The organism is Hymenobacter elongatus, from assembly GCF_004745955.1.
GTDB classification, from domain to species: domain Bacteria; phylum Bacteroidota; class Bacteroidia; order Cytophagales; family Hymenobacteraceae; genus Hymenobacter; species Hymenobacter elongatus.
The window spans coordinates 1-57,671 of record NZ_SRLD01000022.1 but is presented as its reverse complement, the minus strand read 5'-3'; the positions used below and the strand labels follow the sequence as shown (position 1 = coordinate 57,671).

Annotated in this window: 47 protein-coding genes and 1 pseudogene (1 of these 48 running past the window's edge); 37 read left to right on the top strand and 11 right to left on the bottom strand. The window is 55.1% G+C overall.

Annotated elements, in window-relative coordinates:
• Window positions 1-3,307, bottom strand: partial view of a TonB-dependent receptor gene (locus tag E5J99_RS12275; protein WP_135498102.1) — the 5' portion only. Its footprint begins 68 nt before the window's first position; only the first 3,307 of its 3,375 coding nucleotides appear in the window; its start codon is at window positions 3,305-3,307; its stop codon lies beyond the left edge, outside the window.
• A gap of 151 nt (window positions 3,308-3,458) precedes the next feature.
• A complete protein-coding gene (locus E5J99_RS12270) occupies window positions 3,459-4,157 on the bottom strand; it encodes a C40 family peptidase (protein ID WP_245318925.1) in 699 nt (232 codons plus the stop codon).
• Between the two features lie 14 nt (window positions 4,158-4,171).
• On the opposite strand from E5J99_RS12270, the gene E5J99_RS12265 reads away from it, so the two are divergent.
• On the top strand, window positions 4,172-5,581 hold the full coding sequence (locus tag E5J99_RS12265) for an FAD-binding oxidoreductase (RefSeq protein ID WP_135498101.1): 1,410 nt from the start codon (window positions 4,172-4,174) through the stop codon (window positions 5,579-5,581).
• Window positions 5,582-5,722: 141 nt separating this feature from the next.
• On the opposite strand, the gene E5J99_RS12260 is transcribed toward E5J99_RS12265, so the two are convergent.
• Window positions 5,723-6,226: an acyl-CoA-binding protein gene (locus E5J99_RS12260; RefSeq protein ID WP_135498100.1), complete on the bottom strand. Its 504-nt coding sequence runs from the start codon at window positions 6,224-6,226 to the stop codon at window positions 5,723-5,725.
• Window positions 6,227-6,355: 129 nt separating this feature from the next.
• On the opposite strand from E5J99_RS12260, the gene asnB reads away from it, so the two are divergent.
• The 22 genes from asnB to E5J99_RS12150 all read left to right on the top strand — a co-directional run bounded on the left by asnB (window position 6,356) and on the right by E5J99_RS12150 (window position 34,247).
• On the top strand, window positions 6,356-8,260 hold the full coding sequence (gene asnB / locus E5J99_RS12255) for an asparagine synthase (glutamine-hydrolyzing) (RefSeq protein WP_135498099.1): 1,905 nt from the start codon (window positions 6,356-6,358) through the stop codon (window positions 8,258-8,260).
• A gap of 78 nt (window positions 8,261-8,338) precedes the next feature.
• Window positions 8,339-9,076 (top strand): glycosyltransferase family 2 protein, encoded by a 738-nt coding sequence (locus E5J99_RS12250; RefSeq protein WP_210114442.1) that lies wholly within the window; start codon window positions 8,339-8,341, stop codon window positions 9,074-9,076.
• Between the two features lie 191 nt (window positions 9,077-9,267).
• Window positions 9,268-10,608, top strand: coding sequence for a UDP-glucose dehydrogenase family protein (locus E5J99_RS12245; RefSeq protein WP_135498098.1), 1,341 nt, complete (start codon window positions 9,268-9,270; stop codon window positions 10,606-10,608).
• A 94-nt stretch (window positions 10,609-10,702) separates the two neighbouring features.
• Complete coding sequence (locus E5J99_RS12240; protein ID WP_135498097.1) at window positions 10,703-11,689, top strand: UDP-glucuronic acid decarboxylase family protein; 987 nt, start codon at window positions 10,703-10,705, stop codon at window positions 11,687-11,689.
• 16 nt (window positions 11,690-11,705) lie between these two features.
• Window positions 11,706-12,113 carry a sugar 3,4-ketoisomerase gene (locus E5J99_RS12235; protein WP_135498096.1) on the top strand — a complete coding sequence of 136 codons (408 nt, stop codon included), beginning with the start codon at window positions 11,706-11,708 and terminating at the stop codon, window positions 12,111-12,113.
• Window positions 12,098-13,045 (top strand): GNAT family protein, encoded by a 948-nt coding sequence (locus E5J99_RS12230; protein WP_135498095.1) that lies wholly within the window; start codon window positions 12,098-12,100, stop codon window positions 13,043-13,045. Before E5J99_RS12235 ends, E5J99_RS12230 begins: the two co-directional genes overlap by 16 nt.
• 259 nt (window positions 13,046-13,304) lie before the next feature.
• Entirely contained in the window at window positions 13,305-14,906 is a 1,602-nt protein-coding gene (locus tag E5J99_RS12225; RefSeq protein WP_135498094.1) for a glycosyltransferase family protein, read from the top strand.
• A gap of 61 nt (window positions 14,907-14,967) precedes the next feature.
• The gene (locus E5J99_RS12220) at window positions 14,968-16,074 is read left to right on the top strand and encodes a DegT/DnrJ/EryC1/StrS family aminotransferase (RefSeq protein ID WP_135498093.1); all 1,107 of its coding nucleotides are present in this window, start codon (window positions 14,968-14,970) and stop codon (window positions 16,072-16,074) included.
• A gap of 22 nt (window positions 16,075-16,096) precedes the next feature.
• Entirely contained in the window at window positions 16,097-17,029 is a 933-nt protein-coding gene (locus tag E5J99_RS12215; protein ID WP_135498092.1) for a glycosyltransferase family 2 protein, read from the top strand.
• Between the two features lie 164 nt (window positions 17,030-17,193).
• On the top strand, window positions 17,194-18,963 hold the full coding sequence (locus E5J99_RS12210) for an ABC transporter ATP-binding protein (protein WP_135498091.1): 1,770 nt from the start codon (window positions 17,194-17,196) through the stop codon (window positions 18,961-18,963).
• Between the two features lie 53 nt (window positions 18,964-19,016).
• Window positions 19,017-20,822, top strand: a complete 1,806-nt coding sequence (locus tag E5J99_RS12205; RefSeq protein WP_135498090.1) for a hypothetical protein — start codon at window positions 19,017-19,019, stop codon at window positions 20,820-20,822.
• 451 nt (window positions 20,823-21,273) lie between these two features.
• The gene (locus E5J99_RS12200; protein ID WP_135498089.1) at window positions 21,274-23,058 is read left to right on the top strand and encodes an ABC transporter ATP-binding protein; all 1,785 of its coding nucleotides are present in this window, start codon (window positions 21,274-21,276) and stop codon (window positions 23,056-23,058) included.
• A 54-nt stretch (window positions 23,059-23,112) separates the two neighbouring features.
• On the top strand, window positions 23,113-24,192 hold the full coding sequence (locus tag E5J99_RS12195) for a DegT/DnrJ/EryC1/StrS family aminotransferase (RefSeq protein WP_135498088.1): 1,080 nt from the start codon (window positions 23,113-23,115) through the stop codon (window positions 24,190-24,192).
• A gap of 93 nt (window positions 24,193-24,285) precedes the next feature.
• Window positions 24,286-24,927: an acetyltransferase gene (locus tag E5J99_RS12190; protein ID WP_135498087.1), complete on the top strand. Its 642-nt coding sequence runs from the start codon at window positions 24,286-24,288 to the stop codon at window positions 24,925-24,927.
• 47 nt (window positions 24,928-24,974) lie between these two features.
• Window positions 24,975-25,913, top strand: coding sequence for a glycosyltransferase family 2 protein (locus E5J99_RS12185; RefSeq protein WP_135498086.1), 939 nt, complete (start codon window positions 24,975-24,977; stop codon window positions 25,911-25,913).
• 66 nt (window positions 25,914-25,979) lie between these two features.
• Window positions 25,980-27,032 (top strand): glycosyltransferase, encoded by a 1,053-nt coding sequence (locus E5J99_RS12180; protein WP_135498085.1) that lies wholly within the window; start codon window positions 25,980-25,982, stop codon window positions 27,030-27,032.
• Between the two features lie 98 nt (window positions 27,033-27,130).
• The gene (locus tag E5J99_RS12175) at window positions 27,131-28,159 is read left to right on the top strand and encodes a glycosyltransferase (protein ID WP_135498084.1); all 1,029 of its coding nucleotides are present in this window, start codon (window positions 27,131-27,133) and stop codon (window positions 28,157-28,159) included.
• A 63-nt stretch (window positions 28,160-28,222) separates the two neighbouring features.
• On the top strand, window positions 28,223-29,128 hold the full coding sequence (locus E5J99_RS12170; RefSeq protein WP_167852104.1) for a glycosyltransferase family 8 protein: 906 nt from the start codon (window positions 28,223-28,225) through the stop codon (window positions 29,126-29,128).
• Window positions 29,129-29,589: 461 nt separating this feature from the next.
• The gene (locus E5J99_RS12165; protein ID WP_135498082.1) at window positions 29,590-30,534 is read left to right on the top strand and encodes a glycosyltransferase; all 945 of its coding nucleotides are present in this window, start codon (window positions 29,590-29,592) and stop codon (window positions 30,532-30,534) included.
• A 186-nt stretch (window positions 30,535-30,720) separates the two neighbouring features.
• Window positions 30,721-31,752, top strand: coding sequence for a glycosyltransferase family 2 protein (locus E5J99_RS12160; protein WP_135498081.1), 1,032 nt, complete (start codon window positions 30,721-30,723; stop codon window positions 31,750-31,752).
• Window positions 31,753-31,764: 12 nt separating this feature from the next.
• Window positions 31,765-33,024: a glycosyltransferase gene (locus tag E5J99_RS12155; RefSeq protein ID WP_135498080.1), complete on the top strand. Its 1,260-nt coding sequence runs from the start codon at window positions 31,765-31,767 to the stop codon at window positions 33,022-33,024.
• Window positions 33,024-34,247 (top strand): glycosyltransferase family protein, encoded by a 1,224-nt coding sequence (locus tag E5J99_RS12150; RefSeq protein WP_135498079.1) that lies wholly within the window; start codon window positions 33,024-33,026, stop codon window positions 34,245-34,247. The genes E5J99_RS12155 and E5J99_RS12150 overlap by 1 nt, the downstream gene beginning before the upstream one ends.
• Window positions 34,248-34,358: 111 nt before the next feature.
• Here the strand turns inward: E5J99_RS12150 and rffA are convergent, their stop codons facing one another.
• Together rffA and E5J99_RS12140 are read right to left on the bottom strand one after the other, a co-directional pair.
• A complete protein-coding gene (gene rffA, locus E5J99_RS12145; RefSeq protein ID WP_135498078.1) occupies window positions 34,359-35,513 on the bottom strand; it encodes a dTDP-4-amino-4,6-dideoxygalactose transaminase in 1,155 nt (384 codons plus the stop codon).
• A 4-nt stretch (window positions 35,514-35,517) separates the two neighbouring features.
• The gene (locus E5J99_RS12140) at window positions 35,518-36,450 is read right to left on the bottom strand and encodes a glycosyltransferase family 2 protein (RefSeq protein WP_135498077.1); all 933 of its coding nucleotides are present in this window, start codon (window positions 36,448-36,450) and stop codon (window positions 35,518-35,520) included.
• Window positions 36,451-36,635: 185 nt separating this feature from the next.
• On the opposite strand from E5J99_RS12140, the gene E5J99_RS12135 reads away from it, so the two are divergent.
• Entirely contained in the window at window positions 36,636-37,370 is a 735-nt protein-coding gene (locus E5J99_RS12135; protein ID WP_135498076.1) for a GNAT family N-acetyltransferase, read from the top strand.
• Between the two features lie 70 nt (window positions 37,371-37,440).
• Window positions 37,441-38,505, top strand: coding sequence for a glycosyltransferase family 4 protein (locus E5J99_RS12130; protein ID WP_135498075.1), 1,065 nt, complete (start codon window positions 37,441-37,443; stop codon window positions 38,503-38,505).
• Here the strand turns inward: E5J99_RS12130 and E5J99_RS12125 are convergent.
• Window positions 38,427-39,788: a hypothetical protein gene (locus tag E5J99_RS12125; RefSeq protein ID WP_135498074.1), complete on the bottom strand. Its 1,362-nt coding sequence runs from the start codon at window positions 39,786-39,788 to the stop codon at window positions 38,427-38,429. The genes E5J99_RS12130 and E5J99_RS12125 overlap by 79 nt on opposite strands.
• Window positions 39,789-39,810: 22 nt before the next feature.
• On the bottom strand, window positions 39,811-41,058 hold the full coding sequence (locus E5J99_RS12120; RefSeq protein WP_135498073.1) for a tol-pal system protein YbgF: 1,248 nt from the start codon (window positions 41,056-41,058) through the stop codon (window positions 39,811-39,813).
• Between the two features lie 110 nt (window positions 41,059-41,168).
• Here E5J99_RS12120 and E5J99_RS12115 point away from each other — a divergent pair, with 110 nt between their 5' ends.
• The 5 genes from E5J99_RS12115 (at window position 41,169) to obgE (ending at window position 47,484) form a co-directional block, all read left to right on the top strand.
• On the top strand, window positions 41,169-42,083 hold the full coding sequence (locus tag E5J99_RS12115; protein ID WP_135498072.1) for a M20/M25/M40 family metallo-hydrolase: 915 nt from the start codon (window positions 41,169-41,171) through the stop codon (window positions 42,081-42,083).
• 582 nt (window positions 42,084-42,665) lie between these two features.
• Window positions 42,666-44,906 carry a sodium-translocating pyrophosphatase gene (locus E5J99_RS12110; protein WP_135498071.1) on the top strand — a complete coding sequence of 747 codons (2,241 nt, stop codon included), beginning with the start codon at window positions 42,666-42,668 and terminating at the stop codon, window positions 44,904-44,906.
• A 115-nt stretch (window positions 44,907-45,021) separates the two neighbouring features.
• Entirely contained in the window at window positions 45,022-45,561 is a 540-nt protein-coding gene (gene hpt / locus E5J99_RS12105; RefSeq protein ID WP_135498070.1) for a hypoxanthine phosphoribosyltransferase, read from the top strand.
• A gap of 112 nt (window positions 45,562-45,673) precedes the next feature.
• A complete protein-coding gene (locus E5J99_RS12100) occupies window positions 45,674-46,300 on the top strand; it encodes an adenylate kinase (protein ID WP_135498069.1) in 627 nt (208 codons plus the stop codon).
• A gap of 185 nt (window positions 46,301-46,485) precedes the next feature.
• On the top strand, window positions 46,486-47,484 hold the full coding sequence (obgE, locus tag E5J99_RS12095) for a GTPase ObgE (RefSeq protein ID WP_135498068.1): 999 nt from the start codon (window positions 46,486-46,488) through the stop codon (window positions 47,482-47,484).
• Between the two features lie 9 nt (window positions 47,485-47,493).
• On the opposite strand, the gene E5J99_RS12090 is transcribed toward obgE, so the two are convergent.
• Window positions 47,494-48,132, bottom strand: coding sequence for a GIY-YIG nuclease family protein (locus tag E5J99_RS12090; RefSeq protein ID WP_135498067.1), 639 nt, complete (start codon window positions 48,130-48,132; stop codon window positions 47,494-47,496).
• A gap of 159 nt (window positions 48,133-48,291) precedes the next feature.
• On the opposite strand from E5J99_RS12090, the gene E5J99_RS12085 reads away from it, so the two are divergent.
• A complete protein-coding gene (locus E5J99_RS12085; protein ID WP_135498066.1) occupies window positions 48,292-48,876 on the top strand; it encodes a nucleotide exchange factor GrpE in 585 nt (194 codons plus the stop codon).
• A 107-nt stretch (window positions 48,877-48,983) separates the two neighbouring features.
• Window positions 48,984-50,120: a molecular chaperone DnaJ gene (dnaJ, locus tag E5J99_RS12080; RefSeq protein WP_135498065.1), complete on the top strand. Its 1,137-nt coding sequence runs from the start codon at window positions 48,984-48,986 to the stop codon at window positions 50,118-50,120.
• A 239-nt stretch (window positions 50,121-50,359) separates the two neighbouring features.
• Here dnaJ and E5J99_RS12075 read toward each other — a convergent pair whose 3' ends face one another.
• Together E5J99_RS12075 and E5J99_RS12070 are read right to left on the bottom strand one after the other, a co-directional pair.
• Window positions 50,360-50,542, bottom strand: coding sequence for a hypothetical protein (locus E5J99_RS12075; RefSeq protein WP_135498064.1), 183 nt, complete (start codon window positions 50,540-50,542; stop codon window positions 50,360-50,362).
• Between the two features lie 351 nt (window positions 50,543-50,893).
• Complete coding sequence (locus tag E5J99_RS12070) at window positions 50,894-52,279, bottom strand: T9SS type A sorting domain-containing protein (RefSeq protein ID WP_135498063.1); 1,386 nt, start codon at window positions 52,277-52,279, stop codon at window positions 50,894-50,896.
• Window positions 52,280-52,717: 438 nt separating this feature from the next.
• On the opposite strand from E5J99_RS12070, the gene E5J99_RS12065 reads away from it, so the two are divergent.
• The 5 genes from E5J99_RS12065 (at window position 52,718) to E5J99_RS12045 (ending at window position 57,549) form a co-directional block, all read left to right on the top strand.
• On the top strand, window positions 52,718-53,233 hold the full coding sequence (locus E5J99_RS12065; RefSeq protein WP_135498062.1) for an RNA polymerase sigma factor: 516 nt from the start codon (window positions 52,718-52,720) through the stop codon (window positions 53,231-53,233).
• Window positions 53,233-53,853, top strand: a complete 621-nt coding sequence (locus E5J99_RS12060; RefSeq protein ID WP_135498061.1) for a DUF485 domain-containing protein — start codon at window positions 53,233-53,235, stop codon at window positions 53,851-53,853. The genes E5J99_RS12065 and E5J99_RS12060 overlap by 1 nt, the downstream gene beginning before the upstream one ends.
• Window positions 53,854-53,932: 79 nt before the next feature.
• Window positions 53,933-54,877: an ABC transporter ATP-binding protein gene (locus E5J99_RS12055; RefSeq protein ID WP_135498060.1), complete on the top strand. Its 945-nt coding sequence runs from the start codon at window positions 53,933-53,935 to the stop codon at window positions 54,875-54,877.
• A 6-nt stretch (window positions 54,878-54,883) separates the two neighbouring features.
• A complete protein-coding gene (locus tag E5J99_RS12050) occupies window positions 54,884-56,245 on the top strand; it encodes an ABC transporter permease (protein ID WP_135498059.1) in 1,362 nt (453 codons plus the stop codon).
• Window positions 56,246-56,679: 434 nt separating this feature from the next.
• Window positions 56,680-57,549 carry a ChaN family lipoprotein gene (locus E5J99_RS12045; protein ID WP_245318922.1) on the top strand — a complete coding sequence of 290 codons (870 nt, stop codon included), beginning with the start codon at window positions 56,680-56,682 and terminating at the stop codon, window positions 57,547-57,549.
• A 4-nt stretch (window positions 57,550-57,553) separates the two neighbouring features.
• Here E5J99_RS12045 and E5J99_RS12040 read toward each other — a convergent pair.
• A pseudogene (locus E5J99_RS12040) lies at window positions 57,554-57,671 on the bottom strand (IS5/IS1182 family transposase); the annotation flags it as partial.

Below are 57,671 nucleotides of genomic sequence, written 5' to 3'. Positions count from 1 at the left end.
AGGTTTCCTGCACCAGGTTGCCGCGGTCAAGCTGCAAGCGGAACGTCGGCTTTACCGCGCCGCCTGGGGTCAGGGCCGCTACGTTCTGAGGAACCAGAACCGAGGTAGCGTTGGTGGTCTGGAAAGCACCCCAGCTGCTGTTGAGCAGGTTGCCAAGGTTGAATACGTCGAGGCTCAGCTGCAACGTGTTGCGCTTAGTGCCCAGGTCCACGAACAGGTCCTGCAACAGCTTCACGTCAATCTGGTTACGCCATGGCAACAGGGCTCCGTTACGCTCGGCATACTCGCCTTTGTGCTTGCTCAGGTATTTATCCTGCTCCACGTACTTGAAGAACAAGTCGCTTTGCTCCTGTGGCGTAACTACTACGCCGTTGACAGTCTGCGCTACGAAGGTGATTTCGGACGGATTGTTCGGGATGTAGATCAGGTCAGCGTTGGCACCGTCGCGGTTAAAGTCAGACGAGTACACGTACGAGAAGCGGCCACCCTGGCTGCCTTCGTAGAACAGCGACAGAGTCGTGCCCAGGTGTGCGAGGTACTCCTTGCGGTACGACAGCGAAACAATTACGCGGTCTGGCACCACGTAGCTGGCGTAGCTCAGCTGGGGGCTGTTGGAGCCGTTGATCGAAGGATTCTGCTGCCACGACGACAGGGGCTGGTCGCCTCCGCCATCAAACAGGTTACGGGCGTCGCTGCGCACGTAAGCCACCGACGCAAACAGGCCGCTGTCGAACTGCTTTTCTGCCTTAGCGGCTACCGACCAGTAATAGCCTTTGGTAGCGTTGTCAAGCACAATCGTGTTGAACGCCTGACCACCGGCAGTGCCGTTGGGTACTGCCTTACCAGCCGTGCTGATCGGGTTGATGAACTTGTCCGGGTTACCGTTAGGGTACATCAAGCGGTTGTCGGGGTAGCCGCCCACCGCGAGGTTCTTTGGCGCAACCATGTTCGGGTTGCGGAAAATGGCTGTGTTCAGGTCTTTGTTATAAATACCTTCCAGCGAGCCCACAACGCCTAGGGGCAGCTTCACGTCCAAGGCCAGGCTGCTTTTCCAGGTCTGGGGGAACTTAAAGTCGGGAGAAACGGCCGAAATTGGGTTTGGGATAACCGTGCCAGCAACCGGAACAGTTTCCGGACGGTAGAAGTTGGGGTCAGTCTGGAAGCCCTGGTAGGAGTTCGGGGTGCCATTCAGGTCTTTCACACCAGCACCGGAGAAAGTACGGGTTACCTGCAGCATACCCGCATCGCCGGCTTGGCTCACGATCCACACATACGGCACTTTACCGGTGAAGATGCCCGAGCCACCACGCAGCTGCACAGTGCTATTGCCTTCCACATCCCAGTTGAAGCCAATACGGGGCGACCACAGTACTTTGGAAGCAGGCAGCGTAGCCGTGTTTATTTTCTCCCCGTTAGCAAAGGTCAACGCCGAAACCAGCGGGTGCTCTTTCAGATCCTCCGGGAAGGTGATGTAATCGGCACGCAAGCCACCGCTCAGGCGGATACGGCTCGTGAGAGCGAATTCGTCCTGGGCATAGAACGAGTACTGACCGAATTTAAACGAAGGGAATGCCTGAGCAAAACCGGGCTCCAGCGAGTAGGTAAGAGCAAAGTCGGTCGGCAACACGGAAGCCCGCTCGGCCGGAGTGCGGCTTGGGTCGCTGGCGGCTACGAAATCCTCAAACGAGTTGAAGCGGTAGTAGCTGGCGGCGAAGCGCTGGAAGCCGTTTTTGGTCTCGCTCTGATCAATCTGGCCTCCCAGGGTCACGTTGTGCTTGCCCAGCGTCCAGGAGAAGTCGTCCCGAATCGAGTAGATTTCTACGTCGCGCAGGTTGCCCAGCGAGAACGGCTCGTAGCCAAACGAGGTGAAAGGAGTGGGGGCCGCCGTGGCATTATCCGCTTTCAGGATATCCACGAAAGGGAAAACCTTGCTGTCGGAGCTGCGGGGGTCGTTCTGCTTGGTGTAAGTAGCCCGGAATGTGTTGGCCATGTTGCTGCCAAAAGTCGAGTTCAATTCAGCGGCCAGCGAGTAGAAGTTAGCTTCCTGGAAGTAGCCAGCATTCTTGAAGGGCAGCGCGTTGAGGTCGGTACGACCAACGCCGAACGGGAATTGGGTAAGCGGGCTCGACGACCCGCTGGGGAAGCTAGGCGACTTGCCTTCCGTCTGGCTGTAGCGCACGTTGAAGCGGTGGCGCTGGCTGATGTTCCAGTCGACGCGTCCCGTGAGTTTTGTACGGTCGCTGATGAACTCGTAGCCCTGGTACGGGCCAGTCGTGTAGTCTAGCTTGTCGCGCAGGTAGTTGCTGATGGCATCCAGCTCAAAATCCTTGGGGCGGGCCACACCGCTGTTTGAGCCAAAGGGGGCGGCATCGGTAGCGGCAACGCGTGTCTGACCGGGTACGATGTTCTTTTCAATCTCAGCGTTGACGAAGAAGAATACCTTGTTTTTGATGATCGGGCCACCCAGACGGAAGCCGTACTGGTTGAAGCGGGAGTTCTGCAGGTTGAAAGTCTCGCTGCCTACTTTGTTACCGATGAAGGTCTGGTCACGGGAGTAGGTATACACCGAGCCGGTGAACTCGTTGGTACCCGAGCGGGTAATGGCGTTGATAGCACCACCCACGAAGCCGGACTGGCGCACGTCGTAGGGCGTTACGCTTACCGTAATCTGGTCGATAGCGTCCAGGGAGATAGGCGAGCCGTTGGCGGGCAGGTTGCCACCGATACCAAAGTTGTTGTTGAAGTCGGAACCGTCGACGGTGAAGTTGTTCTGACGGTTGTTGCCACCTCCTACGGTCGAGCCGTTGGCCTGGGGCGTGAGGCGGGTGAAGTCGTTCAGGCTCCGGCTGATGGAAGGCAACCGGTCGATTTGCTCGCGCTGCACCGACGTCACCGAACCCGTGCGGTCGGCATTAATGATGTTGTCACGCTGTCCCCGAACGACGATGTTCGCCAGTTCAGTGGTTGCCTCGCTCAGGTTGATGTCCAGCCGCAGGTTTTGGCCCAGCGTCAGGAAGATACCGTCGCGAGCCGTCTCTTTGTAGCCAATGAAGGTTACGCGGACCGAGTATGGACCTCCTACCCGCATGCCGTTGATGTTGAAGCGGCCTTCCGAGTTAGTAGGAGATACGTATTGGGTGTTGGTAGGCGTGTGTACGGCAATGACTGTCGCACCAGGCAAACCCTCTCCAGACTTGTCGGTAATAATACCGTTCATCGCCGAAGTAGTTACCTGACTCCACGCCTCTGGGGCTGACAACAGCGTCAACACCAGCAAAAGCAAGAGGCGTAAACGTGAATGTTTCATAAATGGGTAAATAGGTGAAAAAAGAAGAGGCATTGGGGGGAAACGAAGCGCAAAAGTAAGGACGATTTTGGCCAGCTCCGTTACCAAATCATTGTCTTTGGCACAACCCGCGCAGGCAAGGGTTTTACGACCACAAAGGTAAGAGGGAAATTCACAATCTGGGCCTTACCGCTTTGATAAACCGACTCAGATAATAGTCACTCTCCAGGCTGTTCTCCACAACCCCTAACGAGCTGGAAGAGTGGATGAACTGAACGCCTTCCGCGCTGGCTTCCGTCACCAGGCCCACGTGCGTAATGGCGCCGCTGCCAGGTGAGGCTCCGAAAAATACTAAATCGCCGGCCTGTAGGTCCTGGGGTTTGATAGGGGCTCCCCACACGGCTTGCTCGTTGGAGGAGCGCGGAATCTGCACATCAATGGCTGCGAAGGAGGCGCATAGCAAGCCCGAGCAATCCATGCCCAGGCGGGTAGTGCCGCCATATTTGTAGGGAGTGCCCTCATACGAGCGCGCCGCTTCAATTACGGTCGCTAAGTCGCGGGAGACGGAGCCTGGGCTGACCCGGCGCTTTACTACGGTCTTGGTCTTGCCCACCGGTGAAGTGCTTTTGGCCTTGGCTTTGGCTGTGGGGCGCACACCGCGCCGACGTCGCTCATCGGCCTTCATGCGCGCCATTTCGCGGGCTGAGTAGTAGCGGCCGTTACGCTGGTTTATCTTGCGGGAGCCTCCGCAGCTAGCCAGCAGCCCCAAAAAGCTAAGCAATAGTACGAGCCACCAGCCACTCTGCTGGCGCGAATAATGTACCTTCGTAAGGTGTTCCCGCATCGGGGCAAAGATACGCGAATCAGTCATTCTGCCTTCTATATATGGATTTCCAACCCCTGACTCCCGAACTGGTAGCAGCCTTCGAGCAAATCGTAGGAGAAGCGTATGTGATTACTGCTCAGCGAATAGAAGCCGAAGCCTACGCCGACTATGGTCGTGACCATACCGAAGATTTGCATTTTGCGCCGGATGTAGTACTTCGCCCTGCCAACGCCGAGCAGATCAGCAAAATTGTCCGGCTGTGCCACGAGCATTACGTGCCGATTACGGCCCGCGGAGCAGGCACGGGCCTGAGCGGGGGCGCTTTGCCGGTGCACCATGGCGTGGTGCTGCTCACCGACCGGCTGAACCGCATCATCGAAATCGATGAGCGTAATCTGCAGGTCACCGTCGAGCCGGGCGTGGTCAATCAGGCCTTGCAGGATGCCGTGCGGGAGCGGGGCCTGTTCTATCCCCCCGACCCGGCCAGCAAGGGCAGCTGCTTTTTGGGTGGCAACCTCAGCCAGAGCAGTGGTGGCCCCAAAGCAGTGAAATACGGCGTCACGAAAGACTACGTGCTCAATATGCAGGTAGTGCTACCCACCGGCGACATCATCTGGACCGGAGCCAATACGCTGAAAAATGCCACGGGCTATAACCTGACGCAGCTTATGGTGGGTTCGGAAGGCACTTTGGGGATTATTACGTGCGTTGTTTTTCGGCTGATTCCGTACCCGCAGCAAAGCATTCTGATGCTGGTGCCCTTCCGCCGCGAGGAGCAGGCCGCCGAAGCCGTATCCGAAACCTTCCGGGCCGGCATCGTGCCCTCGGGCATGGAGTTTATGGAGCGCGAGGCTATTGAGTGGTCGGCGCGCTACCTCAACATCGACATCAAGCTGCCCGCCGACATTCGCGCCCACTTGCTTATTGAGCTGGATGGGCAGGATCTGGACCAGCTCTACAAGGAAGCCGAGCAAGTGTACGCCGTGCTGGAAAAGTACGATGTGGGCGATATTCTGCTAGCCGACACGGCTGCCCAGAAAGACGAGCTATGGAAAATCCGCCGCAACATCGGCAATGCCGTGCGCTATAATTCTGTGTACAAGGAGGAGGACACCGTGGTACCCCGCGCCGAGCTGCCCACACTGCTCAAGGGCGTAAAGGAAATCGGGCAGCGCTATGGGTTCAAGAGCGTGTGCTACGGCCACGCCGGCGACGGTAACCTGCACGTCAACATCATCCGGGGCGACTTCGACGATGACATGTGGAACGTAGGGCTGCGCAAGCCCATAACGGAGATATTTGAGCTGTGCGTCAAGCTCGGCGGTACCATCAGCGGGGAGCACGGCATCGGGCTGGTGCAGAAGCAGTACATCGGCATTGCCCTGCCCGAAGCGAATTTGGCCCTCATGCGCGGCATCAAAAAGGTATTTGATCCGCACGGTATCATGAATCCGGGCAAGATCTTCTAGTGTGGCGGCTCCTGATCTGCTGAAAACACAAAAGCCGCTCAACGTGAGCGGCTTTTGTGTTTTCAGCGAAACAACCTTGCCGTTTCAACCGAAAGAAGGCTTCGGGTTTGGTAGTGGCCGAGCTGGCTTCACGTCGCGCGGCTAACTCTGCTCGCCTTTCAGCTTATCCTCGCCGCCGTAGGGCGCACCGGCCGTAATATCACCGCGCAGACCTCCTTGTGATACACCGGGGCCACTGTCCGGCTGCTGCGAGGTGGTTGTGTTTTCGGACTGCCCGCTGTTCACCTGGCTCGCCGTGGCTGGTTGGCCGTTGCCCGTGAGAATCGTGGCTTTTTCGCCGACGGGGCCCGCCAACGTATTCACTTTCTCCACGTATTGGCGCTTGGCATCGGTTTCGTCGAGGCCTTTGAACTTGCTCCACGAATCCCATTGCGCCTGCGACATGCCGGGCTGGCCGCTGGGGTTGTCGGGCGAGTCGTCGCCTACGGTTTCGCCTTTGGTGTCATGGTCACCTTCGGTGGCCTGCTTATAGAGGCCGTAAAGCTCTGTCATGTGGGCGGCGGCTTTGTCGCCCGGCAACCCGTCTACCCGCGTTACGGCGGCTTCAAATTGCTGTTGTAAGTCCATTTGCTGTTGAAGGTCCATCGGTCCGAAATAGCTAAAGAGTGGAAAAGTTAAGAGGGTTTACTAGCATGGCACGGCTTTGGTTGCGGGGCCGCGCTGCTACTTTTTCGGAATGCAAGTCCTCAGAGTTCGTACTTTTGCCCGCTAATTATGTGTGGAATCACCGGAGTATTCGCCTTTACCGACGCTGGACGCCTTTCCTTGTCGGCGCTACATGCCTCAACCGATGCTATTGTCAGCCGTGGGCCCGACTCCCAGGGGCATTTCGTGTACGACCGTTGCGGCCTGGGTTTTCGTCGCCTGGCCATTCTCGATCTGTCGGCCGATGGCAATCAGCCCATGACCGACGAGTCGGGCCGCTACACCATTGTCTTCAACGGAGAGATTTTTAACTTCCGGGAGCTGCGCCAGAAGCTGCTCAAGAAAGGGCATCGGTTTCATTCCCAAACCGATACGGAGGTGATTCTGAACCTCTATATCTCCGAGGGCCGTGGTTTTCTGAAGAAGCTCAACGGTTTCTTTGGCTTGGCCATCTACGATAAGGAGGAAGATTCCCTGTTCATCGCCCGCGACCGGATGGGGGAGAAGCCCCTGCTGATATACCGCGACGAAGACAAGCTCTTTTTTGCCTCTGAGATGAAGTCGCTGCTGGCGCTGGGTATCCCACGCAAGCTCGACTACGTGGCCCTGAGTCATTATCTGCAGCTTAACTACATCCCGGGGCCGGCGTCTATTTTCAAAGGCGTTAAGAAATTGCTGCCCGGCCATTACCTTTTCATTAAGGGCAATAAAGTAGTCGGCAAGCAGTGGTACAAGATTCCCTACGACCCGAAAAAAGCCGCCCGCAATAAGCTCAGCTACGAGCAGCAGCAGCAAAAACTCATCACCCTGCTCGACGACGCCACGGCCCGCCGGCTGGTGGCCGACGTACCCGTGGGCGCTTTCCTGAGCGGCGGTATCGACTCGTCGGTGGTCGTGGCCTTGGCCTCGCGCCACACCCAGCACCTGAACACGTTCAGCATCGGCTACCGCGACGAGCCCTTCTTCGACGAAACCAAATACGCCAAGCTGGTAGCGGAGCGCTACAAAACCAACCACACAGTTTTCTCCCTCACCAACCAGGACCTGTACGACCATATCTTCGACGTACTCGACTACATCGACGAGCCCTTTGCCGACTCGTCGGCGCTGGCCGTCTACATACTGAGCAAGCGCACCCGGCAAAAGGCCACGGTAGCACTTTCAGGCGATGGGGCCGACGAAATGTTTGCGGGCTACAACAAGCACATGGGTGAGTTTCAGGTGCGCCAGGGTGGCTTTAAGGCCGAAGCCGTGACGGGCCTGAACCTGCTGTGGGACGTGCTGCCTAAGTCGCGTAACTCCTTCTTCGGTAACCGCATCCGGCAGTTTCAACGCTTCTCGCGCGGCATGCTTAGCGGGGCCAAAGACCGGTACTGGGATTGGGCCACGTTCGTCAATGAGAAGGATGCCCGCAGCCTGCTCAGCGCTGACTCGCGCCGGAAAGTGGGCAAGAAACTGGCCGAAAAGCGCCGCCGCGACATTCTGGAGCACCTGCACACCGATGGCGACCTGAACGAGGTGCTGCTTACGGATATGAACCTGGTGCTGCCCTACGACATGCTCGCGAAGGTGGACCTGATGAGCATGGCCAACTCGCTGGAGGTGCGCCCGCCCTTCCTCGACCCCAACGTTGTGAACTTCGCTTTCTCGTTGCCCGTCGCCAGCAAAATCGACGCGAAGATGAAGAAGCGAATCGTGCAGGATGCGTTTCGGCCCATGCTGCCCGAGGAGCTGTATAAGCGGCCGAAACACGGTTTCGAGGTACCGCTGCTCAAGTGGTTTCGCAACGAGCTGCGGCCCTTAATTGAAGACGACTTATTATCCGACGGGTTTATCGAAGCCCAGGGAATTTTCAGCGTTGATGGTATTCGGGCGCTCAAGGCGCAGCTTTTCTCCCGCAACCCTGGCGACGTGCACGCCCGCATCTGGGCGCTTATCGTGTTTCAGCACTGGTGGAAACGGCACATGCAGTAAAAGCCGCTTTGCTCAATTTGCTGCTGGTTTCACGGCACCTACCTTCTCTTATTTCGATCATCTCTTACGCCTTCTCCTTTGAGTATCCAGTTTCCACCGCGTACGCTCTCTGTCATTATTCCGGCGTACAACGAAGGGACAACTATTCACCTGATTCTGGATCAGCTTAAGGCCGTAAAGCTCACGGGCAATATGAGTAAAGAGGTCATCATTGTGAATGACTGCTCACGCGACAACACGGAAGAGTCCATTGAGCGCTACATGGCGGCCAATCCGGACATGCCAATTCGCTACCTGAAGCACGCCGTGAACCAAGGGAAAGGAGCCGCGCTGCACACCGGCATTCAGCACGCCACCGGCGACTACATCATCATTCAGGATGCCGATCTGGAGTATGACCCCCAGGAATACAACCTGTTGCTAAGTCCCGTGCTGCGGGGCTTCGCCGATGTGGTATATGGCTCACGCTTCATTGGCAGCAACCCACACCGCATTCTGTTCTTCTGGCACAGCATCGGCAATAAGATGCTGACTTTCCTGTCCAACGCGTTTTCTGATCTGAACCTGACCGATATGGAAACGGGCTACAAGCTGTTCCGGCGCGACATCCTGCAAGGGCTGCTGCTGGAGGAAAAACGCTTTGGCTTCGAGCCCGAGGTAACGGCCAAGGTAGCACGGGTGCCAAACGTACGCATCTATGAAGTCGGCATCAGCTACTACGGCCGGACGTACGCTGAAGGCAAAAAAATTGACTGGCGCGACGGATTCCGCGCCATCTATTGCATCATCAAGTATGGATTACTGGCCCGGATCTGAATGAAGACGATGCCCGGCGCTATATTTCTACCGAACGATATATGCCCTCTGGTCATGCCCAGAACCCGCGCCGGGATTTTCAGTACACCTAGTAGCCACGTAGTCCTGACTTCTTACTTTTAACGGCCTGCCGCTCCCGGCGAGTCGCTTTGAACTTCAACTGAAATACCCGTTTCAAAAACTCGAACCATATGAAAATCGCAGTAGTAGGTACTGGCTATGTAGGGCTGGTGACCGGCACGTGCTTCGCCGAGGTCGGAATTGATGTCACTTGTATCGACATCGACCAGAAAAAAATCGACAACCTGCACAAGGGCATCCTGCCGATTTATGAGCCGGGTCTGGAAGAAATGGTAAGCCGCAACGTCGAAAAAGGCCGCCTACACTTTTCTACCAGCTTAGCCGATGGCATCAAGGATGCTGATGTGGCCTTTATTGCGGTAGGTACCCCGCCCGGCGAAGACGGCTCGGCCGACCTGAAATACGTGCTGGCCGTGGCCCGCGGCATCGGTGAGCACATGAATAACTACGGCGTCATCGTGACCAAGAGCACGGTGCCAGTTGGTACGGCTGCCAAAGTGCGCGCCGAAATTGAGAAGGCTTTGGCTAAGCGCGGCGAAACCATCGAGTTCGATGTGGCTTCCAATCCGGAATTCCTGAAAGAAGGCGCGGCTATCGACGACTTTCTCAAGCCCGACCGTATCGTGGTGGGTGTCGCTTCGACGCGCGCCGAGGAGGTAATGAGCAAGCTCTACAAGCCCTTCCTGCTCAATGGCCACCCGATTATCTTTATGGATATTCCATCGGCCGAAATGACGAAATACGCCGCCAACTCGATGCTGGCGACCAAAATCTCGTTCATGAATGACATTGCCAACCTGTGCGAAATCATGGGTGCCGATGTGAACATGGTACGCAAAGGTATCGGCTCCGACGCCCGCATCGGCACCAAGTTCATCTATCCCGGCATCGGCTACGGCGGCTCCTGCTTTCCTAAGGACGTGAAAGCCCTCATCAAGACGGCCGCCGAGAACGGCTACGAGATGCAGGTGCTCAAGGCCGTAGAAAGCGTGAATGAGGCCCAGAAAGAAGTTCTGTTCGACAAGGTGAACAAGCACTTTGGCGGCGACCTGAAGGGCAAGAAAATGGCCGTGTGGGGCCTCTCGTTCAAGCCAAAAACCGACGACATGCGCGAAGCGCCTTCCTTGGTTATCATCGAGAAGCTGCTGGAAGCCGGCTGCACCGTTTCGGCCTACGACCCGGTGGCTATTGCCGAGGCAAAGCACTCGTTGGGTGAGCGTATTACCTACGCCAAGGACGAATTTGATGCTTTGATCGACGCCGATGCCTTGCTGATTGTGACCGAGTGGCCTGATTTCCGCTCGCCTAACTTCGAGGTGGTGGCGCGGCTCATGAAGCAGAAAACCATCTTCGATGGCCGTAACATCTACGATGCCAAGGAGCTGCACGAAGCGGGCTTCACCTACCATTGCATTGGTATCCGGACCGACCACAAAGAGCCAGTTGCCTAGCGTATAAAAACTAGCAGACAGCGTCCGAAAAACCGTTTCCGGCTCTGTCTGCTAGGGCGCCAAGCCTGCACTATCAAGCACAAAACCCTGCATTATGTCTGACAAAAAACGTATTCTGATTACCGGAGGTGCCGGCTTTCTGGGCTCCCACCTCTGCGACCGGTTCCTGGCCGAAGGGTACCATGTTATTGCCATGGATAACCTGATTACGGGTGACTTGGCCAATATCGAGCACCTGTTTGGTCGTGAGGATTTCGAGTTTCACCACGCCGACGTATCGAAATTCGTTTTCGTGCCCGGCAAGCTCGACTACATCCTGCACTTCGCCTCGCCGGCTTCGCCGATCGACTACCTGAAAATTCCGATTCAGACGCTGAAAGTTGGCTCACTGGGCACGCATAACCTGTTGGGCCTGGCCCGCGTGAAGGGAGCCCGCATGCTGATTGCCAGTACTTCGGAAGTATACGGCGACCCGGAGGTTCATCCGCAGGTAGAAGAGTATTTCGGCAACGTAAACCCTGTGGGTCCGCGCGGCTGCTACGACGAGGCTAAGCGTTTCCAGGAGGCCATTACGATGGCCTATCACAACCACCACGGTCTGGAGACGCGCATCGTACGAATCTTCAATACCTACGGTCCCCGCATGCGCCTCAACGACGGCCGCGTATTGCCGGCTTTCCTGAGCCAGGCGTTGCGCGGTGAAAATCTGACGGTCTTCGGCGACGGTTCCCAAACCCGCTCGTTTTGCTACGTCGACGACCTAGTGGAAGGCATCTACCGCCTCTTGCTGAGCGACTATGCCCTGCCCGTGAACGTAGGCAACCCCGATGAAATCACGATTAAGGAGTTCGGCGAAGAAATTGCCAAGCTCATGAACGTGGAGTTCAAGCCCACCTACCAGGAGCTGCCGCAAAACGACCCCATGAAGCGCAAGCCCGATATTTCCAAGGCCCGCGAGATTTTGGGCTGGGAGCCGAAGGTAGACCGTGCCGAAGGCCTGCGCCGCACGCTGGAATATTTCAAGCAGCACGTGCAGACCACTCCTTCAGGCCAAGTAGACAACACGCCCCGCTCGTTTTAAGCCAGCCTCGACGGATATGCAAAAGCCGCACTTAATCGAATTTCCCAAGCTGGGTGCCTCCGACATCGGCTACATTTCCGTCGGGGAAGCTCAGGGTTTGATTCCTTTCGCCATCGAGCGAACCTTCTGGACCTACTTTACGCCGGAGAGTATCGTGCGGGGCCGCCATGCCCATCATGCCACCGAGCAGGTGCTGATTGCCGTGGCCGGCCGCATCATCGTGACCACCGAAATGCCCGATGGCGAGGTGCACACCTTCGTGCTGGAGTCGCCGCACGTGGGCGTGTATGTGCCCCCAAACGCCTGGCATACTATGCAATATTCGCATACGGCCGTGCAATTGGTGTTTGCCTCCACGCGCTACAACGAGCAGGATTACATCCGGCAATACGAGAATTTTCGCCAAGTATGGGGCACCAAGTAAACCCGGAGCTGGTAGCGGTGCGAGCGGATAAACTCTTTTTTTATTCGCCTTACAACTTCCTGCGCAAGCTCGACGTGCAAACGCAGCAGCAGCTGTTCGGTACTGGTCAGGCCGAGCAGTATGCCGCTGACGCCACGCACCGCGTATTTGAGTTTGCGCAGCAGGGTGCTACCGTTCAGTTTCTGTATGCCTTTTTGCCCTGGGACACGGATTTCTTCCAGGCCCCGGTGTATAAGGTGTTCACCGCTTTGTTTGCTGACACCACACCGGCTTCACTTCTGGCGGCGGCAGGCGAGGCCTTCCGCCGCCAGTTGAGGCAGGAGGGAGCGGCCTACTGCTTTGCGGAGTTGCCCGCCGAAGACACCCGCGTAGCCCAGGCGCTGGGTGATGCGGGCTGGCGGCTGGTAGAAACCCGGCTCACGTATTTTCATGATGCCGTGGCCACGTTCGAACAGCCTCGCTACCTGGTGCGGCTGGCTCAGACAGAAGAGGCAGCAGCCATCGGAAGCATTTCGGCTGCTGCCCGCAACGAGTACGACCGGTTTCATGCCGACCAATGGTTTGCTGGTGGTAAAGGCGACCAGTTTCTGGCGCGCTATGCCTCAGCAGCTGTAGAGGGCTACTGCGATGCGGTACTGGTGCCCGACGAGCCCGGCCTGTCAGTCGATTCCTTTTTAGCCATCAGCGACCTGCAGGCGCACGCGGCTGGCCTGAACACCGGCTTTTCCCGGGTCGTGCTCACAGCGGTAGGGCCCGCCAACCGGGGCTGGCATCTCAAGCTGGTTTCCGAAACCGTGCAGCGAGCCCGGCACCAAGGTGCCGATTACGTGCTGATGACTACCCAGGCCACCAACCGGGCCGTATTTCGTACCTGCGAGAAGCTTGGTTTCAGAGTTGGGAGCACTAGCCATGTGCTGGCTTGGTCGCTATAATTTGCATGAAACATACGTTACGTTAAGAACGCTCGTTTAGTGCTTTTTTGCGAGCGGGCAGAATGCTGCCCGTTGTGCCTGCTCCAAACGAACTATAGGCGTTATGGCCAAGCACTGATGGTATCGGGGAGAAGGTTTGTGCCGGTGTGACCAACACCGTTGCTGGCGACCTAGTTGCAGTTGAGGAGCTTGATTGACAGCCAACGCCAGCAGAAAACTTCAAGGATGGGCTGTGTATTGCCTTTATACGCATACTGGTATGACAATCAATAGCCTAGGTGCTCAGAGTACGGCAGTGAATGAGAGTGGTGGTAGCACAAGAATTGGTTTGCGTGCCAGCCTGCGTTACGCGTGGCCCCAAGTTTGGCCACTGTTGGCAGTAGCACTGCTACTCCGCCTGTTTTTTTTGCTGGTCGGGGCTGAATTTTACTATGCCGGCCGCCAGGTTGATATTCATATCAATGGCGACTCCTATTCCTACATATTCAGCCTGCACAACCTGCTGAACTATGGGCGCTATACCTTTGACTTTGCCGAACCCGATGCCGCAGTAGGACGGCTACCGGGCTATCCGTTCTTTTATGGGCTGCACTATTTGATCTTCGGTTACAAGCAGGTTTTGCTGGCCGTATCGGTTACGCAAGTCGTTCTCGATACGCTAGGAATCTGGTTGATCTTCGTAATAACAGCTAAACTCGCGCCGCCCACATCCTGGGCCCCGCTACTGGCAGCGCTCGTGCTGACCTTTTACCCCTTTAGCGTTGTTTGGGTGCCGATTATCGGTACCGAAACCCTCGGACTGTTTCTGGTGCTACTCTGGTGGGCAACGCTGCTAGTAGGTCGGCCAACAACCTTGAATTGGGTGTTGTTGGGGATGCTGGTGGCTATTATTGTGTACGTGCGTGAATTTCTCGGAGTTTGCTTGGCTGTAACGTTGTTCTACTTGCTGGTGATCTCCAGACGTACGCCTGCACGTTTCGGGCGGCTACGCCCGGCTGGATTCGTATTAGCAGGCTTTCTTTCGTTATATATTTGGTGGCCCGTACGTAACTATATCACCTTGGGGCGCTTCATTCCGCTCAAACCAGTGGCCGCCGGCTATGCGAACCTGCGTGAAGACACGCAAGCAGCCTTGGCCTGGATGCTCACCTGGACGAATGACGTGACAATGGCCTTTGATACTATTCTGCTTGCTCCCAAGCCTTCCTTCCCAGAGTATGTCATTAGTACAGCAGCCGAAAAGCAGCTTCTGGATTCACTGGTTGTGTTGAGTCGTAGTTGTGCCTCCAGCTTTCATACGCATATTCAACCCTACAAGCCTTCTTTCAAACCAGGTAGTGGTGGCAGCGGCCCGCAACTGTATGGAGGGGCGCTGCGCCACGCTGCGCTCCGCTACAATAATTGTAACAGCCAGGTCAGTGCGGGCTTCCACCGACTGCGAGCCAGCTACATACAGCGCCACCCGGTGCGTGCACGGCTGGAAGTGCCTCTGCAAAACTTTCAGAAAATAATCTTTAAGAATCAATTCAAAGCCATTGCCGGCAAGCCACTTACAGTAGCACAGCGTGTGTCTGCTGTCTTGTTTACCTGGCGCTCTATACTGCTGGTACTAGGCTTGGCTGGGGCTTGGCGCTATCGGCGCTTACCAGGGCTGTGGCCCGCTGTGCTTTTCACGGCAATTATTTTTGGGTATATGGCCGTCATATTCCGCTCGCTGGAGATGCGCTACCTGCTTCAGGCTGACATTGTAATGCTGGTACCAGCTGCGCTATTGCTGGCGAGTTGGTTGCCGCGCCGCTGGTCGAGGCCCGCAAGCGCCGTAACCGAAGCTGTACCCGCCGAGCTGGCCATCGAGCAATAAGTAGCAGATCAAAACTCTGCATTTCTCAGCCGGCTTGTCCGGTATCTTTTATCTTTGCCCTATGAAAGTTCCTTTTCTGTCCTTTACTCCCCAAAATCAAGCTATTCGCACTCCGGTGCTGGAAGCTATGAGCCGGGTATTTGACTCCCAATGGTATGTCCTGGGAGAAGCCGTTAAGCAATTTGAGGCCGAATACGCCCGCTTTTCGACTACTACAGAATGCGTAGGTGTGGCCAATGGCCTCGACGCGCTACATCTGGCTCTCAAAGCGCTGGATATACAGCAGGGCGACGAAGTAATCGTGCCTTCCAACACCTACATTGCTACGTGGCTGGCTATTTCCTTCGTGGGCGCTACGCCCATACCCGTCGAGCCTAATCCGGCCACCTATAACCTCGATCCGGCCCTGTTGGAAGCAGCCATCACGCCGCGTACCCGCGCCATTATGCCGGTACACTTGTATGGCCAGGCCTGCGAAATGGCGGCAATTATGGCTATTGCCAAGCGCCACAACCTGTACGTGATAGAAGATAATGCCCAGTCGCAGGGGGCCACGTACCAAGGCGGAATCACGGGCAGCTTTGGTGATGTAAACGCTACGAGCTTCTATCCGGGCAAAAACCTGGGTGCGCTCGGTGACGCCGGGGCCGTGACGACCAGCAACGCCGACTTGGCTAAAAAAGTACGGACGCTGCGCAACTACGGCTCCCAGCAGAAGTACTACAATGAGGTTATCGGGCACAACTCGCGTCTGGATGAGCTCCAAGCGGCCGTGCTGAGCGCCAAGCTGCCGATGCTAATGGAATGGACCGGGCAGCGGCAGCAGGTAGCCGCCTTGTATAACGAGCAATTGGCCGACATTCCAGATTTGCATCTGCCGATAGTAGCCGCTGGAGCTACGCACGTTTATCACCTGTATGTGGTGCGCACCAGCCGCCGCGACGAGTTGCAGAAGTATCTGACCGAGCAGGGAATCGGTACGCTGATTCACTACCCGATTCCGCCGCACCTGCAACAGGCGTATCGCTCCATGAACTTCAAAGTCGGCGACTTTCCTATTGCGGAGGAGCTGGCCACCACCTGCCTTAGCTTGCCGATGTGGCCCGGTATGACGGAAGTCGAGGTAAAAGTAGTAGCCGACGCGGTGCATACTTTCTTCAAGTCGTAGTTTCTGCCCTCATTTCCGCCTAATGCCCAAATTATCTGTCATCATTCCGTGCTACTTCAACGAGGCCAATATTCCGGTTACCAGCCGGGAGCTGATTGCCAATGAGGCGCTGTTCCCCGCTGACCTGACCTTTGAATATGTGCTGGTAGACGACGGTTCGGGTGACAAAACCTTGGCGGCGCTGCTGGCTTTCCGCGACGCGTATCCGGAGAAAGTTCGGGTTGTGGAACTGGCTGGCAACGTGGGCTCCTACAATGCCATTGTGGCCGGCATCGAGCAGGCAACCGGCGACTGTATGGCCATCATTACGGCCGATATGCAGGATCCACCCGAGCTTATGGTGCAGATGTACGGCTACTGGCAGCAAGGCCTGAAGCTGGTCATCGGCAACCGCCAGGACCGGGAGGAAACGGGGCTACAACAGGTATTCGCCAAAACGTTTCACGCGTTGATGAAGAAGATTGCCCTGCCCAATATTCCGGATGGGGGATTCGACTTTGTGTTCTTTGACCGGCAGGTAGGCGAGCATATTCTGAATCTGAAGGAACGGAATAGCAATATCTTCTACTTGATGGTATGGCTGGGCTATCCATATGTGAATATTCCGTACGTGCGCCGCAAGCGTGAAATCGGGAAGTCGCGCTGGACGATTCAGAAGAAAATTAAGCTCTTTATCGATTCCATTCTGGCCTTTTCCTTCTTCCCAATTCGGGCTATTTCCGTGCTAGGAGTCAGTATGGGTGTCATTGCGCTTTTGTATGGCCTGTACATTCTAGGCGTCAAAGTATTCGGCGACATTGAGGTAGAAGGCTGGACTACGTTGATGCTGGTCGTACTTTTTGTCTCGGCCTTCCAGATGATTGCGCTGGGCATTATTGGCGAATACGTGTGGCGCGGCCTGGATGCGGCCCGCAAACGCCCGCTGTACGTAGTGAAAAATCTCTACGCCAATTAATAAAGTAGCGCTCAGACGACTGTTCTGCTGCTACAGGCTTGTGTTGTCCAAAACATGATGCCTTTCAAATTCGTACTACTCCCGCTTAACCAAGGCCAGTGCCGAGCAAGCTCCGATGTGAGCAGATCGTCCAAGCTTTTGTGTTCTGCGTGACCCCAGCAGCCATGAACACCGGAATTATCCGCTACTCGCTTAATAGCATCCGCTATTACCTTACTGCCCCCCAAAAACGCAAAGCCGGATGGATGTTTGTGTTGCTGTTGCTCACGTCCTTTCTCGACGTAATCGGGCTTGCTTCACTGGTGCCCGTAATGATGGTAGCAGCCGAACCCGGTGGAACCCAGAAAAATAAGTATTTCGCCGCGCTCTATAACGGCTTAGGATTTCAGTCGGAACAACGGTTTCTACTGTTTCTCATTGTCGCGGTATTCTTGTTCTTTCTGTTCAAGAACTTGTTTTCAACGTGGGTTAACTATCTGCAAACTAGGTTTACGGCCGACGTGGGCCTAAATATCATTCAAAACCAGCTCACGAAATATCTGAATTTTCCATTTTGGTATTTCAACGACCTTGGCTCTGCCAAGCTGATCAATAGTACCCTGCAAGTACCCGGCACCTATGTGAATATGGTGCTGCGGCCGCTCTTTATCTTCTTCTCGGAAGTAGCGGTGGTATTGGTTATCGTCGTTAGTATTTTGCTTTATAAGCCGCTGCTGCTCTTGATATTGGCCTTGGTGTTGGTTCCGGCAACATTGCTGACATACAGTGCTTTACGCTCTAGGTCCCAGGCTATCGGCAACCGGGTGAATGAGTTACGGCCCGTCTCGTTCAGCATCATAGGCGACTTATTTACTGGTTTTGCCGAGTTGAAGCTGGCCCACAAGCAGCATCAGTTCAAAGACCGGTTGCTTACGAATCAGCAGGAAATTCAAAAGCTGGATGCTGAGGTGTACCTCTACACATTGTTGCCGCTGAAAGTCATCGAGATGGTTGCCATCCTGGGTGTGCTCACGATTTTCCTGTACGCCATTTACATCCCCAATTCTTCCACCAACCTGATTACGCTGGTAGGTCTGTTTGCTGCTGCCGCCTACCGCCTGATGCCCTCCGTGAACCGGATGTTAATGGCTATGGTCCAACTCAAGCAATGTCAGTACACAATTGAGAATCTGGAGCTATACCGGGAGCCAAAATACCAGGCGTCCCAATCGCAGGAGCAGGTCGATTTGTCCTTTCGTCAAGCAATTACCCTGGATAATTTGGTCTTCAGCTTTCCCGAAGCACCAACTCCAGCCTTGCGCGGTGTGTCGCTCACGGTAGAGAAAGGGCAGAAGGTCGGCTTTATCGGTAGTTCCGGCTCCGGCAAAACAACGCTTATGAATCTGCTTTTGCGCTTCTATACGGAGCAGCAAGGCCATATTCTGGTCGACGGCAATGTGTTGGGTCCGGAACACGTGGAGGCTTGGCACCGAATTATCGGCTACGTGAAGCAGGATACCTTCCTGATGGAAGCATCTATCAAAGACAATATTACCCTCGGCGATGCACAGGTGGACGAAGACCGGTTGAGCTATGCCGTCGAGCAAGCTTCGTTGCGCTCGTTTGTCAGTGGCTTGCCCGAGGGCGTGGATACGCTCATCGGCGAGCGGGGCTCAAAGTTATCAGGCGGGCAACGCCAGCGCATTGGCATCGCCCGCGCGTTGTACAAGCGCACCGAAATCCTGATTCTGGATGAGGCCACCTCCGCTTTGGATAACGAAACGGAGCAGGAGGTAAATGAGGCCATTGCGCAGCTGTCGCACACCGACATGACCATTCTGATCATTGCGCACCGTATCACCACCCTGCGCGATTGTGACCATATTTACGAGCTGAGCGCGGGCAAAATCGTTTCCACGCACACCTACCAAGATCTACTTAGCCGGGTGTTATAATATCAACTCTGCTATTTCTCCTTCTCTAATTGCCATTCCACAAGGCCGTTTGCATGCTCAATAGTCCCGCTCCCCGGCTTTCCGGCTACTCTCTTTGTCTAGCCGCAATTGCCGCTTTCCTGATCGGGCTATTTCTCTGGACGGTCAACAAAGGATTTGACATTACCGACGAAGGATTTTACGTCTTGGGCTATTCCTATCCGGAAGAGTACAGCTCTAGCTTCACGAGCTTCAACCTTATTGTTAGTAAGCTGCTGAACCCAGCGCACACCTCTATTATCGGTTACCGGCTTGCTAGTCTGTTCACCACTGTTGCTTCGGCGTTGCTGCTGGCCGGTGGTGTACGGCAATGGATTAAAGAAAAATACCAAGCGGCTGTTTTACCTTTCTGGCTAGTAGCCAGCTTATTCATTACGGGTAACTTTTTACAGTATTCTATTTTTCCGCGGACGATTTTTTATAATAATATAAACTCGTTTTGCATTGCCGTTTTTGTAAGCAGTATTTTGGTTTACTCGGCTTACCCGAGCGCTACAGGACTGAAATGGCGCCACGCTTTCTTATATGCGGGCAGTGCTTTCATGGGTATCGATTTATTCGTAAAAGGTAGTTCGAGTGTAGTTGCCATGGCTACCGGGCTACTCGTGCTGGTGGTATATATAGGCTTAGCGAAGGTCAAAGACTGGTATAAGCCGGTTGGTATCGTCGTGCTGGGTTTCTTAACCGGCGTGCTGTTGTTCTTCGCGGGTATTCAGCCCTTTGCGGTATGGCGCACCAATTTCGTGCATGAAACCGGCTTATTGCTGCAGACGAGCTACAATGAAGGACTGCTCGTACGCTACCTGAAGGATGCGTACCCCATTATACTCACCCTGATCTACCCTTTCTCTTTATTTATTGCGTTAAGCTTCTTTCTGACGCGAGCCTACCTACGCGGCAGAATTCGGCTAGCACCCGTGCTGCAACTAGGCGCTATATTGGTGGGAGTTGCCTTCATCGGCTACGAAACCCTGCGAACCGGCCTCTACAAAATCACGCACCTCAACCACAACCAATCGCCTGTCTGGTTTCTGGCGCTGCTTTTGGTCGTTTTGGCTATCTTCTGTGCGGCCTATCTGGAACAGCCCTTCAAAAAGATCAAATGGCGCAAGGTAATCATCGCCAGCTGGCTGATTATACTTCCTTTCGTGGGTGCCATTGGTACCTACAATAATCTGTTTATGAACATGATGCTGGACCTTAACTATTGGCTGGCATTATTTTGTATTCTGTATGTGAGCATGCCCGCCACTGTTTCACAGGCAACACTGGTTCGCATAATCGTATTTATGGTCCCTGCCATTGTTATAGCGGAGCAGTGTACTTACGGTCTGGTGTTGGCTCCTTATCTGCAGGCTGCCAACATGCTGGAACAAACTGTGCCCGTCAGTTTCGATAAAACTCCGGCAACAACAGTACTGCAGCTGGACCCTAAAACGGCCAGTTTTATGGGTGAGCTCGAACAGGCTATGCAACAGTCGGGGTTCAAGCCCGGCATGCCTGTTGTTGCTCTTTATGACATGCCGGGGCTGGTGTATATGCTAGGCGGTATATCACCCGGCAATCCGTGGTTATTCGGCCATCTGGACCTGCGCAACTGTGATGCTTTGGCCAAAACCAAAATGGATCTGTCCAAAGCATTTGTGTTGGTGAATGAAAAGCCGGGCGAGAAGATGCTACAATGCATGAACAGCAGTGGCATACCGTTTCCAGAGGGCTACACGGTAGTTCGGAGGCTCCTGAGTCCGTACAGCGCCAATCAGTACACGTGGCGGAACTACCAGGACACGCTGACTGTGTATGCTCCGCTAAGGCGGTAACAACTCACGCGCTGCCACTGCCTCACCAAGTCTCAGCGTTGACTCTGCTGTTCAGCTAAAGTCCGGATTATGTCCTATGCCGGTTGACTTTCTGCTGGCTGCAGATGGTAGGCCCGGGCACTGCTGCCCACATACTACGTCCCGATGCGGTGGCCATTCAGCCCAGTAAGACCAACGAAGCGTATCTCAGGTAATCCTGCTCTACACTAGAGCAGCCTGGGTATCTGCGTAACATGCTCTGAGTGTTGTGTGTGTGCAAGTGTTTGACATACAAGAAGTAAATGAAACAAAGACGAGTGGCCACAAGACCTCTGGTCAGGGAAGCCAGGCCCTGTAAGTTGTGGGCGAAAGTGGTATCTGCCACAAAACCCGTAACTTTGCCTCCAACCTGAGACTTGAGAACTGCTGACCGCACAAGGGATTTCCTGCGTCCTGCTGATCAGCTTCCCGAGTGCATACCATCGCCATGAACACCGGAATTATCAGTTATTCGCTTAATAGCATTCGCTATTATCTGACTTCAGTCCAAAAATACAGGGCGCTTTGGATGTTCGGGTTGGTTCTGGTATCGTCTTTTCTGGATGTGTTCGGCTTAGCCGCTTTGGTGCCGGTGATGATGGTAGCAGCCGAGCCAGGAGGAGTACAAAAAAGTAAGTACTTTTTCCCTATCTACCAGTCGCTCGACTTTCAGTCCGAAAAGTCGTTTCTGTTATTTCTGATGGGGGTGATATTCTTGTTCTTTCTGTTCAAGAATGTCTTTACTACCTGGGTCAACTATCTGCAGACCCGCTTTACGGCCGAAATTGGCTTGAAAATCATCGATAACCAGTTAGCCAAATATCTGAATCTTTCCTTCTGGAAATTCAACGACACTGGGTCCGCGACGCTGATGAATGCGGCGCTAAATGTGCCGGGTGTTTACGTCAGCGGGATATTACGTCCACTATTCGTTTTCTTCTCGGAAGTGGCTGTTATTGTGGTCATTGTCATCAGCATTGTCGTCTACAAACCGTTGCTGCTTGTCATACTGGGAGTCGTTTTGGTACCCGCTACCTTATTGATGTACAGAGCACTGAGAACCAGAACACAAAATATCGGCCACCGAATCAACCAGTTGCGGCCGGTGGCTTTTAGCATTTTAAGTGATTTGTTTATCGGTTTTGTCGAGCTCAAGCTGGCCCACAAGCAGCAGGATTTTCGCCGTAAGCTTCTCAACAACCAAGAGGAGCTTCAGAAGCTGGATGCAGAGTCGTATCTGTATAGTTTGCTGCCTATCAAGATGATTGAAATGGTTGCGATTCTGGGCGTGCTAACCATTTTTCTGTATGCGTTGTTCTTTGCCGAGACCTCTACTGATCTTATTGCATTGGTTGGCTTGTTTGCGGCGGCGGCGTATCGTCTTATGCCTTCCGTGAACAGACTGCTACAGTCGCTGTTCCAACTGAAGCAGGCCCAGTACACGATCGAAATTATCAACGGTGACCAGGGTTCAGAGTTTATTACGCCAACTGATCCGGTGCAGACGCCGCTCACATTTGAGCATTCCCTGTCATTCGATAATATCTCCTACGATTTTCCCGGTGCAACGCAGCGTACGCTAAAAGGCATCAGCCTCGATATTCGCAAGGGCGAAAAAATTGGCTTTATCGGCAGCTCCGGTTCGGGCAAAACGACATTGATGAATGTGCTGCTACGCTTCTACGTGGAACAGAGTGGGCATATTCGGGTCGATGGCCAGCCGCTTACGGGCCAGCAGCTGTTGGCTTGGTACCAGATCATTGGCTACGTGAAGCAGGATACCTTTCTGATGGAAGCTTCCATCCAGGAAAATATCACGCTCGGCGACACAGAAGTTGACCAGACGCGGTTGCAATACGCTATTGAGCAGGCCTCCTTGGCCGGCTTTGTCAGCGGCTTGCCCGATGGAGTACACACGCACATTGGTGAGCGGGGTTCCAAGCTTTCCGGGGGGCAGCGGCAGCGTATCGGCATCGCCCGGGCTTTGTACAAGCGTACGCAGGTATTGGTGCTGGACGAGGCAACTAGTGCGTTGGACAACGAAACCGAGCGGGAAGTGAACGAGGCCATTAATAAACTCTCCCACACCGACATTACGATTCTGATTATCGCGCACCGCATCACCACCCTGCGCGAGTGCGACCGAATCTATGAGCTGAACCAGGGAGAGATTATCGCCGTTCACCAATACGAAGACTTAGTGCGTCAGATTGTATAAGCCCGCGCTTTACCAGTTGGGTTGTTTGTACCTAAAAACCTGCTTTCATTTTGTATGAGCATTAACGTAACCAAATCATATTTGCCTCCCCTTGAGGAGTACATTGGGTATCTGACGGGTATCTGGGAGCGGGCATATTTGACGAACGCCGGCCCGTTGGTCGTCGAGCTGGAGAAGAGCCTGAAGGAGTATTTAGGCGTCAAGCATTTGTTTTTCGTCAATAATGGCACTATTGCCCTGCAAATAGCGCTCAAAGCGCTGGCGGTGCAGGGCGAGATTCTGACTACCCCTTTCTCGTACGTCGCTACCACGTCCAGCATCGTCTGGGAAGGCAGTAAGCCGGTTTTTGTCGATATCGACCCGCGCACGCTCTGCATCGATCCAACTTTGCTGGAAGCTGCCATCACTCCGCAAACGGTGGCCATTATGGCCACACACGTTTATGGGAATCCGTGTGATGTAGAAGCCATTGAGGCCGTAGCGAAGCGCCACAATCTACGCGTCATCTACGATGCCGCGCATGCCTTTGGCGTAACGTATAAGGACGCTTCTATTCTTACTCACGGTGATGTTTCGACGCTGAGCTTCCATGCCACCAAGCTGTTTCATACGGTAGAAGGCGGCGCTATTATCACCGACGACGATGAGCTGGCCCACCGCATCAGCTACATGCGCAATTTTGGTCACAACGGCCCGGAGGCATTCTGGGGTGTGGGGGTGAATGGCAAAAGCTCCGAGTTTCACGCGGCCATGGGCTTGTGCGTATTGCCCAAAGTCGATGACCTGATTCGTCGTCGGCGTGAGATTAGCGAGCGTTACGATGCGGCATTGGTAGGTACTGGCGTGCAACGGCCACTTTTACAGGAGCATACTACCCGGTACAACTACTCCTATTACCCCACAGTGATGCCCTCTGAAGCGGTGCTGCTCGCCGTGCGTGATGCCCTGAATGCCGCTGATGTTGTTCCGCGCCGTTATTTCTACCCGTCTCTGAATACCTTGGACTACACCGGTAAACAGGTCGCGCCGGTATCTGAGGATATTTCGACGCGTGCGTTGTGCCTGCCGCTCTACTATGAGCTCACCAACGAGGAGGTTGATTTAATCACTGCCGTCATCAAATCAGTGCTGTAGTTCATCACCTTGCGGTAGCGAAGGGTAATTTGGGCTGCCTGGTAAGAGGCCGAGCACCTACGCTGCTTTTGCAGAAATCCTAAATCTGACCACATGCTAATATTAGGTGCCCGTGGCCATGCCGTAGAAATTCTTCAGTGCCTGCCACAGCTGGCGGCTGCTAATGAGTTGGTTTTCTTCGACGATGTGACGCCTGATCTTGAGCCTCTGCTATTCGGGCAGTTTCCAGTTCTGCGCAGTATGGAGCAGGTCGTCGCACTTTTTCAGCGCGACCCGGCATTTGTCCTGGGGCTGGGCGGTGGCCGTTTGCGTAGCCAGCTGGCGCAAAAGTTCAGCGCGCTGGGCGGTAACCTGACGTCGGTTATCGCCGCATCGGCTCACGTTGGTGCTTACGACGTGACTTTGGGATCAGGGCTGAATATAATGCACAACGCCTTGGTTTCTAATGCTACCCGTCTTGGCGAAGGCACGCTGGTAAATGCTGGTGCTGCTGTGCATCATAATGTACTAGTTGGCCAGTATTGCGAAATATCACCAGGGGCCCGGATACTCGGCGGTTGTCAGCTGCACGATTTCGTTCTGGTAGGGGCCAACGCTACGGTACTGCCTCGCCTCACCATAGGCGAAGGTGCCCGAATAGGGGCCGGAGCGGTAGTGATACAGGATGTGCCGGCCGGCGCAACGGTTGTTGGGGTACCCGGGCGTATAGTGCGCCAAGCTACGGCAATAGAATAGTTTTCGCCACCTTGCCTTTCGCTGGTTGCCTTTAAATTTCTTTAGCTATGCCCACAGTAAGCGTCTGTTGCATTACGTACAATCACGAACAGTTTTTGGCGCAGGCTATCGACTCCGTGCTGATGCAGGAAACGGATTTCACCGTTGAGCTTGTCGTGGGTGAAGACTGCTCGACTGACACTACGCGCCAGATTCTGCTGGATTATCAGCGCCGCTACCCCGACCGTATCCGTGCCCTGTTGCCGGAGCACAACCTGGGCGTGATGGGCAACTTAGTCGCTACCATGGCGGCCTGCACGGGTACGTACATAGCGCTGCTGGAAGGCGACGACTATTGGACCGACCCGCACAAATTGCAGAAGCAAGTCGATATTCTGCTGCAACACCCATCGTGCACGACATGCATACACGACGCTGAGGAATTTATGGACGATAATTCCGTTGCGCCGCGGCTGTTCAGTCAAAAATTCTCCTCCGTTCTACCTGCTCACGCGAAGGAATTTACGCAGGCCGACATTGCCCAGCACGGCTGGTTTATTCCTACGGCCTCAATGCTGTTCCGGCGGACGGCACTCTTCCCGATTCCTGAGTGGATACACCAGGCTTTCAGCGGCGATTATTCTTTGCATCTGCTTCTGACCCGCACCGGCACGATGTATTACTTGCCAGCCGTAATGTCGCGTTACCGCCTGCACGCCGGCGGTATCATGTCGGCAACACAAAACGGGAGGATAATTGCCCGCAATAAAAAGCAGATTTTTGAAACGGCCCACTATAAGCAATTAGTAGATGCGCGGCATCATGGTCGCTTCAATGAATTCCTGGAAGGGCTGCATTTCGACCAGAGCAAACGATTGAAAGAAGATGGAAATACTTGGGAAAGCTATTATAATTACTGGAAAGCTATTTCCGTGATAGGTACTAGTCGCACCATCTGGCACTTGAAGCAAGTGGCTTATCGATGGTATAAAGGGATTTCCACATAAGTGAGTAACGAAATTCATCTCATGCCGAGGCGTGCTTGCTCAATTCTGACCTCAGACTTCGCCTAAATGAAAATTGCTCAGCAGGAGCGTGGTATTACGGTACTGATTTGTACCTACAATAGCGCGTCACGAATCAGGGAGACGCTCCAGGCATTGGCTGTGCAACAGACCGTGCCGTCGGCGTTTTCCGTGGAGGTGATTATGGTCGATAATGCTTCGACGGATAGTACCTCACAAGTAGCAGCAGACGAGTTTAAGTCGCTTGATTTTCCGTTTCCGTACCAAATACTATACGAAAGTAGGAGTGGTAAAAGTAATGCCCTGGCGTTAGGCTTTGCCACGGCCCGGTATGAGTACGTGTGCATCGTGGACGATGACAACTGGCTGGAGAAAGAGTATTTGACTCTAGCCTGGGAAATAATGGAGCAGGACAAGCAAATCGGTGCGCTAGGAGGTATTGGGCGGCCAGAATGTGAAATTAAACCGCCGCAGTGGTTTCCCAATTTTGCGGTAATCTACGCCGCCGACAAACAGGCTAACATCCAAGGCGATATCACCACTCATCCTAGCTATGTGTATGGTGCGGGTTGTGTAGTAAGAAAAATTGCCTGGGAAAAAATATACAAAGCCGGGTTCAAATCAATGCTGGTCGGAAGGCACGGCGATAAGCTCAGCTCTGGCGAAGACAATGAAATGTGCTATGCTTTCGTGCTGGCAGGCTACAAAATCTGGTACGATGAACGGTTGCGGTTCCGGCACTTTATTCCGGCCAAGCGCCTCACTTGGGAATACGTGGAGCGAATCTTTGCTGGTAACGCCGAGTCGGAAGCAGCATTGCGGCCTTACCTGGACTACATCACGGCGCTGAAGACTAATTCGACGGGCAATAAGTCTTTGATTTGGCTGCGTAACGCTAAATTCTCACTGCAATACACGGCTACTTTCTTGCAGAAAATGCTCAAAAATAACGAGCGTTTCCGTGAGGGAGAAGCATCCGCTATCCGGGTCAGGTTTTACTGGAAGCAATTCAGAGAGCTGGTGAAAAAAGAGTTGAGCGGGGATAAGAGCTACCACCAGATTGAGGCTTTCATAGCGCGTTTGCACCAGGCCGAAAAATAGCGTTGCTAACGCCGATGGCTGCAATGCCCAAATAACCGAGCAATGCCTGAAGCTTCTTTTTTCAGGACATACCTATTTTTAATTTTGATTCTTGACAGGTGAAAGGAATAACTTTTCTTATCTGCACACACAACGGCGCTACACGCCTGGCTGATACGCTCCGGCATATAGCGGCGCAGCAGGTAAGCGACGCAATAGCGTGGGAGGTTTTGATTATCAGCAATGCCTCATCCGACAATACTGTTGAGGTAGCTCATGCGCTCCGCGAGTCGTTGCGTATTGAGGTTCCTTTTCGCGTACTAGACGAGCCGGTAGCCGGTAAGGAGAATGCCTTGATCCGGGGCTTTAACGAGGCTGCTTACGAGTATATTGTTATCATTGACGATGACAACTGGATAGCACCCAACTACCTGACGCTGGTAGCCGAAATAATGAGTGCGCATCCGGAAATAGGCGTCCTTGGCGCGCATGCGGAAGGGAAGTTTGAAGTAGCGCCTCCCGCGTGGTTTGAAACTTTCCAGGCGGTGTATGCGGTAGGGCCGCAGAACGGCGGCAAAAGCGGGCCGCTACCGGCCCACGAAGGGTATCTGTACGGGGCTGGCTCCGTCGTGCGCAAATCGGCTTGGCTGAAACTGCTGGCCCACGGGTTCCAGTTCACGACCTCCACCAAGCGCGGGAAAGTCATCGTGAGCGGCGAAGATGTGGAACTGGGCGATGCTCTACAGTTGGCCGGCTACAAGCTGTGGTACGACGACCGGCTGCGCTTCAAGCATTTCATGTTTAAAGAGCGCCTCACCTGGAACTACCTCTTGCGCATCGGGCAGGGCACTGCCTCGTCGCAACTCACCAGTATCGTGTACTACTTCGTTTTCCGCAACCCTGGCCTCACGGAGAACCGGTTTCGTTTTCTCTACAACAAGCGTCTCGTGTGGTTGGCCGGCCAAATGGCGCGCCAGCCCAGCAACATGCTCAATGCCGCCTTCCGCCGCAACCAGGAAGGACTGCTGAGTAATTTTGAGTCGTTGCGGTTGTTCTACAATTTTCAAGTTTCCTTGAAACAGCGGGAAGAAGCAGTAAAAGTATTCCGCCAGATCAGTGCGTTGCGCCAGCGGCTGGATAGCAAATAGCTCGGCTGCGCCACCGAAATACCACCACCATACGTCACGTCGATGAGTACTTCCAGTAACAGCATGCATATTGCAATAGCTTTCGATGAAAACTATCTGACGCCTGTGTATGTACTACTTGCCTCTCTCTTTGAGAATAATCAGGGAGAATCAATTACTGTTCATGCTATTGCAACGGGAATATCTTCAATTCAGCAAAATGAGCTAAAGCAATATGTATTAAACTATACGAGTACTATTTGCTTTTACAGTCTTGGCGATGATTTTGCAAATGACTTCGCAATACCTGCCACTCTGTGGTGGACACCCGCTGTCTACTATCGGATTATGTTTCCCGCTTTATTGCCAGATTATGTTGATAAGTTTGTGTATTTAGATACTGATATTGTGGTCGTAGGCAAATTGCGTAAATTATATAATACTGTTGTCAATGATCATCCAATAGCAGCAGTATGCGATTTTGTGGATTCTAGGCCGGATTTGGGTATAAACGAACCCAATAGCTATTTCAATTCAGGTGTTTTATTAGTTAATAAGGATAAATGGATTCAAAAAGACATTACTGGCAAGTGTATAGAATTCATAAAAAATAACCCCGAAAAACTCATTTATGTCGATCAGGATGCCCTAAATGCAGTGCTCGTCAACGATTGGCAAAAATTAGACAGTCGCTTTAATTCGATGTTTAAGGAAAATTCGTCGAATATTTCCATGAAGCAGCTGCGGAGTGCCTTAAAAGATATTGTCATTGTTCATTTTACTACGCAGCATAAGCCGTGGTCAGTTTTGGGAGAGAATCGTCTCAGATATCTCTATTTTAAATATTTTGAAAAAATACCGAAAAAATATCGGGTGCGGTATAATGATTTTCTGTGGAACCGGCATAGAATCAGAAAGTTTCTTGAGATACGATTAGGCGAGGTATTGGCTGAATACCCAACTTTAAACGGGCTATGGCGTAAAAAGTGAGGCTCATGTTTTGGCACGGACGAAGTACAATAGAATAGCTATTGGTGTACCCAATGCTTCCTTTTGCTCACCTACTACTGTCCTGCTTTCCGTCGTCTTCTTATTCACCGAGCAGAATTATAGGGGTAGTTGCGCCGGACGCCGGACCTGCACGCCATTATGCCTACCACAAAACCGCCGCTTTTTTCCGCCATTATCCCCGTCTTTAACGTTGGAGGATTATTTGCGACCCACAATTGACAGCATTCTGCAGCGGATGATCCGGATTTTTAAGCTGACTATCATTGATGATTGTTCCTGCAGTGAGAGCATGGTCGTGGTTCGTGGCACGAATCAGTGGGAGATTTCGACATCCTACCCACGCCTGCCTGCCTGGTGAATGCCCATGCAAGTACTTGCCACAATGCAATCAGCCATTTTCTTAGTTCTGCTGTTCTTTCGCGCTTCTCGACCATTGTCTAATGTTTAACAACCAAATAATTAGCCCTTTGGTCAGTGTATGTTGCATCACCTATAACCACGAGGCGTTTCTGGCACAGGCCATCGAATCGGTGCTGATGCAGGATACAGATTTCGTGGTAGAGCTTGTAATCGGCGAGGACTGCTCACCGGACCTTACCCGTCAGATAGCGCTGGACTATCAGGCCCGCTATGCTGACCGAATACGCGTATTGCTACCCGCCGCCAATCTAGGTATCATGGGCAACCTGATGGCCACCATATCTGCCTGCACCGGGCGTTACATTGCCTTTATGGAAGGCGACGACTATTGGACCGATCCGCAAAAACTGCGGCGGCAGGTGGCTATTATGGAAGCTCAGCCTGAGTGTGCGCTGTGTATTCACGACGCCGAGGCGTTTACCCACGATGGCTCTCGACCATCCTACCTGTTCAGTACCAAATACCCGGAATTGTTGCCGCCACAGGAAGGCCGGATCACGCAGGCACAGTTGGTGCAGGGCGGCTGGGGTATTCCCAGTGCATCGATGCTGTTTCGCCGCACTAGCCTCGCATTGCCGTTGCCGGAGTGGTTTCGGCAAGTATTCAGCGGCGACTACACATTACAATTGCTGAGCACCCTGCATGGCTATATTTATTATCTGCCACAGGTAATGTCACATTACCGGCTGCATACGGGGGGCGTGATGTTTACCAGCAGCAATACGCTGGCGCAAAACCAAAAGCGGATATTCGAAAACGAGCAATATAAGCGCCTGTTGCCGGAGCACTACCATTCTGTTTTCGACCGTTATTTGGAGTTCCTGTACTTAGAGCGTAGCGAAAAGATGGGCGCGGCTGGTATTCCCTGGCAGCGGGCGTATTATTATGTCAAAGCTATTACCATCAATCGGAAGCGCTTCGGATTTCACCTGCGGCGCCTTGTGAAACGGGTAAGCGCTGCTTAAATCGGCTACGTAGGTTTCGGTTTAATGATGGCAACTAGTTTGTAAACAGCCTATTGGGTGTCGAATGCTAAGCGTCTGCTCTGCGGTTTGAGGCTGCTTCGATGACCTTCCGTGCGCTGTGGTGCTTACCGGCAACCTGCAGGGTTATAGGGGTAATTGCGTCGGACGCCGTACCTTTGCGCCATTATGTCTACCACAAAGTCGCCGCTCGTTTCCGTTATTATCCCTGTCTTTAACGCTGGGGAGTATTTGCGGCCCGCAATTGACAGCATTCTGCAGCAGACGTTCCAGGATTTTGAGTTGATTATCGTTGACGATTGCTCGAGGGATGACAGCTTGGCCGTTGCCCGGAGCTACGAAACCGACTCCCGCGTGAAAGTGCTGGCCAACGACCAGAATCGGGGGCGCTCATTTACCGATAATTATGGCGCTGAGCATGCTCGGGGGCGCTATATCGCGAAAATGGATGCCGACGATATTGCCTTGCCGCACCGCTTGCAGACGCAGTTCGACTTTCTGGAGCAGAACCCTTCGGTGGGCCTGACCAGCAGCTTCATGCAGTGCTTCGGCGAGTCAGACATTATTTATGAGTACCCGTTGTCGGCGGATGCGGTGCGGAGCTTTCTGCTGTTCAACATGCCCGTGGCCAACCCGACGGCTTTTTTTCGCCGCTCCCTGTTGCTGGAGCATGGCCTACGCTACGACGATACGATTCAGGATACCTTTGGAGAGGACTACGAGTTTATCGCCCGCGTCGCGCAGGTGGTGGATATCGTGAATCAGCCCGAAATTCTGCTGCACTACCGCACGCTACCCCAAACGTTGAAGGCCGACGTGCACGCCCGCCGCAACGCTAAGTCCAATCAGATTCGGGAACGGCAGCTGCGAGTAGTGGGGGTTCCCTTCACCGAAAGGGAGCTGCATGTGCACAATACCGTTTCCTATTATCCTTTCACCCTCGGCGATATTACCCTGGAGGAAGTGCACGCTTGGCTTTGGAAGATCAATACGCACAATAAGGAGCGGCGCTACGCCGACCCGGCATCCATGCTCCGGTGCGTGGCCGAGCGGTGGTTTCTGACGTGCTATCTGAACCCCGATAAGCGCACCAATTCCCTGCGTGAATACCGGCGGCAGCCCCTGGCCAAGCATTATCAGCCGGCCGCCAAGCTACAGGGTAAATTTTTGCTGAAGAGCTACGTGCTCCGGCATTTCTAAAGGTGTTTGCTCATGATGAATAGTCCCGCGCCCCGGCGCAAAAATATTCTGCTACTCATTCCCCAGCTCACGTATGGCGGGGCCGAGCGGGTGTTCCACGACCACGGTCAGCAGCTGGCCCGCCACCACCGGGTAGTGGAGTGCGTATTTGATAGCCGGACGGAAGTTGCTTTTCCAACCCAGAATACATTGGTGGCCCTGGATGTGCCCGCCGGAGCTGGTATCGTGGGCAAGCTACGCAGCTTCGTGCAGCGTATCCGCCGGGTGAAAGCCCTGAAGCGGGAACACCAGATCGACGTGTGCATCAGCCATCTGGAAGGAGCCGATTACCTGAATCTGCTTAGCAAGGGTTCGGAACAGGTACTGCTGTGTGTTCATAACTCCAAGCGCCACGACCCTAATATTCGGGGAGCGCTGGGCTGGCTGCGTCGCCGGGTGCTGATGCCGTGGCTCTACCGGGCCGCCGACTATATCGTGCCCGTCAGCCGGGACTTGCGGCAGGAGATGATTGATATGTTTGGGCTACTGCCCGAAAAGGTGGTCACCGTCAACAACTTTTTTGATGTAGAAGGAATCCGGCATCGTAGTCAGGAGGCATTACCGCCCGCCGAGCAGGCGCTTTTTTCCCAGCATCCCATTCTGATTACGGCCGGCCGCCTGGCCCGCGAAAAAAATCAGACGGCGCTGCTCGACGTGCTCCACCTGCTGCGCGGCCAGGGGCAAACAGCCCCCAAACTCGTGCTGCTCGGCGACGGACCGCTCCGAGCCGATCTGGTTCAGCGGTGCCAGGAGCTGGGCCTGCGCAGCTGGCAGGTGTGGGACGGCACGCCCCTCACGGCCGACTACGACGTTTATTTTCTGGGCTTTCAGAGCAATCCATTTCAGTACATTGCCCGGGCCGCCGTGTCGCTGCTGTCGTCGGCTACGGAAGGATTTCCGATGGCCTTATGCGAAGCTATGGCGTGCGGGGTACCCGTTGTGTCGACTGATTGCCCAACGGGCCCGCGCGAAATCTTAGCGCCGCAAACGCCGGCTACTTCCTATGCCCGGCAGCAAGAATGGGCCGAGTTTGGCGTGCTGTTGCCACTGTTGGGCGCCGGACCGGCACTGGCACAAAGTGCGCCGATCTGGGCCGAGACCTTAACCAGCTTGTTGGCTGATTCGGCCAAACGCGCGTACTACGCGACGCAGGCCTATTCCCGGGTCCAGGATTTTGCTCCTGCCAAAATTATGCGGCAATGGGAAGCCTTGCTTAACGAACAAACTACCTGATGAAGCCGCGCCACGTAATTGCCTACGTTTATAATAGCTGTAACGACCCGTTGTTCAAGGCTGCCATGTTGCCGTTTATGCAGCATGCCAGTCGCCAGCAGCCCGACCTGCGGCTTCACCTGATTACCTACGAGCAGGAGGAATATGCCCTTACCGCCGAGCAGGCCGCCCAAATGCGGGCCGATCTGGCGGTGTACAACATTGAGTGGCATCCGCTACGGTGGCACTCCGGCCGGTTCAAGCTGCTGAAGAAAGCATATGATCTGCTGGTCGGCTTTTTTCTGGTCCTCAAGCTGCGTATCAGCCCAGGAGCCCGCAGTATTGGGGCGCTGGGTACCATTGCCGGGGCGTTTGCCTTTATTATGGCCAAGCTGCTGGGGCTGCGCTACTACGGGTTTCAGTATGAGCCCCACAGCGAGTTTATGCGCGACTGTAACGTGTGGCCCGAGTCGGGCCTGGCCTATAGGGGCCTGCACTACATGGAGCGCGTGTCGGGTATGAATGCCGATATTCTTTCCACGGGCACCGTGCACATGGTAAACCGTATGAAGGCCTGGGGCACCACCGCCAAAGTATATAAGATGCCCAGCTGCGTCGACGAAACCAAGGTTTACTTCCGGCCGGAAGGCCGGCAGCACGTACGAGCCACGTATGGCATTGCGGCCGATAAGCAGGTAATCCTGTACCTGGGTAAGTTCGGTGGCATTTATTACGACCGGGAAATTGCGGTTCTGTTCCGGGAGTTTCACCGGCTCAATCCGGAGCTGTTTTTTCTGATCGTCTCGCCCGATGCGCCGGCCCATATTGCCAGCCTGATGCAAGCAGAAGGTCTGCCCGAAACGAGCTACACGATTACCCGTAGCCCCTACGAGCAGGTGCAAAACTATATATCGGCCGCCGATTTTGGTATCGTGGCCGTGCCCTCGCTCCCCTCACAGCAGTTTCGCTCGCCCATCAAGGTAGGAGAGTACCTGTGCTGCGGCCTGCCGTACCTGGTCTGCGCCGGCGTGTCGGAAGACGATTTGGTGGCGGAAAAATACGGCGTGGGCGTCGTGGTTACCGGCTTCACGGGGGCCGAAGCGGTGCGCGTGTATCCGGAAGTAGCGCGGCTGCTACACCAGGAGAAAGACGGGTTGCGGGCCAGATGCCGGGAAGCTGGCATTGCTTATCGGGGCCTGAGTCAGTACTTGCCCACCGCCGACCATATTTTTGCACAGTTGTAAGCCCGTTCAGATTGGTCACTAAAAAACCATTCCGCCGCAGTGGAGTGGTTTTTTAGTGACCAGTCTTTTCCGCAGCTATACGAGCAACCGTCTCGGGGCTTTCGTAGGGGTCTACTGTCGTATGGAAGCACCAGTATAAAAGCTGGTAACTGCATCTATGACGCGCTGTTGGCTTGGGGCATCAAGCTCGTAGTAAAGTGGCAGCCGGATAAGGCAGTCCGCGTGGTCCGTGGCGTGCGGTAATGTCCGTCCATCGTGCTGGGACGCATAGTATGGGCTGGCATGCAACGGTTGGTAGTGTGACACGGCCAGAATCTGCTGCTTACTCAGGTGCCCGATCAAGCCGTCGCGCTCCTGCTGGGAGCGGCAGCGCAGGTAGAAGATATGCGCGTTGTGCTGGGCATAATCCGGAATATGAGGTAGCGCGCAATAGCCTCGCTGCTCCAGCTCCTGCAAAGCGTCGTAGTACTGATACCACTGCGCGAAACGCCGCTGTTGAATTTGCTCCACCCGTTGCAGCTGGCCCCAGAGGTAGGCTGCAATTAGCTCGGAAGGCAGGAAAGAAGACCCCACATCGACCCATTGGTAGCGGGCCACTTCGCCCCGGAAGAAGGCAGCACGGTTAGTACCTTTCTCCCAGATGATTTCGGCGCGGGCCGCGAAATACGGGTCATTTACTGCCAGCAGCCCGCCCTCGCCGGAAATAATGTTTTTGGTTTCGTGGAAAGACAGCGCTGATAAGTGCCCGATAGCACCTAGCGGCCGGCCACGATAAGTGCTTTCTATAGCCTGGGCAGCATCCTCAATCACCCAAAGGCTATGCTGTTGCGCCAGCTGCATAATGGGTTCCATATCACAGGCAACGCCCGCGTAGTGTACTGGCACTATGGCGCGGGTGCGGGGCGTAATCAGTTCCGCCAGCCGGGCCGTATTGAGGTTGGGGTGGTTGGGCAGGCTATCGACGAATACGATTTTGGCCCCGCGCAGCACGAAGGCATTGGCCGTAGACGTAAAGGTGAATGAGGGCATAATGACCTCATCGCCGGGCTGGATATCGAGGAGCAGCGCCGCCATTTCCAGGGCCGCCGTGCCGCTGGTAGTGAGCAGGGCATGCACGAAACCGTACCGGGATTGTAGAAACTGCTGACTTTGCTGGGTAAAGTAGCCGTTGCCCGACAATTTGCCGTTGGTCAGCGCCTGCCGGATGTATTCCAGCTCCTGGCCTGCCAGGAATGGTTTGTTGAAAGGAATTGGGGCCAGCTGCATGGTGTTACGTTGTGGCTTCTACCACATACAGTGGCCGGTTGCGGACGCTCTCAAAAATCTTCCCAACGTATAGGCCCACGATGCCCAGAACCAGAATAATGAGTCCCGAAAAAAAGCTGATGGCGATAAGTAAGCTGGTGTAGCCCGGCACGGTAATTTGCCCCAGGATGAAGCGTAGCAGCGTGAGTAAGCCTAGCAGGAAAGCGCCACCAGAGAGCAGCACCCCCAAATAGGCCGTCAGCCGCAAGGGTTTGTCGGAATAAGCCAGAATGACGTCGGTGGCCAGGCGCAGGCGGCGCGAGAAGCTGTAGGTGCCGGGGCGTCCTTCGGCGGCGTGTTGCACGGGCAAAGTGCTTTGCCGGAAACCAGCCCACCGTACCATGGTCGGGAAGTACCGAATACTCTCGCGCAGCTGAATAACGGCCGTAATAACCCGACGGTGATAGATGCCAAAATTGGCTACCAGCGGATCTTGCTCAGTACCGGTGAGGTAGGAGAGAAGCGCGTAAAACAGCCGCGACGCCGCTCGTTTGGGCCACGGGTCCTGGCGCGATGTGCGTCGGGCCAATACCACATCGTAGCCCTGGAGGGCTTGCTGAAAGAGGCGCGGAATCTCCTCCGGGCGGTCCTGCAGGTCACAGTCCAGCACGACAATCCAGTTTCCTCGTGCCGCGTCGAGGCCGGCGGTGATGGCGTGATGCTGGCCGAAGTTGCGGCTCAGGCGCAGCCCGCGAATGCGCGGGTCGCGGGCGGCATGCTCCTGAATTTTGAGCCAGCTGCCATCCGGGCTGCTGTCATCTACTAGAATAATTTCGTAGGAAGCCGAAAGCGGCGTCAGCACGGCGTGGAGCCGGAGCAGTAGCTCATCCAGCAGTTGCTCAGCCCGGTACACGGGGCTGATAACGGAGAATAAGGGGCTAGCATCGGCAACAGGCATAGGACGCAGGGAGTAAACGGAATGCGGGGGCGTAACAACAGCAAACGCAACGGCGGCAGCGCGGCGTGGGTTGGTCCAAAGGTAGTAAGTACGGACCCTTTGCTTCCATACTACCCAAAGCTACGTGCTATCTGGCGGGTCTCTGGTGCTTTTCTGCCTACTTTGGCACATTCATATCACTTTCTATGACAGCCAGCGGCCATCTGACCCCACTCGAATGGGATAGTGCATTCCTCGGTTTTCCGACTGGGCGACTGGATGGTACGGGCCTATCGACCGGCGCGCTGGAACAGCAGCTGCGGCAGGCCACAAGCCAGGGCTGGCACTTGGTATACTGGTTTGTTCAGCCCGAGGATGCTGTTTCGCTTGCTTCGGCCCAAGCCATCGGCGCGACGCTAATAGACGACAAATGTACCTATGCCAGAGGCTTAGACCGTATCTCAGCCCCGTCGGCTAACGTCCGCTATATAGCAGCCCCGGAAGCTACAGCCGATTTGATGGCCCTGGCGCTGCAAAGCGGAGCCTACTCCCGATTTCGGGTCGACCCGCGCTTCGCGCCGAACGTGTTTGTGCGCTTGTATACGCAATGGATTCAACATGCTCTCAACGGGGCCCCCGACCGCCAGGTGCTCGTGTATGGGACTACTCCTACGGCTCCCTCAGTTGGCCTGCTGACCCTGGAAAAACACGCGCAGGAGGTGCGAATTGGTTTGTTAGCCGTCGATAGCCAGTGGCGCCAACGCGGCATTGGCCACCAGCTGGTAGAGGCCGCAGCAGCGGAAGCACGCGCTGCTGGCTACACGCGCCTGAAAGTAACAACCCAGGCTGCGAACCAGCCCGCCTGCCACTTTTATGAGCGTTGCGGCTTTACGCTGATTGACCGGCAGTACGTGTTTCATCTCTGGCTCACGCCAGCGTAACCATCTTGCCGATAGTTGCCGTACTTTTGCAGCCAATTCCGTATACGCCGGCTTACTGGCTGCTTTTTCTATGCACATTCTGTTTTTGGTGCCCTATCCTCCCGGCAAAGCCCCTTCCCAGCGCTTCCGTTTCGAGCAGTACCTGCATTTTCTTGCCGAGGCGGGCCACACTCACCAGCTGGAGTCCTTCGTGTCGGAGGCTACTTGGGCTATTCTCTACAAGCCGGGCCACACGCTGACCAAAGCACTGGGCATCGTCGGGGGCTTTCTGCGGCGCTTTCTGCTACTTTTCTCGGTAGGCAAAGCCGACTTCGTTTTCATTCATCGTGAGGCTTCGCCCATTGGGCCACCGGTTTTTGAGTGGCTGCTGGCCAACGTACTTGGCAAGCGCATCGTCTACGATTTCGATGATGCTATTTGGATTCCTAATACCTCGGCTGCCAACAGCATCGTGGCGGGCATCAAGTGGCACCATAAAGTCGGGAGCATCTGCCGGTGGGCCTACAAGATTAGCTGCGGCAACAAGTACCTGCGGGAGTATGCCCGTCAGTTCAATCCCAACGCCATTGTAAACCCGACGACTATCGACACGGTGCACCTGCACAACCAAGTGAAGGAGCAACGGACGGAGAAGCTGGTAATCGGCTGGACAGGCACGCACTCGACCATGAAGTATCTGGATCAAGTGGTGCCCGTGCTGGCCGCGCTGGAGCAGCACTATAGCTTCGAATTTTGCGTCATCTCCAACCAGGAACCGCAGCTGCCCATACGGTCTTTGGTGTTTCGGCCGTGGCGCAAGGATACCGAAATTGCCGACTTGCTCACGTTCAACATCGGGCTGATGCCGTTGGAAGACGACCCTTGGGCCAAGGGCAAATGTGCCTTCAAGGCTCTGCAATACATGGCTTTGGGCGTGCCAGCCCTGGTTTCGCCGGTGGGGATGAACAGCGAAGTAGTGACGCAAGGTGTCAATGGCTACATCTGCACCAGCTACCAGGAATGGTACGATAGTCTGGAAAAGCTGCTCAAAGATCATGACCTGCGCACGCGCTTTGGTCAGGCCGCACGGGCTACCATTGAGGCACGTTTCTCGGTGGAGGCAAACCGGCCCAACTTCTTGGCGCTGTTTGCCTGAAACTGCATGATGTAGAGCGCCGAGAGGTAAAATGGCATCAGCGGAATCTTGTAGCGCACCAAGGTCCCGAAGTTGCCGCTATTGGTGCCTACGCCGATGGCAAATACAATGGCAAACAGGAAACAGAACGTCACGATGGGCGTGCTGGCAATCTGGCGGAAGCTGCGCAGAACTCCCGTTCGATAGAACATCATCAGCGTCAGGTAGATAAACATAGTGGCTTCCAGGGCCGAGAGCACCATAACCGGGTTTCGGGCTTCAAACAGAAAGGGCCGGAAAAGGGATACGGCAATGGCTTGCGGCGCTACCGTCACTAGGCTGCCTATGCTGCCATCGAAAGAACCAATATTATAGGCCGAGCCCTGATCTTTGGTCAGGCCGTAGAGGTACTCCTGATTGATTTTGGTCCGCTCCCCGATTTTATCCACGGCATAGCGGTCATCGTCAGCCGTCAGGTTGGTAGCGCCCAGGTAGCCCGCGCCCACGCCCAGCAGCAGGAAGAATGGCTTCAGCAGCATCCTTAGCGCCGCGCTTTTAATGCGCCGGTTATTCTCAATAACTACCCACAGTAGCGCCGGCGGCATAAAAGAGAGCAGAATGTATATCTTCACCGTGATGAGAGTATAGGCTCCCAACAACCCTACGACAGAGGAGAACAGCACATTTCGCTTCAGCACGGCGGCATGATAGAAGCCGTAGAACACCCATCCTAACGCCCCGATGCACAAGGAGTCTTTCATGACGCCCGAGCCCCAGAAGAACACGGAAGGCAGAAAGAAAACCGCCACCGCCAGCCGCTTGTACAGCAACGGATAGGCCCGGATAAAGGTGAGGTACATGGCCCACATGCCACTGAAGCTAAGGCCGGCAAAAACGAGGGCAATAACCGAATACGTGTTGAAACTCAGCAGAGCCGCTATAGCCGCCACCCGCACCACGAAGTATTCCGTCGGTGCCTTGTACCAAGCCATAGTGCTGGTGTAGCGCGAGGTAAGCGGATCAAAAGTGCCATCGGCAAAGATCATCTTGATGGCTGCCGCAGGCGAATCCCCAAACGCGTTGTAGATGGTGGTGGAGTGTTTGGTGTAGTTGAAGGTGTCGCCGCCGCCGTAGTAGAATTGATACACCACCCCCAGCGCAATGGCCCCGATGAACTTGACCGTAAGCGCCGGAATGAAATACCGGCGCGTAAAGGCATTCGTGACCTTGCCGCGCACGCCGTAGGCAATGCCGTAGAAGATGGCCAGGTAAAAAGGCGTCAGCAGCAGGTCTCGTAGTTCCATTCGGCAAAAGAGTACAACCCCTTTATTTCTTGTTCTTCTTCACGTAGGCCTTCGCCTCCTTATACTCCGCCGACTTATGCTCGGCCTTGTCAGCTACGACAGCATAGTACCGTAGCGCCGCCTGGGTGTCCTTTTCCTTGTCTGCTATCTGGGCCAGCTTTTGGTTGGCATACAGATAGAAGCCGCCGCTGGTATCACCGGTGCTTTCCGCAAACACGATACTGCGCTGGTAGTAGTCCTTCGCCTTGGCGCGGTCCTTATATTTGTTCTGCGAAAGCCACCCCAAGAAATACGTGGCATAGCGCCCACTGATGCCTTCGTAACCCGGCAACCCCTGGTTGAGCTTATCGAGAATGTCGCGGCTTACTCGCTCGCACTCCGCAAAGTTGCCTTCATTGAAGCACAGCAAGGCGTAGAAACGCTGAAAATACGCGTTGTCCGGGTATGTGTTTGCTAAATAGCGCGACACCGGCATCGAAGCTGCCGTGTTATTTTCCTCATTGTTGAGGATGCGCATCAGGAAAGTTTTGGCTTCCAGCCCGGTATAGAAGCCGTTGTCGGCTACATTCTTGAGCTGCTGCAAGCCCAGCGTCCGGTTCCCCTTCGGAAAAAACAACAGCACCGGCCGCAACAGCGGGTAATTTTCCGAAATCCAGACGGCGTAGTAGTTAAAGATGGCTTGTCCGAACAGAAACTCCGGGCTTAGACCGTTGGCCTCCTTGCTTTTATCCAGGTATTCCAGGGCCCGCTTGCTGCTGACGGTCGCCTTGCGCCAGTTTTTGCGCTCCGCGTTCAGGCGGGCATCAAAGCCATACGCCGCCGACAAGAAAAAACAGGCTTCGTAGTTGTTGTTGTCAACCTCATACTGCCGCTCACCATACACGATGGCCGTGTCCATATAGGCGAAAAAGGCCTTGTCGTAAATCTTGGTTTGGACGTTGGTCGGTACAATTTTCCACCACGCACTCAGGCCCAGCAGAAAGTAGGGCATAGGATGCTGCGGATAGCGCCGCCGCAACGACCGAAACTGCTTCTCGGCCTTGTCGTATTTGAAGTTGTACAGGTTCTGAACTGCTCCCTCCAATTCCGTTTGAATATCCTTGTCCAGTAGGAGCCAGCCTTTTGTATCAACTGCTCCAGGCGCGATATCCACATTCTCCAGCTCTATTTTGCGAATAGGGACTGGGGTACGGGTTGTATCGGGCTGTTGCGCTTGCACCGCCAGCGGCAGGAGAAGGAGCAACAGGATAAAACGGAGTTTTTGAATCATGGGAGCATTTGGTGGCGGGCACATAAGCAGCTTACACTGCTGTACGGCCACGCAACGGGAAAGCTAAAGTATGACTTTTATCCTAGATTTGGACGAACAAACGTGCTACCATGGACCTTCTACGAACCTTATGCCAATTGGCTGCGCCGGCTGGCAATGAGGCCCCAATGACTGAATTCCTTTTAAAGTATATCGCTCAACAGCAAAGCTCTTGGCGTGTACAACCGCAGCTGTTGGCCGGAGAAGGATTGCAGGATTGTATTATTCTGGTATTTGGAAAGCCTCGTACAGCCGTATTCGCGCACATAGATAGTATTGGGTTTACGGTTCGCTACGGGCAAGAGTTAGTTCGCATCGGCGGCCCACGTGCCGAGTCCGGCTACCGGCTGGTAGGTCATGATGCACAGGGCCCCATCGATTGTACCCTCACGGTAGATGAACAAACCGGGGAGTTGAGCTATGAGTTCACCCGGCAGATAGAACGCGGCACTGAGCTAACATTCTACTGTGACTTCCGCGAAACAGCCACTACCGTGCAATCGTGCTACCTCGACAACCGCCTGGGCGTATGGAACGCACTGCGCCTGGCCGAAACGCTGGAAAATGGCATTATCGCCTTTAGCTGCTGGGAAGAACACGGCGGCGGTTCAGTGGCCTATCTGGCTAAGCTGATCTATGAGCAATATGGGGTACATCAGGCTCTGATTTCGGATATCACCTGGGTCACGGAGGGCGTGCATGCCGGGCAGGGCGTCGTTATTTCCCTGCGCGACTCGCTGATTCCGCGGCGCTCATACGTGGAAAAAATCCGCGCAATTGCTCGCGCGGCTGGCATTCCGCACCAATTGGAGGTAGAGGGCAGCGGAGGCTCCGACGCCAAGGAGCTGCAGCACGGTGCCCAGCCCTGGGATTGGTGCTTCGTAGGCGCGCCGGAAGACCATGTGCATTCGCCGGACGAGCTCGTCAATAAGCAGGATAGTGCCAGTATGCTGGCACTATACCAGGAACTACTTAAAAAACTCTGATAGCTGTAGTTACTGTGGGCAAACCCCTCGATAGTAGTATGCATTCGGGAGTTCAAGCTGCTCTGCGGAGCAGTGTCGGTGGTGTTGGCAGTGGTAGCCGGTTCCGCTTTATTGGCTGACCGAGTGCCGCGTGACAACCCGTTGGCACGGCTCATGCACTCTAGTGGTATTTTTAGCTTCTCCTTGTATCTGTTTCACTATCTGCTATTGCTCATCCGATATGGCGTATCAGGGTCTGTGGCCAGTAGCGCTTTTGGGGTGCTTTGCCTTCTTCGGACGTCATGCTTCGCCTTTGCTCAGTATGACGTTCTCTGTATTTACTATCCACACAGCCTAAGTGTACACCACTGCCGAACAATTCATCTATCAACGCTACTATTGGCTGGCAATGCCAATCGTCACGGTAGCTAGTTATGGCTTACACTGGGTCACGGAGCGAGTGTCTGTCAATTGCTTCCGGAAAGTGCAGCGGCCGGGACAATAGGAATCGGTTCGGAATTGGAGTTGCTGGTAAAAACTCTATTTTACAAGCACAAAGCTTCTTTCTTTCCAACCAACACCCTAAAATCTCACCACCCCTGTATGATGAATATTCTTTACGTAGCACCCGCGCTGGGCATCCTGGCCCTTGTCTACACGTGGTTTCGGTCGGGGTGGGTTACCCGGCAAGACGCCGGCGACGAGCGGATGCGCACCATTGCGGGCTACATTGCCGACGGGGCCATTGCCTTTCTGCGCGCTGAGTATAAGGTGCTGGCGTTGTTCTCGCTTATTGCCTGCGCCTTTTTGGGCTACTTGGGCACTACGGGCGAGAGGTCCAGCCCGGTTATCGTAGTAGCCTTTTTGATTGGGGCCGTATTCTCCGCGCTGGCGGGCTTCATAGGGATGAAAATTGCCACGAAAGCCAACGTGCGCACGGCCCAAGCGGCCCGCACCAGCTTGGCCAAGGCTCTGAATGTATCGTTTTCGGGCGGCTCGGTTATGGGCATGGGCGTGGCCGGCCTAGCCGTGCTTGGCTTGGGCTCCCTATTCATCGTGTTCTACCAGATGTTCGTGGTGAGCGAAGGTGGTGGAGCCAACGGTGTTGAGATGGAAACCGCGCTGGAAGTACTGACCGGCTTCTCGCTCGGGGCCGAAAGTATTGCCCTGTTTGCCCGGGTAGGCGGCGGCATCTATACCAAGGCCGCCGACGTAGGAGCCGACCTCGTGGGGAAAGTGGAGGCTGGTATTCCGGAAGACGACCCTCGCAACCCCGCCACCATTGCCGACAACGTAGGCGACAACGTGGGCGACGTAGCCGGCATGGGCGCCGACCTTTTTGGCTCCTATGTCGCCACCATTCTGGCTACGATGGTGCTGGGCCGCGAAGTAGTAGCCGCCGGCGACCAATTTAATGGCCTGTCGCCTATTCTGCTGCCTATGGTTATTGCGGGCATGGGAATTTTGGCCTCTCTGGTTGGCATTCTGTTGGTGCGGGTGAAGGAAGGCGGTAATGTGCAGGGCGCGCTCAATTTTGGCAACTACGTTTCCGTCGTCGTTTCCGGTATTGCTTCGTTCTTTATTATCCGGTGGATGTTGCCGCCCGGCGAGCTGGTTATCGGGCGGGCCGGTTCGGTGCCGTTCACCTCTATGGATGTATTCTACGCCGTCGTGGTGGGCCTGGTAGTTGGTACATTGATGAGTATCATCACGGAGTATTACACCGCCATGGGTAAGCGCCCGGTGAATAGCATCGTGCAGCAAAGCAGCACCGGCCACGCTACCACCGTTATTGGTGGGCTGGCCGTGGGTATGGAATCCACGGTGCTCCCAATCATCGTGCTGGCGGCGGGTATCGTGCTGTCGTTTGAGTGTGCCGGCCTCTACGGCGTAGCCATTGCGGCGGCTGGTATGATGGCTACTACGGCCATGCAGCTGGCCATCGACGCCTTTGGTCCCATTGCCGATAACGCGGGTGGTATTGCCGAAATGAGCGACCTGCCCAAGGAAGTGCGCGAGCGGACCGATATCTTGGATGCCGTGGGCAACACCACCGCTGCCACCGGCAAAGGTTTCGCCATTGCTTCGGCGGCTCTCACTTCGCTGGCGCTGTTTGCCGCCTTTATGGGCACGGCCAATATCTCCGTCATCGATATCAGCAACGCACGAGTGCTGGCGGGCTTGTTCATCGGCGCTATGATTCCTTTCATCTTCTCGGCCCTGGCCATTGCCGCCGTAGGCCGGGCCGCTATGGCCATGGTGCAGGAAGTGCGCCGACAGTTTCGGGAGATTCCCGGCATCATGGAAGGCACGGGTCGCCCCGAGTACGAAAAGTGCGTGGCCATTTCCACCCAAGCTGCCCTGCGCGAAATGATGCTGCCTGGTGCTATTGCCTTGGTGGTGCCCATCATCATCGGCTTCACGTTTGGTCCCGAGGTGCTGGGCGGCACGCTGGCCGGCGTTACCGTGTCGGGCGTGCTGATGGCTATGTTCCAGAGCAACGCCGGCGGAGCCTGGGACAACGCCAAGAAGTCGTTCGAGAAAGGCGTGCTGGTGAATGGCAAGATGGAATATAAAGGCTCCGACGCCCACAAGGCCTCCGTGACCGGCGACACCGTTGGTGACCCTTTCAAGGATACCTCGGGCCCGTCGATGAACATCCTTATCAAGCTCATGTCCATCGTGTCGCTGGTTATTGCGCCCCACATTGCGGCTCCCAAGCGGGCGGTGGCTCCCCGGCTGCTAGAGCGCCCCGCGTTGAACATTCAGCCCAAGGTGCGCTACGCCGAGCTAGCCCCTGAAGCGGCTAAAGCGCTGTTTGTTCTGCTGCGCGAAACGCGCTAAGCCGCCGAACACGGTAGTTCGATTGGTCCGGAAGCTGCCCCTGCCACACCGCAGGGGCAGCTTTTTTGTACTACATTTGGCCCAGCGTTTTGCTTTGAGGACCAACCCCACACGGATGCCATTGTCCACTATTTCGCTGCATGACAAGCAGTTTGCGCCCTATCTGACGGCCAGCCAAATCACCGATGCCGTTCGGGCGCTAGGAGTTCAGCTCAACCGCGACTATGCCGGCAAGCAGCCCCTGTTCGTGGCCGTGCTGAATGGCTCCTTCATGTTTGCCGCCGATTTGCTCAAGGAGATGCAGGTTCCCTGCGAAATAGCCTTCATTCGGGTTGCCTCCTACGAGGGCACGGCCAGCACTGGCACCGTGCGCGAAATCATGGGCTTGCAGGAAGACGTCGAAGGCCGCGACCTGGTCATTATTGAGGACATCGTGGATACCGGCCACACCATGCAGGCCCTGCTGGCGCTGTTACGGGCCAAAAAACCCGCTTCCTTGGAAGTTGCCACCTTGTTTCTGAAGCCCGAGTGCCTGCAGCATGAGTTGGCCCTACGCTACGTCGGTTTGAGTATTCCCAACGATTTTATCGTGGGCTATGGCCTTGACTATGATGGGCTGGGCCGCAACTACCCCGATGTGTATACCGCCGTTTAAGGCCGGGGTCATACCCAAAACAAGTTGCTTCCCGTAAGGAACGGTTTGTTTCCGATTTGTTATCTTTCCCAAATCCAGCCGCTTTTTCTCTCCCCGCGAAATACCTCGCTTTATGCTCAATATCGTGCTCTTCGGCCCGCCCGGCGCCGGCAAAGGAACGCAAAGTCAGAAGCTGATTGCCCGTTACAATCTCGTGCATCTCTCTACCGGCGACCTGCTCCGCTCCCAGATTACGCAAGGTACCGAACTTGGTCTGCGGGCTAAAAAGCTCATGGACGAAGGTCTGCTCGTACCCGACGAAGTGGTTATCGGGATGATTGAAAGCCAGCTGGCCAATAATACCGCAGCTGCCGGCTTCATCTTCGACGGTTTTCCCCGCACCGTGCCCCAGGCCCAAAGTCTCGATGCGCTAACCCAGCGCTACGATACTGGTGTGAACTGCATGATAGCCCTGGAAGTAGCCGAAGAGGAACTCGTAACGCGTCTGCTGGAGCGTGGCAAAACCAGTGGCCGCCCCGATGACCAGGACGAGGCCAAAATCCGGCGGCGCGTGACGGTATACAACACCGAAACCGCGCAGGTAGCCGGCTACTACGCTCAGCAGAACAAGTTTCATGCTCTCAACGGCATTGGCGCTATCGACGATATCTTTGGCCAGATCTGCGCAATCATCGACCACAACCAGGCCGCTGCCCACATTACTGATGGTCAGGCCGCTGCTGACGAAGTAAAAGCGTAACTTTGCGGCTGTAACCGCATCCTCTTGTCATTCTGACGCGCAGGAAGGACCTTATCACGTAAGAACGGTTGTTGTCCTCAACAGCTTGTTCTGGCCTGGTAAGGTCCTTCCTTCGTCAGGGTGACAGTTGCTTTTTGAGTTTTTCGATTCAAAAAGCAGTCTTCAACATTTCAATATTTCCTGCAGTGGCTTCCAATAACTTCATCGATTACGTCAAGATAAACTGCCGCTCCGGCAAAGGCGGGGCTGGCTCGGCACACTTTTTCCGTGCCAAAGGCCTCCCTAATGGTGGTCCCGATGGCGGCGACGGTGGCCGCGGCGGGCATATTATTCTGGAGGGCAACTCCCAGCTCTGGACGCTGCTGCACCTGCAATACAAGAAGCACCTGATTGCCCAGGGCGGCGTAAATGGCGGCGAAAGCCTCTGTACCGGCGCGCAGGGCGAAGATATTATCGTGCAGGTGCCGCTGGGTACTATTGCCCGCGACGCCGAAACCGGCGAGAAAAAGCTGGAAATCACCGAGCACGGCCAGCGCCTGATTCTGACGCCCGGTGGCCGTGGTGGCCTTGGCAACGACCACTTCAAGTCGTCTACCAACCAGGCACCTACCTACGCGCAACCCGGCGAGCCGGGTATCGACGAGTATGTTATTCTGGAGTTGAAGCTGCTGGCGGATGTCGGACTGGTGGGCTTCCCCAACGCGGGCAAAAGCACGCTGCTGTCGGTGGTATCGGCGGCCAAGCCGAAGATTGCCGATTACGCCTTCACGACCCTGACGCCCAACTTGGGCGTGGTAGCGTACCGCGACTACAAGTCATTCGTAATGGCTGATATTCCCGGCATCATTGAAGGCGCTGCCGAAGGCCGGGGGCTAGGTACGCGCTTCCTGCGGCACATCGAGCGCAACTCGATTCTGCTGTTCATGATTTCGGTGGATAGCAATGACATTGCGGCCGAATACAACGTGCTGCTCAGTGAGTTGGAGCAGTTTAATCCCGAGCTGCTGACTAAAAAGCGGCTGCTGGCCGTCACCAAGTCCGACTTGGTGGACGACGAGCTGGAAGCCGAAATCCGCGAGACGCTGCCGACTGATTTGCCAACGATTTTCATCTCCAGTCTGGCCAACAAGAACATTATCCAGCTGAAGGATCTGATTTGGCAAGCTTTGCAGGCTAAGGAGTAGACATTATGGCTACTCTGGCTGACCGTATGTTTCCTCGTAGATGTCGCTCAGTGAACGTCCATCAAATGTCCAATATGGACATGGAGCAACGCTGTAATCAATTCCTAAAGCCAAACGGGTGGCCGCAGTCAGTGACATTTCTTCGCCATTGAAACTTACTTTTTTGGAGTTAGCGATGGTAGCTGAAGCACCGTTTGTCAGACAGGTGAGAGTAGTGCCAATCGGAATCTTCATTTCGTCGAAATTTAGATTCGGGCGCTTTCTCTTCATTTGAGTGCCTGCATCTATTTCTGATTGCTCCAGAATACTTGGCTGATTCTCGATTTCCAAGGTAGCATCTTGCACATGCAATAGCTTTAAAATGGCTATTGCTTGGTTTGCGTCAATGCTGAAGAACTCTCGCTTGGCATTGACGCGGTAAGGTGAAAATGCTACGTGTAGCGCTTTTTCCACTTCTTCTGAATTCGGGACTTTGCAAACAAATTCAAGAGTGAAGGGAACTGGTACACCAGTGGTATACAGTTGATCAATACGCGTCTTCGCATCATTATGGCTAGTGCGACCAATCTTAACCAATCCGGGCATGGCTGGATTCGTTAGCACATAAACAACGCTTAGCGAGATTGTATAAGAGCTACCGGGAATCATGTGGAACTGAGTAAATGTTGGAGTTTAATATGCAAAGTAGCTCCTGTTTGCTAAAGTGCCACAATGACAGCCTAAACCCCTTTGGCAAACTCCTTGCGCCCGTAGCCTAGCCCAACGGCAACTCCCGTGAAAAACCCTTTCCGACGAATATTTACCAAAATGGCTGAAGATACCACCCTGCCCCAGGACGACAATCTGTCCGTTGACCCCGACCACGTAGGTGGTGAGCTGCAAGACGAAGTAAATGCCCTCGACACTAACGAGGCTGAAGGTACCGAAGGTGGTGCCCCCAAAGTAGAAGCGTCCAAAACCGATGCCGAGCTGACGGAACTGAAGGATAAGTATCTGCGCCTGGCCGCCGAGTTTGATAACTACAAGCGTCGCACGGCCAAGGAGCGTACTGAGTTGTTCAAGACCGCCAGCCAGGAGCTGATGGTAGCTTTGCTGCCCGTGCTCGACGATTTTGACCGTGCCCGTCACCATACCAAGGACACCGAGGATGCCAACGCTGTGCGCGAAAGCATCGAAATCATATCGACCAAGCTCCAGAAAATCTTGCAGCAGAAGGGCCTGACCCCGATGGAAACCAAGGGCGGCGCTTTCGACGCGGACCTACACGAGGCCATCACCCAGATTCCGGCTCCTTCCGAGGAGTTGAAAGGTAAGGTGGTGGACGAGGTGGAAAAAGGCTACTACCTGGGCGACAAAGTAATCCGGCACGCCAAGGTGGTGCTGGGTCAGTAAAGAGTTTTTGTCATGCCGACGAAGGAAGCATCTCTACCGCTTCGCTACGTTTACTAATTTGGTAGAGATGCTTTCTTCGTCAGCATGGCAGACGATACTATAGTAAAATGGCAACGAAGCGAGACTATTACGAGGTGTTGGATGTCGCCAAGACCGCGTCGGGTGAGGAGATAAAGAAGGCGTACCGCAAGGTGGCCATCAAGTTTCACCCCGATAAAAACCCCGATGACCCGACGGCGGAAGACAAGTTCAAGGAAGCCGCCGAGGCCTACGAAGTACTGTCGAATGCCGATAAGCGGGCCCGCTACGACCGGTTTGGCCATCAGGGCATGGGCGGCGGCGGCGGCGCGCAGAATATGGAGGACATCTTCTCCCAGTTCGGCGACATTTTCGGCGGCGGTGGCGGCTTCGAGGGCTTCTTTGGCGGCCAGGGCCGCGGCGGCCGGCGCGTCAAGAAGGGTTCTAACCTGCGCATCAAGCTCAAGCTGGAACTGGAGGAAGTAGCTAACGGCGTCGAGAAGAAAATAAAGGTGAAGCGCTACGTGGCCTGCACCACCTGCACGGGCACCGGCGCCAAGAACGGCACCGACCTGAAGGACTGCGGCACCTGCCACGGCCAGGGCCAGGTGAAGCGCGTGGTGAACACGATGCTAGGCCAGATGGTGAGCGCCTCTACCTGCCCAACCTGCAATGGGGAAGGCAAGATTGTGAGCAGCAAGTGCGACGTATGCCACGGCGAAGGCCGGCAGCTGCACGAGGAGGTTATCCCGATCAATATTCCGGCTGGCGTGGCCGAGGGGATGCAGCTGAGCATGAACGGTAAGGGCAACTACCCCGAGCGGGGCGGCGTACCCGGCGACCTGCTCATCCAGATTGAAGAAGAGCCGCACGAAATGCTGAAGCGCGACGGCAACAACATCATGTTCGAGCAGTATATCTCGTTCGTAGATGCCGCTCTGGGAGCCAGCATTGAAGTGCCGACGATTGAGGGGAAAGTGAAAATTAAGGTGGACCCTGGCACCCAGCCCGGCAAGATTTTGCGGCTGCGGGGCAAGGGTATCAAGGATCTGAACGGCTACGGCCGGGGCGACCAGCTCATTCACCTCAGCGTCTGGACGCCGAAGAACGTGACGGGCGAGGAGCGGGAATTGCTGGAAAAGCTGCGCAACGCTCAGAATTTCACGCCTAATCCCGGCAAGAATGAGAAAGGCTTCTTCGAGAAAGTGAAGGAGTATTTCCAGTAAACCACGGCGCGACGCGTGCTAGTGGCGGCTACGCAAAAGCCCGTTTTCTCAGCTGAGAAGACGGGCTTTTGCTTTTTTACTATTCGCGCCCTCGGCGCACCTAGGGTTGCTGTGGCTTAGCGAGCCGAACTGCGTTCCGCTGCGTTGGCCTTGTTACGTTTTACATTCACATCAGTCATTATCTGGTAGGAAATCAGCACCAGCGCCGCACCTACCAACCCCATGGAGCCATAGCGCCGCTAGGTGAGCAGTGGCGCAGCCACAGTGGTGCTGCCGGTGGCAGGGGCGTAGGCCATATCCGAAAGCAGAAATCCGGCGGCCAGCAACCCGTTAATGCTGGCTGGCAGCCAGTCGCCGGAGAAGGCATAGACTACTCTGAGCAAGCCGAAAATGATGCCGGCTGGGGTGGTGAGCTTTTTCATGACATGGTGAGTTGCAGCGGTTGATTTGCTTACTTACTGCTGTTACGCAGTGCCTTCGTTCAAGCGCTGCCAGAGAGTAGCGCGAACTTTGTAGTTCGCGTCCCCGCGCCAGGAAAGCGGCCCGAACGGCGCGGGGACGCGAACTACAAAGTTCGCGCTACATGCTGCTGCGTAACAGCAGTTACTTAATCGCACCAGTTGCTGACGCATTACAGCTGGTGCTGATTTTTTTCGCTGGCTGTGCCCCAGCGGTTGGTAGACACTCTGCACTACCTTGGCCCAGGTGAGCCAAAAACAACAACGCCCGACTGCACTGCAGCCGGGCGTTGTTGTATCGAAGCGTGAAGGGAATTAGTTCTTCACTACGCGCTTCGCAATAGTACCTTCTGCGGTGTGCAACCGAAGGGTATACACGCCCGACGGCAAGGCCGCCAGATTTACTTGCTGGCTGATAGTGCCCTGCTGCGCACGAAGTGTCAGGGTTTCAACCACCTGACCCAGCGTGTTTACTACTTCTGCCTGCACGGCTCCCTGCTCGCGCAGGCCCGAAACGGTAACGGTAGTGGTAGTCAGCGTTGGGTTCGGGTAGAGCGACGTGGCTGCTTCCAGGCCCGTAGCCCGGCGTGCGGCCAGCGTCACGAAGTTGCCGAAGGTGGTCAGGTACGAGTTATCGTAGCGGGTGGTAGTCGTGTTGTATTCCTGCTCCACGCTGCGGCGCACCTCGTTGGTAGCCGTGTACGAAATCAGCTGACGGTAGGCATGATCCGTTACCCAGGCGTTGTTGACCCAGTTTTCACCCAAGTGCAGAACCTCGTTGCCGAAGTTGTCGTTGGTGTAGGTGTGGCGGTCGTCATTAACTAGGATGTTCGCCGACAGCACTCTCTGGGTGATTGTTACATTGCTGCCATTGGGCTGATAGGTGGTGGAGTACCGATAGGCGTTGTCCCAGCTAGTAGTAGCCGCGTCCCACTCCTGCGATTCAGAAGACGTCGGCAGCCGCTTGGCCCAATCGTGCCATACGATGTTACGCTCCCGGCCCTCGTTAACGTAGGCTCCGTTTTCCCACTCCTGAAACACAATCTCCGACCATTGATTGTTGGAATTTACCGTGTATAACACGCGGTACTCCGGTTCCCAAATGGAGGTGGTCGGATCCAGGCTTTCTTCGGTTTCACTGGTGAGTACGCCCGCCGAATTGTAGGTGTTGACAGAGCGGTAACCGCCACCTAACACCCATGCATTGCTACTCCAATAGGAGTAGATTGTCTGTATTCGCTGACCTTGGGCATCATAGGTATACAAATCACGATACGAATTCTCGTAAGCTGAACCATTCCAGCTTTGTTGCACGCGTTGGGTTATCCGACCCTGGCCATTATAAGCCAGCAGGTCTTTGCTGCGGGGCGTATTCGTTACAGAGTCCGTATTGATAATCTGCGTTGGCTTGCCTTGGGCATTATACGAGTACGTTTCGATGCTGCCGTCTCCCCAGCGGTTGGTTTGGTCATCCCAATAATGATCTACGCGGCGGCCGGGCAAAGTCACGGCCGTGGCCTGGAGGCCCCGGGCCGCTACGCCCGAGTGGGTGCCTTGGCGACCTTCGAGCCGGTTGTGCTGCCGCTGCTGCTGCGCCGCGTGGATTTTTAGGCCTTTAGCTGGGTGTTTGCACTGCGCAAAGCTTCCGAAAGACGCGGTTAATAAGGCAGCAGTAAGGGCAATGGGTACGAATTGTTTCATACAGAAGAATTAAGAAGATTAGTTAAAAGCGCTACGAAACTACAGCGTATTCCGCATATATCCTTGTGTCGCTTACGGTTCGATTTCTCAACTACCTTGTGGATGTGATAGGAATATCATGGGGTAGTCAAAATCAATAGTGACTATAGTTATAGCGGTTTCGTGAACGGTGCAACCCGGCTGATGTAGAGACGCGTATTCGCGTCTTGTCGGCCGCGCCGCCTGCACGGTTTCGTTCAACGATGAGACGCGACTACGCGTCTCTACATCGGGTATCTACGGTTCGCGAAACCGCCATAACTGCTATTAATCAGGTTATTGTATTTTATTGTCATCGGATGTGAAAACTGATAACCAGCCCGGCAGCCGAAAAAAATACCCGTGGCTGTAATGCCGTTGCCCGCCCGACGATAGATAGCCTGTACCTGCCGCCTTAGCATGAGCCCCGCCGCCCCGCTTTCCCCCGATTTTACGGTTGTCATCACTCGGTACGAGCCGTTGCTACGGCGCGTGTGCCGGCTCTATTGCCCCGACGCCGACGACCGGCAGGATCTGTTTCAGGAAGTCGTGTTGCAGCTCTGGCGCGCCTGGCCCAAGTACCAGCCTCAAGCCTCGGCCAAGCTTAGCACCTGGCTCTACCGAATAGCGCTGAACGTGGCTATTTCGAACCTGCGCCAGCGCACCCGCCGCCTCGTGCCCGAGCGGTTCGGCCCGCAGGTGCCCGACGTGGCCCCGCCGCCCGATACCGGCCCCGACGCGGAAGACCTCGCCCAACTGTACCGGGCCATCGAGCGCCTGTCGGATGTGGAAAAGGCCTTCGTGCTGCTCTATCTGGAGGAGCGCACCTACGAAGAAATGGCCGATATCCTCGGTATTACCCAGAATAATGTGCGCGTGAAAATGCACCGTGTGCAGGAAAAGCTTCGCCAACTTCTACTTACCTACTCTGTCTGATGGACCTCGATAATCTCCGCCAGCAATGGCAACAGCAGCCCACGCCGGACAGCGCGGCCCCCGGCGAATCGGCCCTGCACGCTTTATTGGAACGACCCTCTACCAGCCCCGTGGCGCAGATGGTGCGCAACGCACGTTGGGAAAGCATCACCACGGTGTTTTGCCTGGTACTGAGTGTGGCTGGCGTACTGTGGTCGAGCGACCCCCAAATCCGGTTGTTTTGGGGCTTGGGAGTTGCTATTGCGCTGCTGATGGGCTACTACTATTACTATAAGCTGCGGGTGCTGGGTCGGCTCAGCAAAGCTTCGGGAGCATTGCGCACCTATGTTGAGAGCCAGCTCCACAGCCTGCGCAGCCTGCTGCGACTAAACTACGGCTTCACGATGATGACGCTGGTAGTGACAATGGGCTTTCTGCTGTACTCTGCTTTCAGGCACGTGCCGCAGCTGTTTCAGGGCGATTCGCGCACTTTGTGGCAGCGCGGGGTGTGGCTGGGGCTGACGGTGGTGGCCACCTGGCTCATCACGCACTGGATTGTGCGCTGGTACCTGCACTACCTCTACGGCCGCCACCTCGACCGGCTGGAAGCGCTGGTGCGGGAGCTGGGCGAGGAGAAATAACAGCTCGATACGATTCCGGCTTCCAAAACATAGCAAAATCCCTACATTTAACCCGACCACCGTCTACCACCTTTTCGCTGTGAACAACATTCTGCAAGCCATTGACGTGCACAAGGCCTACGCCGCGCACGTCGCCCTCAACGGGGTTAGCCTCGATATTCCGGAGCGCAGCATCTTCGGATTGCTGGGCCCCAACGGTGCCGGCAAAACCTCGCTCATCCGCATCATCACCCAGATTACGGGGGCCGATGCGGGCGAAATCCGGTTTCGGGGCGAAAAGCTCAACCCCAGCCATATTGCTCACATTGGCTATTTGCCCGAGGAGCGCGGCCTCTACAAAAAAATGCGCGTGGGCGAGCAGCTGCTGTATCTGGCGCGTCTCAAGGGCCTCAGCAAAGCCGACGCCACCGACCGCATCAAGAAGTGGATCGACCGGCTCGACCTGCGGCCCTGGGTTAGCAAAAACGTGGAAGACCTCAGCAAGGGCATGCAGCAGAAAGTACAGTTCATTGCCACCGTGTTGCACGAGCCCGCGCTGATTATTCTCGATGAGCCTTTCTCGGGCTTTGACCCGATCAATGCCAACCTGATAAAGGACGAGATTCTGGAGCTGCGGGAGCGGGGCGCCACCATCATTTTCTCTACCCACCGCATGGAGTCGGTGGAGGAGCTGTGCGACAATATTGCCCTCATCAACCGCTCGCACAAGGTGCTGGACGGCCCGGTGGGGAAGATCAAGGACACGTTTAAAACCAACACCTACGAGGTGGAAGGCAAAGGCCGGCTGATGGTGATTCATCCGGACTTTGAGGTGCTGGAACACAAGGAGCGCGAAAATGGCCACTTCTACGACCGGATCCGGCTGCACCACAACACGACGCCCAACGATCTGCTGCGCTACTTGATTGGCAACGTGGAAATTCACGCCTTCCGGGAGCAAATCCCGAGCATCAACGACATTTTTATCCGGCGCGTACAGGAAACCATGCCCGAAACCCTCGAAACCGCTAACACGCTGCTCTAACCGACCATGGAAAAAATCTGGCTTATCATTCAGCGCGAATATCTCACCCGGGTTCGGAAAAAGAGCTTTATCGTCGTTTCGCTGTTGGCCCCGCTACTGCTGGCCGGGGCTACGCTCGGCATTGCCAAGCTGAACATGCCGTCTTCGGCCGACGAGGTGGCCGTGTACGATGGAAGTGGCCTGAACGTGCTGGCCCGCCTGGCTGGCACCGACGAGCTGCGCTTCGTGCCGGCCGTGGGAGCATCGCCCGCTGCCGCTACGGCCGCCTTCAAAAAGGCCAAACCCAAACAGGCAGCTTTGCTGGTATTTCCGGCCGGCTTCTCCCTCGATACCAATGACGGTGTGCAGCTGCTGGCCGACGGCAACGTGAGTTTGAACCGCCAAAGCAACATTCGTAAGGCCGTGAACAAGGCCGTGAGTGAGCTGAAGCTGACCCGCTCGGGCCTGAACCGCCAAACCATCGACAACCTACGGGCCGACGTGGAGCTTTCGGCCGTAGATCTGAGCCAACTGGGGGGGCGCAAAAACAACGTGGCCGCTACTACCGGCACGGCCTATCTGCTGTCCATTATGGTGTACATGTTCATCTTTATTTATGGCGTGCAGGTGATGCGCGGCGTGGCCGAGGAGAAGTCGAACCGCATTATGGAGGTCATGATGTCGTCGGTGAAACCGTTTCAGCTGATGATGGGTAAGATTCTGGGCATTGCCGCCGTCGTGCTCACGCAGTTTGCCATCTGGATGATGCTCTCCTACACCATCACCACGGTCGTCGCGCCTTTGCTGATGAGCACTCCAAAAGCCGACGTGAAGACGTCGGTAGCGGCGGCAACCACCTCCTCCGATGCCAGCGTAGCGGCCTCCGCGCCCGACGCGCCGATGAGTAAAGCGCCGCAGCCCGGTGGCCCGGTTAATCTCTGGAGCATGTTCGAGGGCTTGCCTATCGGCAGCATCATCGGAGGCTTCCTGTTCTTCTTCCTGGGCGGCTACCTGCTGTATTCATCCATGTTTGCCGCCATCGGGGCGGCCGTCGATGACCAGACGGATGCCCAGCAGTTTATGTTTCCGGTGACGATTCCGCTTATTCTGAGCTACATCGTCAGCATTAATGTCATCATCAACGGCGACCCGAACGGCCCATTGGCCTTCTGGCTGTCCATGATTCCGTTCACGTCGCCTATTGCCATGGTGATGCGGCTGCCGTTTGGGGTGCCCCTCTGGCAGCTGCTGCTTTCGGGCGTACTGTTGGTGGTGGGTTTCATCTTTACCACGTGGTTAGCGGGCCGCATCTACCGTGTGGGCGTGCTGATGTATGGCAAGAAAGTAAACTACCGCGAGTTATCCCGCTGGATGTTCTACAAAGGCTAATAGGCTCTGTACAGCGCCGTTTCGGTGTGGCATAGCTTGGGCTACACCGAAACGGCGCGGCGATTCTGCTCGGATGGTCACCTATTATATTCGTGCTAAGTAGCCATGCAGAAGTAGCCACATACATAAAAAGGTGGTCATGTTGAGCGCAGTCGAAGCATCTCGCGTGCCATGGTATATAGTTAGCATTGCACGCGAGATGCTTCGACTGCGCTCAGCATGACGTTCAACTGAATACGCTTACTTCTGCGTGACTACTTAATCGTGTCATTTAGCTCATTGAGCGTGCTGTGGTAGATGGCACGTTCTGCTTGCCTGGCGTTGCTGGTCGGTAGAATTGGAAACTTCTGGCAGGGCGGCGCGGTAGTACAGCAACATCCTCGCCCGTCGCCCGAAGGCGGCCCAACGTCCTTTTTATGCGGTTTCTGATCCTTATGCTCCTGCTTTTTGCGACCTGCCTGCCTGGTGTTGGTAAGCCAGTGCCCGACGACAAGCCAGCGTATCGCCTATTTGCGGCTGGCGGCAAGGCAACCAGCTACGACAAGATGCTCCAGCAGTTGGCCCAGGCCGACGTGGTATTCTTCGGTGAGCAGCACAACGACCCGATTGGCCACTGGCTGGCGCTGCACCTCACCAAAGACTTGCTGCGCCTGCGGCAGGGCCAGCTGGTGCTGGGGCTGGAAATGTTTGAGCGCGACGTACAGCCGTTAGTCGATCAGTATGCCACTGGCGAACTGGCGGAGAAGGAGTTTGAGGAGCAAAGCCGCCCTTGGCCCAACTACGGCACCGACTACAAGCCTTTGGTGCTGCTGGCCCGGCAGCAAAAGTTTCGGGTGGTGGGCACCAACGTACCGCGTCGCTACGCCTCCCAGGTTGCCAAAGGCAGCCTCACGGCCCTCGATGCCCTGCCCGCCGCCGAAAAAGCCTGGCTGGCTCCGCTGCCGCTCACGGTAGACTATGAGCTGCCCGGCTATCAGAACATGGCCAAGATGTTCGGCTCCGATGCATCGCATGCTGCCGGCGTGCAGAATATTATTCAGGCCCAGGCGCTGAAGGATGCTACTATGGCCCACTTCCTGAACCAAGCTCGGCCAGCTGGCCACTTGCTGCTGCATATCAACGGTAGCTACCACTCCGATAACCACGACGGTATTCTGGCATATCTGCGCCAGCAAAATCCGCAGCTGAAGGCGCTAACTATTAGTACCGTGATGCAGGAGCAGCTGGGCAAGCTTGACAAGGAGCACGAGCAGAAAGCGGACTTTGTGTTGGTAGTGCCCACGGATATGACCAGAACCTACTAAGAGCCTATCCAAATAGGCAGTTATACCAGGTGATTCGAGCGCAAGCAAAATGGAGCATGGCCAGATAGTTTTCGGGTTTTTTGGCCCAACGAATCAGCAGGTGGCGGAAGCGGTTGAGCCAG

What these genes read in the sequence shown, in the direction of transcription:
- E5J99_RS12120 (WP_135498073.1), bottom strand. Translation starts at nt 41,058, where the DNA reads ATGATTCAAAAACTCCGTTTTATCCTGTTGCTCCTTCTCCTGCCGCTG.
- E5J99_RS12150 (WP_135498079.1), top strand. Translation starts at nt 33,024, where the DNA reads ATGAAGCCGCGCCACGTAATTGCCTACGTTTATAATAGCTGTAACGAC.
- E5J99_RS12060 (WP_135498061.1), top strand. Translation starts at nt 53,233, where the DNA reads ATGGACCTCGATAATCTCCGCCAGCAATGGCAACAGCAGCCCACGCCG.
- E5J99_RS12135 (WP_135498076.1), top strand. Translation starts at nt 36,636, where the DNA reads ATGACAGCCAGCGGCCATCTGACCCCACTCGAATGGGATAGTGCATTC.
- E5J99_RS12205 (WP_135498090.1), top strand. Translation starts at nt 19,017, where the DNA reads ATGCTCAATAGTCCCGCTCCCCGGCTTTCCGGCTACTCTCTTTGTCTA.
- E5J99_RS12180 (WP_135498085.1), top strand. Translation starts at nt 25,980, where the DNA reads ATGAAAATTGCTCAGCAGGAGCGTGGTATTACGGTACTGATTTGTACC.
- E5J99_RS12090 (WP_135498067.1), bottom strand. Translation starts at nt 48,132, where the DNA reads ATGATTCCCGGTAGCTCTTATACAATCTCGCTAAGCGTTGTTTATGTG.
- E5J99_RS12190 (WP_135498087.1), top strand. Translation starts at nt 24,286, where the DNA reads ATGCTAATATTAGGTGCCCGTGGCCATGCCGTAGAAATTCTTCAGTGC.
- E5J99_RS12125 (WP_135498074.1), bottom strand. Translation starts at nt 39,788, where the DNA reads ATGGAACTACGAGACCTGCTGCTGACGCCTTTTTACCTGGCCATCTTC.
- E5J99_RS12165 (WP_135498082.1), top strand. Translation starts at nt 29,590, where the DNA reads ATGTTTAACAACCAAATAATTAGCCCTTTGGTCAGTGTATGTTGCATC.
- E5J99_RS12070 (WP_135498063.1), bottom strand. Translation starts at nt 52,279, where the DNA reads ATGAAACAATTCGTACCCATTGCCCTTACTGCTGCCTTATTAACCGCG.
- E5J99_RS12245 (WP_135498098.1), top strand. Translation starts at nt 9,268, where the DNA reads ATGAAAATCGCAGTAGTAGGTACTGGCTATGTAGGGCTGGTGACCGGC.
- asnB (WP_135498099.1), top strand. Translation starts at nt 6,356, where the DNA reads ATGTGTGGAATCACCGGAGTATTCGCCTTTACCGACGCTGGACGCCTT.
- E5J99_RS12265 (WP_135498101.1), top strand. Translation starts at nt 4,172, where the DNA reads ATGGATTTCCAACCCCTGACTCCCGAACTGGTAGCAGCCTTCGAGCAA.
- E5J99_RS12215 (WP_135498092.1), top strand. Translation starts at nt 16,097, where the DNA reads ATGCCCAAATTATCTGTCATCATTCCGTGCTACTTCAACGAGGCCAAT.
- E5J99_RS12065 (WP_135498062.1), top strand. Translation starts at nt 52,718, where the DNA reads ATGAGCCCCGCCGCCCCGCTTTCCCCCGATTTTACGGTTGTCATCACT.
- E5J99_RS12195 (WP_135498088.1), top strand. Translation starts at nt 23,113, where the DNA reads ATGAGCATTAACGTAACCAAATCATATTTGCCTCCCCTTGAGGAGTAC.
- E5J99_RS12110 (WP_135498071.1), top strand. Translation starts at nt 42,666, where the DNA reads ATGATGAATATTCTTTACGTAGCACCCGCGCTGGGCATCCTGGCCCTT.
- E5J99_RS12045 (WP_245318922.1), top strand. Translation starts at nt 56,680, where the DNA reads ATGCTCCTGCTTTTTGCGACCTGCCTGCCTGGTGTTGGTAAGCCAGTG.
- E5J99_RS12220 (WP_135498093.1), top strand. Translation starts at nt 14,968, where the DNA reads ATGAAAGTTCCTTTTCTGTCCTTTACTCCCCAAAATCAAGCTATTCGC.
- E5J99_RS12225 (WP_135498094.1), top strand. Translation starts at nt 13,305, where the DNA reads ATGACAATCAATAGCCTAGGTGCTCAGAGTACGGCAGTGAATGAGAGT.
- E5J99_RS12160 (WP_135498081.1), top strand. Translation starts at nt 30,721, where the DNA reads ATGTCTACCACAAAGTCGCCGCTCGTTTCCGTTATTATCCCTGTCTTT.
- E5J99_RS12260 (WP_135498100.1), bottom strand. Translation starts at nt 6,226, where the DNA reads ATGGACCTTCAACAGCAAATGGACTTACAACAGCAATTTGAAGCCGCC.
- E5J99_RS12100 (WP_135498069.1), top strand. Translation starts at nt 45,674, where the DNA reads ATGCTCAATATCGTGCTCTTCGGCCCGCCCGGCGCCGGCAAAGGAACG.
- E5J99_RS12270 (WP_245318925.1), bottom strand. Translation starts at nt 4,157, where the DNA reads ATGACTGATTCGCGTATCTTTGCCCCGATGCGGGAACACCTTACGAAG.
- E5J99_RS12085 (WP_135498066.1), top strand. Translation starts at nt 48,292, where the DNA reads ATGGCTGAAGATACCACCCTGCCCCAGGACGACAATCTGTCCGTTGAC.
- E5J99_RS12140 (WP_135498077.1), bottom strand. Translation starts at nt 36,450, where the DNA reads ATGCCTGTTGCCGATGCTAGCCCCTTATTCTCCGTTATCAGCCCCGTG.
- rffA (WP_135498078.1), bottom strand. Translation starts at nt 35,513, where the DNA reads ATGCAGCTGGCCCCAATTCCTTTCAACAAACCATTCCTGGCAGGCCAG.
- hpt (WP_135498070.1), top strand. Translation starts at nt 45,022, where the DNA reads ATGCCATTGTCCACTATTTCGCTGCATGACAAGCAGTTTGCGCCCTAT.
- E5J99_RS12155 (WP_135498080.1), top strand. Translation starts at nt 31,765, where the DNA reads ATGATGAATAGTCCCGCGCCCCGGCGCAAAAATATTCTGCTACTCATT.
- dnaJ (WP_135498065.1), top strand. Translation starts at nt 48,984, where the DNA reads ATGGCAACGAAGCGAGACTATTACGAGGTGTTGGATGTCGCCAAGACC.
- E5J99_RS12185 (WP_135498086.1), top strand. Translation starts at nt 24,975, where the DNA reads ATGCCCACAGTAAGCGTCTGTTGCATTACGTACAATCACGAACAGTTT.
- E5J99_RS12240 (WP_135498097.1), top strand. Translation starts at nt 10,703, where the DNA reads ATGTCTGACAAAAAACGTATTCTGATTACCGGAGGTGCCGGCTTTCTG.
- E5J99_RS12210 (WP_135498091.1), top strand. Translation starts at nt 17,194, where the DNA reads ATGAACACCGGAATTATCCGCTACTCGCTTAATAGCATCCGCTATTAC.
- E5J99_RS12075 (WP_135498064.1), bottom strand. Translation starts at nt 50,542, where the DNA reads ATGAAAAAGCTCACCACCCCAGCCGGCATCATTTTCGGCTTGCTCAGA.
- E5J99_RS12115 (WP_135498072.1), top strand. Translation starts at nt 41,169, where the DNA reads ATGGACCTTCTACGAACCTTATGCCAATTGGCTGCGCCGGCTGGCAAT.
- E5J99_RS12130 (WP_135498075.1), top strand. Translation starts at nt 37,441, where the DNA reads ATGCACATTCTGTTTTTGGTGCCCTATCCTCCCGGCAAAGCCCCTTCC.
- E5J99_RS12230 (WP_135498095.1), top strand. Translation starts at nt 12,098, where the DNA reads ATGGGGCACCAAGTAAACCCGGAGCTGGTAGCGGTGCGAGCGGATAAA.
- E5J99_RS12170 (WP_167852104.1), top strand. Translation starts at nt 28,223, where the DNA reads ATGCATATTGCAATAGCTTTCGATGAAAACTATCTGACGCCTGTGTAT.
- E5J99_RS12235 (WP_135498096.1), top strand. Translation starts at nt 11,706, where the DNA reads ATGCAAAAGCCGCACTTAATCGAATTTCCCAAGCTGGGTGCCTCCGAC.
- E5J99_RS12050 (WP_135498059.1), top strand. Translation starts at nt 54,884, where the DNA reads ATGGAAAAAATCTGGCTTATCATTCAGCGCGAATATCTCACCCGGGTT.